The organism is Rhodococcus sp. NyZ502 (assembly GCF_041464245.1).
GTDB classification, from domain to species: Bacteria; Actinomycetota; Actinomycetes; order Mycobacteriales; family Mycobacteriaceae; genus Rhodococcus_F; species Rhodococcus_F qingshengii.
On record NZ_CP167155.1, the window covers coordinates 4,862,716 to 4,920,386 of the forward strand.

The following is a 57,671-nucleotide window of genomic DNA, read 5'->3' on the forward strand; positions in this document are numbered from 1 at the left end:
CGGAAGTCGAACTGACACTCCTCGGCCGGATCATGACGCGCGACGCGGTCATCCAACTCGAGAGCGGCGCCCTCGATCTCGCCTTCGTCGGACTACCCGTGGAATCCGCATCACTGTCTACCCGGCTGATCCGACGGGAGGCATTCGGCGCTGTGCTTCCGATCGACCATCCCCTCGCAGAGAGGGACGCGATCGACCTCCGCGAATTGGCCGACGACGGATTCGTGACCACCCCGCTCTCGGCCGGCTCGGCCCTCCAGGAAACCGCGATGCGCGCCTGCATGAACGCAGACTTCAGGCCTCGCGTGGTTCAGGAGATCACCGATCCGTACATGATCCTGATGCTCGTTGCCGCCGGCGTCGGTGTAGCGCTGATGACGTCCGGTATGGCTGCTATCACCCCACCTGGCAGTGTGTTCGTCCCACTCACCGGCGAGCCGACGTTCATGAATCACGGAATTGCCTGGTCACCGCGGCACATGACCGATGCGCTCGCCGTCGCATTGGAGACATCCGAGGAAATTCTGCCGACGCCGGAGATTGAGACCAAAAACGTCATTATCTGAGACTCATTTAGTGTTGGACGCGCCATAGTCCTTCGTGGCACTGTCGTCTCAGCCGCCGAAAGGTGAGGGACGTCACCGATGCGTGGTGCATCACCAAACGTGCCGCCACGGCCGGCCCATCGGGACGAAAGGACTTCACATGGCACCACCGATCACCTCCACCGGTTCCACGCACTCCACTGCGGAGCACCCGAATTCGAATGCGCGCCGCGCCGCCGTTTCGGGCTTCCTCGGCAGCACCCTCGAGTACTACGACTTCTTCATCTACGGCTCCGCGGCCGCGCTGGTGTTCCCCAAGATCTTCTTCCCCGGCGGCGGATCAACGGCAACCCTGCTCTCGATCAGCACCTTAGGTGTCGCCTACGTCGCCCGCCCGCTCGGCGCGGTGCTTTGGGGACACCTCGGCGATCGGTACGGACGCAAGAACGCGCTTCTCGCCTGCCTGCTCCTCATGGGTGTTGCGACGGTCATCGTCGGTTGCCTGCCGACCTACGACCAGATCGGCATCGCCGCGCCGATCATTCTCGTCTTGCTTCGCCTACTTCAAGGGCTCTCTGCCGGCGGTGAATCACCCGGCTCTTCCGCACTGACGCTCGAACACGCGCCGGATCACCGTCGTTCGTTCTTCACCTCGTTCACCATGAGCGGGATCATGTTCGGCATCGTCGTCTCCAGCCTGGTATTCATCCCAGTGGCGAGCCTGCCCGACGAAGACCTCTACTCGTGGGGTTGGCGAGTTCCCTTCTGGCTCAGCATCATCGTGACCGTCGTTGCCCTGTGGCTACGTCGTGCCCTGGATGAACCCGAGGTCTTCGAAGAACTGAAGGAACAGGACGAGACGGCCGGGATTCCCGTCGTCGAGATGTTCCGCTCGCACTGGCGCACCGTGATCCGTATCAGCATGAGCTCGACCTTCGCGATGATCAACACCATCGTCAACGTCTTCGCTCTGGCGTACGCCGTCGAATCCGGCTTCGAACGCTCCACGATGCTGTGGGCTATCGCGACCGCCAATTTTGTTGCCGTACTGACTCAGCCGCTGTTCGGCATCCTCTCGGATCGCTACGGACGCAAGCCCATCTTCGTCGTCGGCGCGATCGGAGCCGGCCTGATGATCTTCGTCTTCTTCCATTCGATCGGAACCCAAAGCGTCCCCATGGTCTTCGCTTCGGGAATCGTCATGATCGGAATCTTCTACGCGATGCCCAACGGCACGTACCCGGCGTACTTCCCGGAGCAGTTCCCCGCGAAGGTCCGATACACCGGAATGGCCGTCAGCCTCATGCTCGGACTCCTTGTTGCCGGCTTCACACCGGCTATCGCTCAGGCGATATCAGCCGGAGACAAGAGCAACTGGACACCGGTTGCCTGGATGTGCCTGGGCTTCGCCGTCGTCTCCGCCATCGCGGCGATGACCGGACCGGAAACGTACCGCACGCCCACAGCAGAACTGGGCCAACCGAAGCCGAGCCTGCCGATCAAGCAGGACTCAGAGCTCACCAGCAACAACGCTTGACCGGACCGGCCCCTCGCGCTGAATTGCCGCGAGGGGCCGTCCCCACTTATGCAGGAGAATGTCATGACCACCGAATACACACGTCACCGTATCGGCCTTGTCGGGTCGGGTATCGCCACCTCACTCTCGCCCGCGTTGCACGCACACGAAGCAGCAGCACTGGGACTCGACGATTACAGCTACGAACTGGTAGATCTCGAGAACCTGAACATCTCGGTCGAGAAAACCGGTGAGGTGGTGCGTGGCGCCGTCGCGGGCGATTTCACCGGACTGAACATCACCCACCCGTGCAAGCAGGTTGTCGTGGACGCGCTCGACGAGCTGTCCGACAACGCGCGGTTGCTCGGTGCCGTCAACACGGTTGTGGTCGACAACGGCCGTTTGATCGGCCACAACACCGACCACAGCGGATTCCTCACAGCACTGCAGCGCGGTTTGCCCGACGCCGCCTTGGACCGAGTGGTGCTTGCCGGGGCAGGAGGGGCGGGTTCCGCTGTGGCATACGCACTCGCCGCCGCCGGCACCACGGATCTTCGCATCGCAGATATTGATCCCGCTCGCGCTGCCGATGTGTGTTCTCGCGTCGCCTCGGCCTTCCCTGGCACGCGCACAACGGCTTTGGCGATCGATGAGATCGCCGTCAACCTGACTACGTGCGACGGCGTCGTCAACGCATCTCCGATCGGCATGGTGGGTCACCCCGGAACTCCCTTCGACCCTGCGGCGTTGCATTCCGGATTGTGGGTCGCTGACATCGTTTATCGACCGATGCGCACCGAATTGCTCAACGCTGCAGCTACTCTCGGATGCGCAGTTCTCGACGGTGGGCAGATGCTGGTGGCTCAAGCCTCTGACACCTTCACACTCCTGACTGGTGTCGAAGCCGATACGGATCGCATGCGCAGCCATCTGAGCGAGCTGCTCTCCGAGACGGCATGCGCATGAGCACAACCGAACACCTACTTTCTCGCGAAGTACCAGGAGCACTAATGAATGTGACTGCGCCGTTCGCCGAACCTCTCGACATGGGCAGCGTCCGCCTCCGGAACCGGTTCGTGTCCGCCCCGATGGAACGCAACTACTGCGAAGTCGACGGCACTATGACGGACGAGTACATCGCGTACCTCGCTCGCCGCGCCGAAGGTGGTGCTGCACTGATCTTCACCGAAGCGAGCTACGTGCGCGCCGACGGCAAGGGTCGCATCCGGCAGATGGGCGTCGACGTCGACGAACGGATTCCCGGCATCAAGAAGATGGCCGACGCGATCCACGCTCACGGCGCCCTCGTCGGAGTCGAACTCAACCACGGTGGACGTACGGCGCAAGGTTCTGTCAGCGGGTTTGTTCCCGTTGCCCCGACACCGATTCCGTGTTTGGTTGTCGGCGGCGAGATGCCAGAACAACTCGACGGCGACGACATCGAGCACATCATCGAATGTTTCGGTGAAGCCGCGGCACGCTGCCAGCAGGCCGGCGTCGACGTCATCTCCCTGCACGGTGGCCACGGGTATCTGATCCACCAGTTCCTCTCCCCTGCTTACAATCACCGCGACGACGAGTGGGCCGACCCCACCTTGTTCGTCAACAAGGTCATCGCCTCCGTCCACGAGCACGCACCGGGAATCACTCTGGGACTCCGATTCTCAGCCTTCGAAGGCATCGACGGCGGACTCGACGCCGAGATGACTCGCGCTCGCATCGGCGCCATCGACACCGACCGACTCGATTTCCTCGACGTCTCGGCCGGCAACTACGAAGCGGGACAGTGGATCATCCAGCCCGGTGAATGGTCGCGCGGTCTCCTCGCGCCGTACTCCGAGCAGTACCAGCGCGACTTCGACATCCCGGTGGGAGTGGCCGGACGCATCACGTCGCCGGAGATCGCTGCGCGGATCATCGAATCCGGGCAGGCGAACTTCGTCAGCATGGCTCGTACGCTGCACGCAGATCCGGACTTCCCGAATCGCGCCATCGACGGTGGCCGGTACCGCCCTTGCATTGCCTGCAACTACTGCATCGACAGCCTGGCCGCCGGCCCCATTCCCTGCTCCGTCAACCCGTGGGTCGGCCGCGAATTGGATCAGCCTACCAAGCCGGCTGATGCCACCGTGCGGGTCGCCGTCATCGGTGCCGGGCCGTCGGGAATGGCCGCTGCCCGCGACCTCGCACTTGCCGGTCACCGCGTCGACCTGTACGACGAGCGACCCAGCCTCGGTGGCGACTTCGCTCTGGCATCGAAGCTTCACGAGTATCCCGAATATGGACGGATCGTGGACTGGTACGCCGCGGAACTGGCTGAACTCGGGGTCCACTGCCACACCTCGACCCGGGTAGATGCTGCTTTGCTCTCCGGTGTCGATTTCGACGCCATAGTTCTTGCCGCCGGCGGCGTCGGCCCCGTGGTCGATCTCCCCGGAGCAGCAACCCGTACCGTTCGCGACGTCCGCGAATTCCTCGTCTCCGGCGATCCAGCTCCTGCCGCTGTCACCATCTTCGGCGCCGACCGTGAGGCTGCGGCCGTCGCCGACGATCTCCTTCAGAAGGGCACCCAGGTCGTGATGATCGGCCCGCAGGAAACCATCGCGCACGACGTCGGACGCCGCGGAAAGATCGTGCTGCTGCCGCGCCTGGCCGCAAGTGAGAACCTCACGACCTACCTCAGCTCGATCGTCACCGCAGTCGCCGCTGACCGCGTCACGATTTCGACGGCCGGTGTGCTGAGCGAGGTCGATGCTCCGGGCGAACTGCTGATCTCGCAAGGCGTCGAGCCGCGTTCGGAACTTCTTGCCGAACTCCGTTCACTGGCACCACGACTCGGAGTACATACCGTCGGCGACGCGAGCGGTGACGGCGGGTCCATCCATGCCGCACTCGTGACCGCAGCCGACGTTGCCGTCGCGATCACCGCCGCCGCTGCGGCACGTCAGGAGGTTCACGCATGACCACACAGGCAGCCACACCCGTGGCAACTGCATTGCCGCCCATTGGACTCGGAACCTGGCCCCTGGTCGGTACCGACGCCACGAACTCGGTTCTCTCCGGCATCGAGGCCGGGTACCGCCTCATCGACACCGCCGCGATCTACGGCAACGAGGGCGCCGTCGGTGTGGCGCTGGCGGAATCAGGTGTGCCGCGAGAAAAACTGTTTGTCACCACCAAACTTCGTGGCAACGACCAGGTTTCCGGCGACATTCGGGGCGCCCTCGAGCAGAGTCTGGAACTACTGGGACTCGACCAGCTGGATCTGTTCCTGATCCACTGGCCACTCCCGCGAATCGATCGCTATGTCGCGTCGTTCGAGTCGATGCTGGCCTGCCGCGACGCCGGACTGGTTCGGTACGTGGGTGTGTCGAACTTCCTGGAGCTCCACCTGCGCCGCGTCGTCGCCGAAACCGGCGAGGCACCGGCAGTCAACCAGATTCAGATGGACCCGTCGCTCGCTCGGATCCCGGTTCGCCGCGCAAACGACGAACTTGGCATCTTCACTCAGTCGTGGAGTCCGCTCGGCCGGGGTGACGTGCTCGACAACGCCGTTGTGAGCGAGATCGCCGGTCGAATCGGTTGCACACCAGCTCAAGTGGTCCTCGCTTGGCACGTCGCGCAGGGTGTGGTTCCGGTCGCGCGATCAGCGAACCCGACGCGTCAGGCCGAGAACCTGGCAGCACTCGACGTCACCCTCACCAGCGAGGACATCGAAGCACTGAACAGTCTCGACCGCGGCGAGTCTGCCGCGCGGGACGTCGAAGCAGAGGAACATTTCTGATGACGTTGAAAGTCGGAATCGTCGGCTGCGGCAAGATCGCCGGCAACCATGCCCGCGCGCTGCAACAAGTCCCCGGTGTCGAGGTGATCGGCTGCTGCGATCCCGATCTCGGACGCGCCCAGGAGTTCGCGGCAGCGCACGGCATTCCCGCAGCCGTGAGTTCAGTGGAGCAACTTCTCGCCCTCGGACTCGACGCCTGCACCGTTTGCACGCCGCACCCGGTACATGAAGAGGTAGTCGTGGCCGCTGCCGAAGCGGGTGTACATGTTTTGTGCGAGAAGCCCATCGCAGTCGATGTTGCTGCCGCCGACCGCATGATCGAGGCCGCCGACCGCGCCGGTATCACGTTCGGGGTGCTCTTCCAACGCCGATTCTGGCCGGCAGCACGTCGGATCCGCGACGCCATCGACGACGGGCGGATCGGACTACCCATGCTCGGTGAGGCGTCGGTGATCCTGCACCGCCCGTCTAGTTACTACTCGGCCGATGCGTGGCGCGGACGCTGGGACACCGACGGCGGTGGCGTGCTCATGACACAGGCCGTGCACCAGATCGACATGCTGGCCTGGTTCATGGGCGAGGCCGTCTCGGTCAGCGGCTTCATCCGCACCCACACCCACGGTGAGCACATCGAGACCGAAGACAGCGCGTCAGCTGTGATCTCCTTTGCCTCGGGCGGCACCGCCACCGTCACCGCGACTACCGGTGCCAATCACAATCTGGGTAACCGCGTGACGGTGATCGGGCGCACCGGCGCCATTGCCAGCGTCCTCGAATTTCCTGAAGGGCACGAGGGTGTCAACGAAATCTGGACCGTGCCGGGCGAAGTCGAGTTCCGGTCGCCGTACTCCGCCGACATCGACGCCAATCTCGATGTGGGAGCGGTCAATGCGGCACTGACCGACTTCCACACCCTGCAGGTGCAGGACTTCGCCGACGCGGTCCTGACCGGGCGCGAACCCGCCGTCACCGGTCGAGACGCGCGCGCGTCACTTGCCATCATCGCCGCAATCTACGAATCGTCACGAACGGGCAAGGTTGTCGAGCTGACATCGACACCGACCCTCGCAACAACTGCCAAGGAGCAGAAATGAGTAGCAGTACCCCCCTCACCTACGACGTAGTTGTCGTGGGCTCCGGCGCAGGCGGGCTTTCCACAGCAATTGCCGCAGCACATGGCGGCGCTTCCGTACTCGTCGTCGAGAAGGCCGACACCTGCGGCGGCGCAACGGCCTGGTCGGGCGGGTGGATGTGGACCCCACGCAACATGTTTGCCATCGCCGATGGGGTTGTCGAGGATCGCTCGGCACCGCGGACATATCTGGAAAACCGACTCGGCGACAACTTCGACGCCGCCAAAGTTGATGCACTCCTCGACGGCGCCCCGGAGATGGTCGAGTTCTTCGAACGCAAGACTGCTCTGAAGTTCGTGCCCGGAGCCAAGATCGCCGATATTCACGGTGACACACCGGGCGCCGGCACGGGTCACCGTTCCGTCGGACCGAAACCGGTGAGTCTGCGAAAGCTCGGACCAGATGTCGCGGCGCTACTGCGTCGGCAGCTGTACGAAACGTCGTTCCTCGGTATGGGCATCATGGCCGGGCCCGACCTGCAGGCTTTCCTGCACTCGACCCGCTCACCAAAAGCCTTTGTGCACTGTGGTGTTCGGGTGACTAAGCACATGTTCGATCTCGCCACCAAGCGTCGTGGTCAGCAACTCGTCAACGGCACTGCGCTTGTCGGCATGATGCTTCGCTCAGCGCTCGATCTCGGCGTCGAGTTTCGGGTGAAGACGTCCGCGACCGCGTTGCAGACCGATGACGACGGCCGCGTTGTCGGCGTCCGCCTCGAAAGTCCGGACGGCGCGTACTCGGTAACTGCCCGACGTGGTGTCGTACTCGCCACCGGCGGCTTCGCCCAGGACATCGACCGACGACGCGAACTGTTCCCGCGCACCCCCACCGGCAACGAGCACTGGTCGCTCACCCCGAAGACAACTACCGGCGACGGCATCACCCTCGGCGAATCCGTGGGCGGCCGACTCGACCGCACCCTCGCCTCCCCCGTCGCGTACTGCCCCGTCTCCATCGTTCGCTACCGCAACGGCAAGGAAGGTGTGTTCCCGCACATCCTCGATCGCGGAAAGCCCGGTGTCATCGGAGTTCTCGCGAACGGCAAGCGGTTTGTCAACGAAGCACTCGGCTATCACGACTACACACTCGCGATGGTCGAGCAGGTTCCCGAGGGCGAAGAGGTGTGCTCGTGGTTGATTGCCGATCAACAGTATGTGCGATACCTCCCGCTGGGCATGGCGAAGCCCTTGCCGATCCCGATCCAGCCGTACCTGCGCTCGGGGTACCTCACGCGTGGGCGCACTCTTCGGGACTTGGCCGAGAAGATCGGCGTCGACCCCGTGCAGTTGGAGAAAACCGTCGCAGCTTTCAATATCGGGGCCGTGGCCGGTGAAGACCCCGAGTTCGGTCGCGGTACAACACCGTTCAACCGAGGTTCCGGAGATGCTTCCAATCCGTGGCCGAACCCGTCGCTCGCGCCCTTGCAGAAGGGTCCGTACTACGCGGTGAAAGTCGTGCCAGGGAGTTTCGGCACCTTCGCCGGACTGGTCACGGACTCGTCGTCGCAGGTTCTCGATGACAACGACCGCCCCATCGAGGGGTTGCTCGCCGTCGGCGTCGATCAGGCGAGCGTGATGGGCGGGCACTACCCGTCCGGGGGCATCAACCTCGGACCGGCCATGACATTCGGTTACCTGGCCGGCCGGGAACTGGCCGGAGCCAAGACAGTTGGAGCGCACGCATGACACTCTCACTCGGACTGGCAGCCCTCACAGTGCTCGACACCGCACCGATGCAGCACGTCGCCTTGGCTGAAAAGCACGGCTTCGACACCATCGGTATCCGTCTGATGCCCGCGGCACCAGGTACGACGGCCTACCCTCTGCACGAGGACAAGCAGTCGTTGGACGAACTGGTGCGTCGACTGGGCGATTCACCGGTCGAGGTATTCGACCTCGAAATCATCCGTCTTGCAGCCGACTTCGACCCCACCGACTACGTTCCGCTGCTCGAAGCCGGAGCACAGCTCGGAGCCAAAGCCGTTCTGGTGGGCGGCGACGACCGCGACCGAGCTCGGCTCACGGACTCCTATGCCCGCCTCGCTGAACTGTGCGCGAACTACGGCATCGTCGCCTCGCTCGAATTCATGCCGTGGACTGCGGTGCCCGATGCGCGTGCGGCCATCGAGATCGTCTCGGCGGCAGACGGTCCGGCTCGTAGTGTCCTCGTCGACGCATTGCACACCGACCGCTCGGCGACAACGCTCGAGGATCTTGCGTCCATCCCGCGCGAGTGGCTGCACTATGCCCAGATGTGCGACGGTTCGACCCCCGCTCCCACTGGGGACGCAGAGCTGATCCGTCAGGCCCGCGAGGAGCGTCTGGTGCCCGGCACCGGCGGCATCGCCCTGGCCGACATCTGGTCGACTTTGCCTGCCGGACTGCCGGTCAGCATCGAACTGCCCAACGAGCCACTGCGCCGCGCCGTCGGCACCGACGCCTGGCTGGAGCGCCTGGTCGAGGCCACGCGAGAAGTGTTGGCCTAGCGGCCCTGTGCGCCTTTTTGGTAGTTGGCGCTACCAGAAAGGCGCACGGGGGCGTCAGCCCCTCCGAGCCGCAACGGCCTGCGCCAGACGGTCCAACTGCGCTGCGGTGGTGGACCAGTCGATGCACGCGTCGGTGATCGACTGGCCGTAGGTGAGCTCGTCCGCCTTGCCCAAGGTCAGGTCCTGACGGCCGGCCTCGATGAAACTCTCCAACATGACGCCCGCGATTCCCTGCTCGCCCTCGGTCAGACGTCGGGCAATGTCGTCGAGCACGATGACCTGACGCTCATGGTCCTTGCTGCTGTTACCGTGGCTCGCGTCGATGACCACGCGCTCGGGCAGGTTCGACTTACGCAGGCGGGCAAGGGTGTCCGCGACGGTCTCGGCATCGTAGTTCGGTCCGTCGCTACCGCCACGAAGAATGACATGGCAGTCGGGGTTGCCCGCGGTACGGATCAAGGCAGCCTGGCCGTCGAGGTCCGTTCCGGGGAACACGTGGCTCGCTGCCGCGGCGCGGGTGCCGTCGACGGCTACCTGCACGTCACCTTCGGTGGAGTTCTTGATACCGACGGGCATGGACAGCGCGCTGCACAGCTGACGGTGAACCTGACTGGCGGCGGTCCGGGCGCCGATCGCACCGTAGCTGACCAGGTCGGCAATGTACTGAGGCATGATCGGATCAAGGAACTCGCAGCCGACTGGCAGGCCCAGGCTCGACACGTCGAGAAGCAACTTGCGGCCGATACCGAGCCCGGTGTTGATGTCGAACGTGCCGTCGAGGTGGGGGTCGTTGAGCAGGCCCTTCCACCCGAGTGTGGTGCGCGGCTTTTCGAAGTAGACGCGCATGACGATGTGCAGATCGTCCCGCAGTTCTTCGGCCTTGGCGGCCAACCGGCGGGCGTAGTCCATCGCCGCTTCCGGATCGTGCACAGAGCACGGACCGACTACGACGATCAAACGATCGTCGTCACCGTTGAGGATGTTGATGGTGTCGGCCCGACCGGTGCGCACAGTGGCGGCCGCGACCTCGTCCGGAGCGTGCTGAGCACGAACAGTCGCCGGTGACACGAGCGGACTGATACTCACAGTGCGCTGATCGTCGAGGCTGTCCGAAGCTGCGGTGGTGTCGATGGTGACAGTCATGGGGTTTTCGGTTTCCTGTTCTCAGGCCGACCCCAGAGATGAAGAGAAACTCCAGCGAGCCGGTCTGTAGTCCGGCTCTTGGGTGGAGGTTGTCAGCGCGTGGTTACGCCGGCAGGCCCACCCGGGGCCGGCCTGCTAAACCAGAAATAGACGCGCTGCATGTCGGCCACGATACCTCGAGTTCGGATCAGATGGGCGCGCCCCTCCACAACGAGCCGAATCCGAGGGGAGAGTCCCGTGGCACGAGCCCGTGACGAATGGCCAAATCCGCTGAGTGGTTGGCGCTTTCGAGTAAGGCTCCGGCTGCGAAGTTCGAATACGTTGGTCAGGCACCTGCCAATGCCCGGAACATCAGATGGAGCTGCGCCTTCTCATGCCTGTGATCGAATCGACCGAAACCTTCCACCCGACGGTGTCCCCTTCTGCGACCGAAACCCCCTTGCAGTTGACAAAAGATGTGGACGACGAATTCACCCGTCTGATCGATTCCTTGACACGACGCGGATTCCTGGCCGGTGCGGCGGCGCTCGGTGCACTAGGCGCACTGTCTGCATGTTCGGGCGAATCCAGCGGCACCGAAGCCTCGGACGAGTGGGTCGACATCGTCGTCGCGGACCAGGCCTACCGCCTGCCGCGGGACCCCAAGCGTGTCGTGGTGCTCGAAGCCCGCGGGGCCCTCGATTTTGCACTACTTGCCGAGTACCCGATCGTCGCGACCAATTGGGATCCGAAGTCTCAACTCATGCGCCAGGTACCCGCCGGCGCGGCTCGCCTCGGTGGGACGAACAACGAACCGAATGCCGAATCGATACTGAGCCACGACCCCGATCTTTTGGTCGTCGGGAAAGGCTGGTGGGATTACTACCAGGACAAGGGCCTGCTCGGCACTGACATCGCACCGGTGCTCGTCGTCGACGAGGGCACGACGAGCTCGTCGTGGAAGCAGGCCATGACCGCGCAGCTCACGGCTCTCGATCGCCGCGAAGTCGCCGAACGCGTCATCGCCCGATACAACGCCGAACTTGCGCAAGCGCGGGCCAAGATCGGTGGTCTCCTCGAAGGCAAGTCGATTGCGATCGCCGGCGCAGACAGCGGTCAGATCTGGCTGCAGAACAACACGTTCGCCGTGTCGGTTGCGCAGGACCTCGGCTTGAACGTCTTGACCGACGCTGCCCATGCCGCACCTGATCGGAAGGATTCGACTTTCTACAGCCTCGAGGAGCTTGCGATCTTCGACCAGGCCGACTTCGTCTTGCTACAGAACCCCGACGCTGTGGAAGCCGAGTCGCCCACGTGGAAACGAGTCCGCGCTGTCCAGGACGGCCATGTCGGGCATCTGCGATACGACCTCAACAACGGCCTCGCTCTGACTGCGATGGCCCTGGCCGCTGATATCGCCGAGCAGGTACAGGTCATGCGCTGACGTCTTCGGTATCGCCTTCCGAATCAGAAATCAACCGGATTCTCTGTCATACGAACAGTCGATACTGACTCACTCGGAAACGGATTATGTTGTCACCTGCCCGTGCTCTTCGCACGTCAGAGGGTGTTTCTCCGAACGCCCTGTTTCTCCGAACGCTAGGTGACCAATGACGCAGAACCCGTACTACGGCCAGCAACAACCGGTCGGCCCTCCGCCGGACAACAATCTGGTCTGGGCGATTCTCGTGACAGTGTTCTGCTGCCTCCCGCTCGGCATCGTCTCGATCGTCAAATCAAGCCAGGTCAACACTTTGTGGGCGCAAGGTCAGTTCGACGCTGCGCGAAAATCAGCTGACGATGCCAAGAAGTTCGCCTTGTGGTCAGTCGGCGCAGGTGTTGCCGTCGCTGTTCTGTACTTCCTTTTTGTCGTCGTCCTTGCCGGATCGAGTTCCCTGTGACCGCCGACGCCGACCGGCGACACTGATCGACGGCCAAACACCGAACTGCAATGACACCGAATTGTGGTGACACCGAGAACGATGACATATCACGACTCGCCGCACTGAAGGCGCCAGCGGCAGTTGCGTTCACGGCAATTGCGCTGTGCGGCTTCATCTCCTGGAGTGACCCCACCACACCTGGTGGGGTCATTCCCGTTTGTCCGACCAAAGCGCTGTTCAACGTCAATTGTCCCGGTTGCGGTAGCACTCGGATGGTGTACAGCCTCATCCACGGCGATTTCGGTGCAGCGATGCGTTTCAATGCCTTTGGCCTCGTGATGCTGCTTGCACTGGCGTTCACGTACGTCTCGTGGACGACCGCCCGCACCCGTGGAAGACCCGTCGTGCTCTGGCATCAGTTGCGCTGGTCACCGGCTGTGATCTTGACACTCGTGTTGATCTGGACGACGGTCCGCATAGCCCCGATCCCGATATTTGCCAGTCTCCGCGTCTAGGCCGGATCTCCTCACGCGTCCAAACGGAATACACCTCGCACCTGGCGTACGCCGTTGATCTGCACCTCGACGGCATGTTCGCCGGCGTAGTACTTCCGGGTGCTGATCGGTTTGAAGGAATGCCTCTTCGCGATACGGGCCGGCACCCCGGGTTCCAGCGTTCGTGTTGTCAGTTTGAAGACCTTGGGCGTCGTGTGCCCGTTGGCCTTCACGTGGACGATGTAATCGATCACGACGGTGACGGACTCGCTGCCATTGTTCGTGACGGCGAAGTCGAAGGTGAGTTCTCCACCCGCATCAACTGTTTCGCGGTCGATGACGAACCCCTCGACCACGACGTCGGTGGGCGGCGAGAACCCCAAGAGGGACAGAGCATCTGGATCGCCGGCCTTGATCAACGTCCGCAATGCATGTTTGACGATTTTCAGTGTGTTGGCATCCGGTGTCTGCAGCCAACGCTTCGCAGTCGATACTGCGAGCGCAGCGTCAGCACGACTGAGATCGTTGAGATGGTTTGCGACCGAACGTCGTACATATTCCGAATCATCCCGATACAGCTCGTCGAGAATGACGATTGTCGACTCGGGACGCGCCGTCAATTCTTTCACTCGTCTTCCCCAGGGCAAACGAGTACGAGTGCCTTCGGTCGCCAAGCGCCGGACGTGTTCGTCTTCATGGCCGGTCCAGGTGAGTGCGATCGCCAGCGAACGGTCAAGGTTCGTTTCGAGAAATGTGCGAATTGCGAATTCGGCCGTCAGACGCGACGTCAGCTCGGCAAGCAGAGCCATTCCCTCGTCGAAATCCGACTCGGAGCCACTTCGTGTCGCCGTGACGGCGACGGCTTCGGTCACCGGCCAGATCATCCAACCGGTGAAGGTCTCTTCTGAAAGCGCACGGCGGATGATCTCGGCGAAGGCCGGAAGATCCTGAGGCAGTTCGGCAGTCATCGCGTCCCGCACGACGCGCGTACGTTCGCCGAGACTCATACCGTCGAATTCGGATGTACTACCCCGAACGAGGGCGAGGCGTGTGTGACCGGAGGCTCGCTCTAGACAGCCTGCCAGATCGGCGACGACGGATTTCCCGAGCAGTTCGTCAGCGGTGGGCATCAGGGGCACACCGTGAGAGCGGAAATCCGATCACCGTCGAGAGTGAAATGGTGATGTAACTGGACGGGGCTTCCGGGAAAATCACCCTCGACCTTCACCGACACGACAACGGCCGAGCCTGGGGTGTTGACCGACTCGATCTTCTGGGTGAAGGTGAACGCCGTCGACACGGCGGACTTCCACGCCACGATTTCTTCGATCCCGACATACGTCCGGCCGTCGTCACGAACCACTGCGTCTTCGGTGAAAACGCCGCGGACGTCGCCGCCGTCGAAATACGCGCGCGCTGCGCCTGGCACCTTCGCTGAGTCGATCATTCGCGAAGAGTACTACTGGGGTCCGACAGGTTCGGCGAACTCACTGCCCGAGCAGACGCCGCCAACTGAATCTCCATCAACAGCCTGGCCGACGGCTCGGAGAGGTCGGTATCCGTGATCTCCTCGACCCTCTTGATCCGATACCTGAGGGTGTTCGGGTGAATCCGAAGCTGCTCGGATGCACGTCGGACATCGCCCGAATGTGCGAGGTAAACGGAGATGCTTTCGCGCATGTTCGACCCGTTGCGTCTGTCGTAGACGTCCAGGGCGTCGACTCTCGGATCGTGCAGTTGCTCGTCGGCCGCAATGGTGTCCATGATTTCGCCCAGCAGCACCGGTGTGCGCGAGTCCGCGAGGGTGGTCACACGAACATCCCCCGACGTTCCGTCCAAGACCCGATCCACTTCGGCCCGAGCCTGGGCCACCTCCGCAAGCGTCGAAACCGGCGACGAGACCGCGGCCCGTAGCCCCGAAGGCGACACCTTGTCCAAACGCGCGACAACTTCGCGGGTCCACGAGACTGTGGATTTCACGGATTGGGTTCGCGGAAACAGCACATAGATCCGGGTGCCGACGGCACTCACCAGCGATTCACGCTGAAAGGCGCTGGCGTGCAGTCGCAAAGACGACACGAGTTCGCCCGAAGACGGCAGCCCACCGTTTCCGATACTCGCCACTCCGACCACCATCGCCGGTCCGGACATCGGGATGGTCAACGAGGCGGCGAGCGAAGGAACGTCGACACCGCCGCCGCGAACCCCGAGCAACCGCTGAATCTGTATCGCCTCGTTACTCGGCGCGTCTCGGATGCGCGAAATCAGCCGAGCAGCAACGGCCGCGGCACCGCGGAGCACGCTGTCGGCATCGCCGGCAATGGGAACCGGGCCTTCCTGCACCCAGATCGTGCCGAGAAGATCAGAGCTGAAACCGCTCTCCCCCTTGACATTGTCGGATATTCTCCGAATCGGAACCACCAACCGTCGCCTGATCGCAAGGTCGTCGTGAGCGGGCACCTCCACTACGTCGTCGCTTCGCCGCAGGCTCTCGAAGACGCCCCACTCCTGTAGCTTTCGGAGGTATTCGCGAGGTCCTTCGCGGCCGAGGATTGATTGCCGACGTAGCTCGTCCGCAGCATCTCCCGATGCCGAATAGGCCAAGACGTGGGAATGCTCGTCCTCGATGCTGACCATCCCCCGCGTGATTGCGGCGACGTTCTGCGCCAGCTCGAACAAGTCTGTGTCACTACCGAATACGATGTCGTCCGAATCCTGTCGGGATACCGAATGATCGAGCACGCCCCGGATGGTCGTGAACAATCGATCCCAACGAGCATCCGGATGGACCGCTATCAAGGCGATCCCGGCGCGCTGTGCCGCCGCACGCACCGACGTGTCCGAGGCCTCCTTCGACATGACGGCCCGAGGCGCTGATCCCTTCTGATCGAGGCGGTTCAGCCAGGCCGCCAATTCGGCTGCGCCGATACCGACAGCGAGCCAGAGCTCAGAGGATTCGACGGCCGCGGTTCTGGGGCGCGTGAGGTCCCCGACCTCTGCGAACACCACGGAGTCGACGAAGACGTCATCACCTGACGGCGCGAGGACGAGCTCGACAAAAGCTCCGCCCAGCGCCCGAAGGACCGCGTCGAGCCTGACCCCACGGATAGACACGTACCACCCACTCTCCGGACCGTCGCAACGCCTCAACTTCGAGAATAGTGCATTTTCCTGCGAAAACGGTTCAGCCGATCGGACAAACACGGACACCGATGTTTGGCCGCTCAGCGGATTACTCGCCGACGTCTTTCGACTTGACTGGTTCACGACACGACAACTGCCCACTCCTGAGTCTGCCGAAGGATCGTCATGGACGCCGTTACCAATGTCCCCCACCCAGCCAACGAACCGGTGAACAATTACGCGCCGGGAAGCCCGGAACGATCGCGCCTCCGTACGAAACTGACCGAACTGGCCGAATCGCCGACCGACATCAGGCAGGTCATCGGCGGCATCCACCGAACTGCGGAAGGTAAGCGAGAGAGCGTTGTTCAACCACACCGTCACAGTTCGGTGCTCGGATCGTATGCGGGCGCAACCCACTCGGACGTTCGTGATGCCATCGACGCCGCCACACTCGCCGCCCCGGCCTGGCGCGACCTCTCGTTCGACGACCGCGCTGCGGTCTTCCTCCGCGCCGCCGATCTACTTTCCGGCCCGTGGCGCGAAACCATCGCCGCCGCAACAATGCTCGGCCAGTCGAAGACCGCATACCAGGCCGAGATCGACGCGCCCTGCGAACTGATCGACTTCTGGCGTTTCAACGTCGCGTTCGCACGTCAGATACTCGCCGACCAACCCGTTTCCGCTCCGGGAGTGTGGAATCGCGTCGAATATCGTCCACTCGAAGGTTTCGTCTACGCGATCACTCCCTTCAATTTCACCGCCATCGCCGGAAATCTCCCCACAGCACCGGCCCTGATGGGCAACACCGTGATCTGGAAGCCGTCACCCACGCAGGCCGTCGCGGCGTACCTGACAATGCAACTACTCGAAGCTGCCGGCCTCCCGCCCGGGGTGATCAATCTTGTTCTCGGCGACGGCCCCTTGGTGTCCGAGGTCGCGCTTGCCGACCCCCGACTGGCGGGTATCCACTTCACCGGATCCACCGCAACGTTCCAGCGTTTGTGGCGTGAGGTCGGAGCCAACATCTCGAACTACCGGACGTATCCGCGTCTCGTCGGCGAAACCGGCGGCAAGGATTTTGTACTCGCACACAGTTCCGCTGACCCGGACGTACTCACGACGGCATTGATTCGCGGGGCCTTCGACTACCAGGGCCAGAAATGTTCGGCCGCATCACGGGCGTTCATCCCGAAGTCGGTGTGGGCCAAGATGGGCGACACGTTCATCGACACTGTGTCGTCGCTGAAGTACGGAGACGTCACCGACCTGACGAACTTCGGCGGCGCCGTCATCGACCAACGTTCGTTCGACCGAAACGCCGCCGCGATCGTCCGCGCCAAGTCGACCAGCAGCCTCACCATCGCAGCAGGCGGCGACTACGACGACCGCGAAGGATTCTTCGTCTCGCCGACGGTCCTGCTCGGTGACGACCCCAGTGACGAGGCCTTCAGCACCGAGTACTTCGGCCCCATCCTTTCGCTTCACGTCTACGACGACTCCGCACCGAATGCCTACGCCGACATCCTCGCTCGTATCGACAGCGGATCCGCTTACGCCCTGACCGGTGCCGTGATCGCCACCGACCGTGCGGCCGTCGATCAAGCTCATCATGGTCTGCGGTTCGCCGCCGGAAACTTCTACGTCAACGACAAGCCGACGGGAGCGGTTGTCGGACAACAACCCTTCGGAGGTGCGCGGGCTTCGGGTACCAACGACAAGGCCGGTTCGCCGCAGAATCTGCTCCGTTGGGCGTCGACACGCACCGTCAAGGAAACCTTCGTTCCTCCCACCGATCATCGTTACCCCCACCAGGACGTCGATCCAGCCGAGAGCGAGAACCGTTGATGAGTGCCGTCTCGCTGAGCAACCCACTGCGCCCGGTGCTCCTCGCGGCGGCACGCTCGTCGCGACTGGAGAAGACAGTCTCCGGGATGACCTTGACCCGCAAGCTTGTAGACAGGTTCGTCGCCGGGGACGCGGAACCCGCAGCGATGTCAGCGGTGCGCGACATCCTCACCAGTGGCCGGTTCGTGACGGTCGACTACCTCGGCGAGGACACCACCGATCCGGCTCAGGCAACAGCTACCGTCGATGCCTATCTCTCCCTTCTCCGCTCGTACGCAACGCTTTCCGAGATTGCCGGGACGCAACACTCCCTGGAGGTTTCGCTCAAGCTCTCCGCGTTGGGGCAGTCACTTCCCGGTGACGGCGAGAAGATCGCCCTGGCGAACGCTCACCGAATCGTCACAGCGGCAGACGAAGTGGGCGCGTGGGTCACCGTCGATGCGGAGGATCACACCACCACCGACTCGACACTGTCCATCGTCGAAGAGTTGCGCCGCGACTTCCCGACGCTCGGCACGGTCCTGCAGGCGTACCTACACCGCACCGAGGCCGACTGCCGGCACTTCTCCGGATCAGGTTCACGAATTCGGCTGTGCAAGGGTGCATACAAGGAACCGGCCGGCGTCGCGTTCCAAAAGGCCGCCGAAGTCGACGCGTCGTACGTGCGTTGCCTGAAGGTCTTGATGGAAGGTGACGGATACCCGATGGTGGCCTCCCACGATCCCACCATGATCGACGCCGCCCTCGGACTCGCCACACTGACCGAGCGGACAGCCGCGGATTTCGAGTTCCAGATGCTCTTCGGCATCCGCGACGGCGAACAACGCAGATTGGTAGCCGAAGGCAATCACCTGCGGGTCTACGTTCCCTACGGCAGCCAGTGGTACGGCTACTTCATGCGTCGCCTGGCGGAAAGACCGGCCAACCTCATGTTCTTCATGCGCTCACTCGCTTCCAACAACTAGACACCGGAAACCGGTGGCAGCGGTGGCAACTCGAGGTTTTCGCGAAAGGTACCGCCGACGTAGTCGGATCCCACGATTCCGCGCTTGCGCAGCTCCGGCAGCAGCCCGTTCGTGACGAAATCGCGTGTACGCGGATCGGCAAGGTCACCGAGCGTGATGACGTCGAGTACGCCCGCGTCGTATCGTTCCTCGATCGCGTCCGCGAGCTGTTCCGGGGTGCCCGCCGCTGCCCAGTGGCCGGTGTCCTTGGACGCGATGATCAACTCACGCAGAGTCTTTCCTTGTGATGCGAGCTTGCCGAAGATCTCGACCCGGCCCCGTCGTCGATTCACCGACGACGGGTCCGGCAACAACGACTCCGGGATCGGCCGATCCAGCGGCAATTCCGAGAAATCCACGTCACCGCCGAACATGTCGGCAAGCCTGGTGCGTCCGGCGTCGAAGTCCGTCGATTCCTCGGCTTCTCTGACCAATCGTTCGACTTCGGCTTCGGTAGCGCCGTACGTTGCGTGGAACGAGCTGAAAATCAGTGGCAGTTCGTCCCCACGCCCCAACTCTGCCGCCCTGGCGCGGATCGTCTTCGTGTAGGTGACCGCGTCCTCGAAGGTTGCGAGAGAAGTGAATACGACCTCGGCGAAGCGAGCACCCAGTTCGATACCTCCGGCAGATTGGCCTGCCTGGAATTGGACCGGACGACGCTGCGGCAGGGATGGAATGTTCAACGGCCCCTGCACGGTGAAGTACTTGCCTCGGCGCTCGATGGGGACCACCCTCGACGGATCCAGCACCGCAGAGCCCTCTCCCCGGATCAAGGCGCCGGGCTTCCAGCTGTCGAAGAGCGCGTTGACCACCTCGAGCGATTCGGCCGCTCGGGCGTACCGCTCCTCCGGACTCGGCAGGTCCAGGTCGCTGTAGTTCTCTTCTCCGAGTGAGGAAGTGACGGCATTCCATGCGGCTCGACCATTGCTGACGTGGTCCAGGGTGCCGAACAACCGTGCCAGGTTGAATGGGTGATGAAACGTCGTCGTGACGGTGGCGATGAGCCCCACATGGGTGGTGACCGCACTCAGCGCGGCAAGGAAGATCAACGGCTCCTGCGCACCGATCGCGCCCTGCGCACCGAAACTCAGCAGGTCGGCGGCAAACAGTCCGTCGATCTTGTTCGCCTCGGCCGTCTTTGCGACGTCGATCGCGGACGCGACCGTCGAAGTCGTCGGATCGATCGCGGCGTCGTAGATACTCACCGCCCCGCTGACACCGGTCACCGTCTTGAGTGGACGCCTACGATCGGCCACCGACCATCCTCCTGGCTTCGCGAAATCTGTTCCGAATTCACAACGCTAGACCGATCCTGGCTCCCGACAAGGTATTCACTCAGCCTGGTTCTATCCCTCCGAACGCCGCTTGGTCACGCCCCGGATTTACGGGCACGATAGGCGGCGACGTGCGCCCTGTTCCCACAGTTCCCGGTGTCGCAGTATCGCTTCGAACGATTGCGCGACAAATCCACGAAGACCGCTTCGCAGTCCGGGGCCTCGCACCATCGCAACCTCGAGAATTCGTCGGTTCGGATCAGATCGAGCACACCCATCGCCGCTTCTGCGGCCATCCGGTCCACCAGTGGCGAATCGTCAGCGGTGACGTGCAGGTGCCAGCCGAGGTCGTCGTGCCTGGTGAGCCGCGGCCTCGCGCCCGATTCGAGTAGCAGTGTGTTCACCACCTCGACGGCGTCGTCCACTCCCGCGGCTTCCCAGAACTTTCGCAGTCGTGGACGCAGCGCACGAACCGCCGTCAATTCCTCCGGTGTGCCGTCCCGCCTGCCGGTCCAGCGATCCGCGTCGAGAAACCGTGTCAGCTCCTCTTGATCCGGAAGCAGTTCGGCCCCGCCGCGGGCCGTGTTGACCAACGACGCGGCGAAGACGAGCGCCGATTCCGTGTCACCAGCAAAATGCACTTTGACTCCTGAGCCGTATCAACCTAATGTCAGCATCGTAATCGCTTTTACTCCTGACGGGTGACGACGTGAACTCTCGCAACGGCTTGATCTTCGCTCTGCTGTCCGCGGCAACGTTCGGCGTATCGGGCCCGTTCGCGAAATCTCTCATCGAATCAGGGTGGTCCCCCGGCGGCGCAGTGTTCGCGCGCGTTGCAGGCGGCGCACTGGTGATGATGGTGATCGCCGTAGCCACCCAATGGCCTCGCCTACGACAGGTGAGCACCCACACGCGAACGGTACTGCTGTACGGGGTGTTCGCGATCTCGGGCGTTCAACTGTGCTTCTTCAATGCCGTGCAACATCTTTCGGTCGGCGTCGCATTGCTTCTCGAGTACCTTGCACCGATCATCGTCATCGGGTGGGTGTGGATAACCAAGGGCGCACGTCCGAGCGTGCAGACGCTTCTCGGTGCGGCGGTGGCCTTGATCGGCGCCGCCGTGGTGATCGACGTCTTCGGATCGGCAGAGATCAGTGCCGTCGGAGTCGCCTGGGGACTGGCCGCCGCGGCATGCCTTGCAGTCTATTTCGTCATTTCCGAACGTGCGGACGGTGATCTCCATCCAGTTGTTCTCGCGGCATCGGGGCTCACGGTCAGTGCAGTGGTCATCGGCGCGCTCGGACTCGTAGGCGTCCTCCCCCTCCAGTTCTCGGCCTCGAACGCCGTCGTGGCAGACCATTCGGTGAACGTGTGGCTGCCGGTGGTGGTCCTGGTCCTGGTCAGCACTGTCATTGCCTATCTCACCGGCATCGCCGCGATCACGCTGCTGGGGCCGACAATCGGGTCTCTGGTAGCGCTGACCGAAGTGCTGTGCGCGGTCGTCGCCGCGTGGATCCTGGTCGGGGAATCCGTCACCGCACTCCAAGCTGTAGGTGGCGCAGCAATCATCGCGGGGTTGGTCCTCGCGCGCCTCGGTCAGGTTGCACCGAAACAGATACCGGCCGACCCGATGACAAATGTCATGGCAGAAGAATGACGGACAGACGAGGGATCACGACCTCGAAGCGAGCAGATTCTATGTATGACCTCAACACAGGCACGGCATTCACCACAGGCACTGCATACACGCACTGAAGGATCGGCACACGATGCCGTCCGGTTGACCGGACTTCGCAAGAGTTTCGGAACCGTCGACGCCGTCAAAGGTATCGACCTGAGCATCCGCCCCGGCGAGATCGTCGCGTTCCTCGGCCCGAACGGCGCAGGCAAGACGACAACCATCGACATGATCCTCGGCCTGTCCCGGCCGACGTCAGGCGAGGTGAGCGTCTTCGGAATGTCACCTCGATCGGCGATTGCCCGCGGACTCGTCTCGGCAGTCATGCAGACCGGCGGACTACTGAAAGAGCTGACGGTTGCCGAGACTGTGCAGCTGACCGCCAGCCTGTACTCCCAATCCCGTCCGGTCGACGAAGTGCTGGGGAGAGCCGGAATCCTCGACATCTCCGATCGCCTGGTCAGCAAATGCTCAGGCGGACAACAACAGCGATTGCGATTTGCGATGGCGTTGCTGTCGAACCCGCAATTGCTCATTCTCGACGAGCCCACCACCGGCATGGACGTCGAAGGGCGTCGGGACTTTTGGTCCGCCATCCGCGCCGACGCAGATCACGGTCGCACTGTGCTTTTTGCGACGCACTACCTCGAAGAGGCCGATGTCTACGCCGACCGCATCATCCTGGTCAGGCAAGGCACCGTGGTCGCAGACGGGACCACCGCCGAGGTCAAGGCGATGGCGTTCGGACGCACCCTGCGCGCGACTGTTCCAGGCATCACCGACGAACTCCTGCGAGCCATACCGAACTCCGACGCCGTCGAGGTGCGCGGTGAGTCACTGCTCGTGCACTCGGGTGACACCGATGCCGTTGCACGGTTCCTGTTGACCAATACCCAGGCTCGCGATCTCGAAATCGTCTCGCGTGGCCTCGAAGACGCATTCATCGCACTCACGTCGAACAACTCCGAAGGACAGAAGTGATGACCACTGCAACCGAAGCGAACACCTACGGAGCCGAGCGAACCGTCGTACCTCTCGGCGGATTCAACACGACGCTACTGCGACTGGAATTTCGTCGCCTGACTCGCAACCGGCGCACGATGATCTTCACGCTCGTCATGCCGGTTGTCTTCTTCCTCGTCTTCGGTCTCGGTCAAGGCGACGACGACCACGGGATCGGGCACGGCAATGTCGCCGCGTACATCATGATCAGCATGGCTCTCTACGGCGCGATGCTGGCCACCACCAGCGGCGGCGCGATGGTCTCGATCGAACGAGCGTCCGGGTGGAGCCGACAACTTCGGCTGACTCCCCTGACCCCGGTCGCCTACATCGCCGTCAAACTGATCATGGCGATGCTGCTCGGTCTCGTCTCGATTCTCGTGGTCTACGTCGTCGGCGCGTTCACCTCGGCGCAGATGGACGGATCACTCTGGTTCACAACGGCATTGATCGCCTGGCTGGGATCGTCGATCTTCGCGGCCTTCGGCCTGTTCATGGGGTACCTACTCCCCAGTGAGAACGTCATGCAGTTGCTCGGACCGGGACTGGCTCTGCTCGCATTCGGCGGCGGACTCTTCGTACCACTCACCGACGGTTCCGTATGGGCGACCATCGCACAGTTCACCCCGATGTTCGGCATCAACGCCCTCGCCCACGCACCGTTGACGGGCAATAGCATTCACTGGACCTGGATCGTCAATATCCTGGTGTGGTTCGCCATCTTCGCCGGCGGAGCGATCTGGCGGTTCCAACGAGATACGGAGCGTGTGTAGTTGTCGCAAACGACTGACCGAGAAGATTCCGTCGCGCTCCCGCGGCGGAATCGTTTCGGCGTTCTCTTCGCGGCGGTCTGGATGGTATTTCTCGGCGGGCCGCTGATCGAGGGATGGAATCTGCGCGACGAACTGCGCGGCTGGACAGGGATTCTCGCGACGATCGCCTTCAGTGCCCTCTACCTCTACACCTTTGCCACAACGCAGCAGCGGCGTCGAATGACGATGACTCGGCCGACGATTCGCGAAGCTGCACTGGCTCTGTCCGCCTTGACCGCGTTGGCCGCTGTGATGATCGTGAGCGTCGGTCCGACGGGTTTGGCAGCAGCACCGTACCTCGCGGTGACAGCGGTGACGCTGTTGCCGACCGTCGCCGGCGGCATTCTCGCCTTGGTGTTCGCGGCCTCCGTGGAGATAGTCAGCCTCTCGTCCGGATGGGGGAACTACTCCGGACTCTCACTCGGAGTCTGCGCGGCCGCGTTCGCGACCTGGGGAATCATGTCCCTGATCAGCCGCAACTTCGCCATACTCCATGAACGCGAAGAGCAGGAGCAGCGGGCAATCATGGAGGAGCGAACGAGGATGGCGCGCGATCTGCACGACATCCTCGGGCACTCGCTGACCGTCATCACGATCAAAGCCGAACTGGCCAATCGCCTACTCGATGTCGATATCGAACGTGCGCGCAACGAACTCGACGACCTCGAAAGGCTCTCTCGAGACGCGCTGGCGGACGTGCGCTCGGCCGTCGAAGGATTTCGTGGGATTTCTCTTCCCGTCGAGATAGCCCGAGCGCGAGAGGCATTGCGTGCGGCTGGTATCGAGGACGAGGTGCCGAGCAGTACCGACATGGTTCCCACGCGTCTTCGGGAACTCTTTGCATGGACGATCCGTGAGGGCGTCACCAACGTCGTTCGACACAGCGGTGCGACCCACTGCCGGATCACGGTCGACGAAAATAGTGCGTCGGTCGTCGACGACGGACGAGGGGCCGAGTCGACGTCTTCCGGAAACGGTCTGATCGGATTGCGCGAGCGCGCCGGAGCGTCGGGCGCACGAGTGATCATCACTCATCCCCAGCCGCAGGGGTTTGCACTTCAGGTAGTCGAACAGGAGACAGAGTGAACAGCCAGGGCGATCGAGCAACCATACGGCTGCTCTTGGCGGACGATCAGGCGCTCGTGCGAGGAGCTTTGGCCGCGCTGCTCGATCTGGAATCCGACCTGTCCGTGGTGGCCGAGGTCGGTCGCGGCGACGAGGTGGTGTCCGCCGTTCTCGAACACCGCCCGGACGTCGCGCTTCTGGACGTCGAGATGCCCGGCATGGACGGAATCGCCGCGACGGCGGCCCTTCGCGAGGCAGCACCCGACACCCGGGTTCTGATCGTCACCACGTTCGGCCGTCCCGGATTTCTTCGTAAAGCCCTGCACGCCGGGGCCGGCGGGTTCGTCGTCAAGGACACCCCCGCCAGGCAGCTTGCCGACGCGGTCAGGCGTGTCCACGCCGGACTGCGCGTCGTCGATCCCACCCTTGCGGCCGACAGCCTCGTCAGCGGCGAGTCGCCCCTGACGGAGCGTGAGACCCAAGTACTGCGCGCCGCTCACGACGGCGCACCCGTGGCAGCCATCGCAGGGGCGCTCTTCCTGTCTGCCGGGACAGTTCGAAATCATCTGTCATCCGCGATGGGTAAGACGGGTGCGTCGACGCGCGCGGAAGCCGTCAGAATCGCCGAGTCGAACGGCTGGCTCTGATCCGCGCGTCTGGAATAGCCTTCCCCGGCAAATAGTTCGCCGTTCGATTCGTGATGGCGATTTGTCCAGATCACTCAAAGTAGGGACCTTCTACCCTAGGGATTTTCCCTGCAAACGACCGCTTCGCGAGAATCTGAAACAGCTAATCGTTCGATAACTGGCTATGATGCAGTTAATTGAACCGACGGAGCCTGTGCGTAGCGGGGGAAGGGACGTCTCATGTCGAACCAGTTCAACGATCGCTTGAACTCGCTGTTCGAGACTGCCGACTTTCACGTCACCAACGCGATGGTCGTTCGCGGCATGACCGAGTTCGGCTGCCGTATCTCGACGCCGTACCTGTCGCAACTGCGCACCGGCGTCCGAACCAATCCGTCACCCGAAGTGGTTGCCGCCCTCGCCCACTTCTTCAAGGTCCATCCGGACTACTTCTACGCCCCGTCCGATCACACTCCGCCCGCGATCTCAGGTGGCGAGGCAGACCTCTCCCTCCTCGAACAGCTGCACAACGTGCGCCTGCGGAACCTCACCTCCCGTGTCGTCGACCTCTCACCGTCTTCACAGGATCTGCTTGTCGAAATGGCGGAGAATCTACGTTCCTCCGAAAATCTTCCGCGCGTACCACCGGACTCGAATTCCTACATGTCACGCGCATAGCGCCCTTCGCCGACTCTCCTTGACTGCTCAGGGAGGGTTGGCCTTATGCTGGTCGATGCAGCTGGTTCGCCCGGCACGGTCATGAGGAGCCCCGAAGACCGGTCCCGGCGTCGAAGCTCCGTCAGCGCAAGCTGTCGGGGTGAGAGGGAACCCGGTGAAAATCCGGGACTGTCCCGCAGCGGTAAGCAGGAACGACCGCCGTTCATGTGCACTGGGCATCCGCCTGGGAAGCGACGGCCAGTAGGTTCGATCCAACTCGATCGAGTGCCCGCGAGTCCGAAGACCTGCCGACTGTGTCGGGCACGCCGTGCCCGACGGTCCACCGCCTCGTGGAATGGGCGTGTAGATCTCCATCGGACCTCGCGTGCGGTGCGGGCAGTGCTGCCCGCTGAAACTCGGGGTCTCGTGAGGTGTACCCGTCTGCCGGCAGTGGCCATCAGTGCATTGGCAATCTGGAGAAACTCCGTGACAACAACATTCACTTCGACCGTGCTGGGCTCACCGCGCATCGGTCCTCATCGAGAACTCAAGCGGGCAACCGAAAGCTACTGGGCAGGGCGCATCGACGCCGACGCCCTGCAGGCTGTCGCCCGTGACCTCCGTCGGCAGGGCTTGGCCGACCTCCGTGACCTGGGCCTCGACTCCGTCCCGGTCAATACCTTCTCCTTCTACGACCAGATGCTCGACACCGCAGTTCTTCTCGGCGCGCTGCCCGACCGCGTCGCGTCGGTCGCCGATCCGTTGGACCGCTACTTTGCCGCTGCCCGTGGGACGGACACCATCGCGCCGCTCGAAATGACGAAGTGGTTCGACACCAACTACCACTACCTGGTGCCGGAGATCTCGCCGTCCACCACGTTCGCACTCGACCCGTCCAAGGTCTTGTCCGAACTGGCAGAAGCACTTTCCGACGGCATTGCAGCCCGCCCGGTCGTCATCGGACCGGTCACCTTCCTGCTGCTCTCGAAGGCTGTCGGCACCGACGAGCCGCTGCTCTCGCGACTCGACGAACTACTCCCCCTCTACGCGGATCTACTCGGTCGGCTCGCGAAGGCCGGTGCGAGCTGGGTTCAGCTCGACGAACCGGCCCTCGTAGGCGATCGCACCGACGAGGAAATCGAAGCGGCACGCGCTGCGTACGAACAGCTTTCAGCGCTGTCCGAGCGGCCGTCGATCCTGTTGGCGTCGTACTTCGGTTCGCTGCGTGAGGCGCTGCCCGCGCTTGCGTCCACCGGCGTCGAAGGATTTGCCGTCGACCTGGTGGCCGGTCAGGATTCGATCGGCTCCGTCCCCGAACTCGCCCGCAAACTGGTCGTCGCCGGCGTGGTCGACGGACGAAACATCTGGCGGTCGGATCTGGATTCGGCACTGAGCACGTTGGGTGCTCTGTTGGGCAGCGTGGATAATCTTGCCGTCTCCACATCGTGCTCCCTGCTGCACGTTCCGTACACTCTCGACGCAGAAGCCGATGTCGACAAGGCCCTGCGCTCGTGGCTCGCGTTCGGCACCGAGAAGGTCAAGGAAGTAGTAACTCTCGCAACCGCTCTCACACAGGGCCGGGAGTCGGTGGAAGACGAGTTCGCTCTGGCACGAGCGGCCGCGTCGACCCGCAAGGACGATCGCAGACTCAATGATGCGAGTGTTCGAGGCCGTCTGGACGCCGTGCTGAACTCGGCGACCGGTCGCGCGCCCGCCGCCGAACGTCGCGCTGCCCAGGACGAACTGCTTTCTCTGCCGCCGCTGCCCACGACGACAATCGGTTCGTACCCGCAAACCTCGAAGATCCGCATCGCTCGCGCAGCACTGCGCAAGGGCGAGATCGACGAAGCCGAGTACGTCAACCGTATGCGCGCCGAAATTGCCGAAGTTGTTGCGCTCCAGGAAAAGCTGGACCTGGACGTTCTTGTTCACGGCGAGCCGGAACGCAACGACATGGTCCAGTACTTCGCGGAGCAGTTGGACGGATTCTTCGCCACCGCCAACGGTTGGGTCCAGTCGTACGGCACCCGCTGCGTGCGTCCGCCGATTCTGTACGGCGACGTCTCCCGCCCGAAACAGATGACCGTCGACTGGATCACGTACGCGCAGTCCCTGACCGACAAGCCGGTCAAGGGCATGCTCACCGGACCCGTCACCATTCTGGCCTGGTCGTTCGTCCGCGACGACCAACCCCTCGCCGACTCGGCAAATCAAGTCGCACTGGCCATTCGAGACGAGACCGTCGACCTGCAGGCCGCCGGAATCGGAATCATCCAGGTTGACGAACCGGCTCTACGAGAACTACTCCCACTGCGTGCCGAGGATCAGCGCGCCTACCTGGACTGGTCGGTCGGCGCCTTCCGGTTGGCTACCTCGGGCGTCGCGGATTCCACCGCGATCCACACGCACCTGTGCTACTCCGAGTTCGGAGCGGTGATCGGCGCCATCGCCGGCCTCGACGCGGACGTCACGTCCATCGAGGCGGCGCGCTCACACATGGAGGTCCTCGACGATCTCAGTTCGGTCGGGTTCGACCTCGGCGTCGGGCCGGGTGTCTACGACATCCACTCGCCGCGGGTGCCGAGCGTCGACGAGATTGCCGAATCCCTGCGTGAGGCACTCAAAGCTGTTCCTGTCGAGCGGTTGTGGGTCAACCCGGACTGCGGTTTGAAGACCCGCGGTTCCGTCGAGGTCGAGGCGTCACTGCGTAACCTCGTCGAAGCCGCGAAGTTGGTACGAGCGGAGCTATAGGGACAAAGCCCCTGTGCGCCTTTTTGGTAGTGGGCACTACCAAAAAGGCGCACGGGGGTCAGCTCAACCACGTGTTGCCGAAGAGCAGAATCCCGTCCGCACTCGGGGTCACTCCGTGGACGTTCTCGCGCCACGGGATGAAGACCTTGCCGGAGTTGACCACGGCCATCGGCGCCGTCTCGTTGACCACGGTCTGAATATCGTCGATGACGGCTCGCCGCTCATCCTCGCCCGACGCTGTTTGCAGCTTGCCGAGCAACTCGTCCATCCGAGCGTTCTTGTAACCGAGGATGTTCGACGGCGATTCGCTGAACAGGTTGCCGTACATACGCACGAACGGTGACTCTTCCAGCACGTTGAACGCGAAGTAGGACACGTCGTAGTCGTGCTTTGCGTACAGCATGGAAATCAGATCGTTGATGCTGGTTGCGTAGGTGATGTCGACCGTGAAACCCACTGCCTGCAAGAGCGACTGAAACGTCAGTGCGCTGCGCTGCGTCGCCGGATCGTTCATCCCGACGTACGTCAGTTTTCCGTCGTAACCGTCCGCCTTCGCCTCGGCGAGATACTTCTTGGCCGCCTCGGGGTCGAAGCCGTTCCCAGCCACCGATCCGTGCCACTGCGACCACGACGCGAACATGTCGGTGCCGGGTTCGCCGAAGCCGCCCTGAACTCGCTCGTTGAACGTATTCGGGTCCACCGCAGCGACAATCGCCTTACGCACGCGCTCGTCCTTCGCTGCCCGATCGTCGCGCTGATTGATTGCCAGAACTCCGGCCATGCTGGCCGAGTACACAAATCCGGGATCACCGGCTTCGAAAGCCTCGTGAATGAAGTCGGGAGACTTCAGATAGGCAACCTGGATTCCGTCGGTGTGCAATCCTTCCAGTTTGCTCTTCTCGTTGACGATTGCCGGAAAGCGCAACTTCTCGAGGTACGGCGCCCCGTCCCAGTACGTCGGACGGGCAGCGAGCACCAATTCGTCCTGGGAGGCGAACTTCTCGACGGTGAACGGGCCTGCCCCGATCGGGGTGAACGTGCCGGTAGCCATCGACGAGGGCGCGACGATCATGCCGGGACCGGTGGTGAACATGATCGGGAACTCGTCCCACGGCTGCGCCAATGTAAAGACGACCGTACTCGGATCCGGTGAATTCGTCTCGCGCACAGCGGTCTTCCACACCAGCGCGTGAGTTCCCTTCTTCTGCAGATAGTGATCGATGCTCCACAGGACTGCCGCACTGTCCATCGGAGTGCCGTCGCTGAAGGTGACGCCGTCGCGCAATTTCAGTGTCCACACCGTGTTGTCGCCGTTGGCCGACAACGACTGAGCCAAGTGGGGAACATACTCGCCCGCCGACGTATCGAAGCGCATGAGAAGGTCGTAGATGGCTGCCATTTCGCTACCACCGGTAGCGCCGCCGTCCTGACGGTCAGCCGGATCGAGACTGCTGATCCCGTTGTAGGTGGCAAACGACACGGTGCCACCCGATCGCGGCTCTCCCCCGTTGTTCTGGTCACCGACAACTCCGACCGTCACGTCCGATGCATCCGTGGTCGTACCTTGGCTGCTACCGGCGCACCCCGTCACCACCAGCGTCGCCGACGCCAGGACAACCATCCAGATTCGAGCGCGGACTCGGTACGAGCGCTTCATTGCGACTCACTTTCACAGTTCACGGATACGTCGATCCCTGGATCGGACACCCGACATATTTGTAAGTGAATTCTAGGTAAGGTCTCGTCCTGCGTCTTCGTTTTCACAAAGCCGAAGCGATAATTCGCGTTCATGACAGCAGAAACAAGAACTGAATTCTAGGTTGCAACCGTTCAGCGAATTACCAGTCCGATGACGTCTTCGACGTTCCGCTGGGCCTCTGCGAATCCGATCCGGCCACTGGTCCACAGCGCAAGGGCCGTCAACATCGTGCCGCCTATTGCCACGGCCGCAACCCTCGCCGTCTCGGCCGGGACGCCGTCCATCAACTCGAACAGCATTCTCCGATGTGCCGCTGCGCGCAGATCCAACGACTCGATCACGAACTGATCCGAGGACGAATGGAGTTCGATCTCCAACCGAGCGAAGTAGGGCCTACGCTCGAATGCCTTCATCTCGCGGCGATGAAGTGCCAGAACCCGCTCGTACGCGTTGTTCTCGCCACCGTCTGCCCGCAACTTCTCAGGACGACGGACCGATTCGAGACCGCTCCACGCCGTCATCGCCGCAGCCAGAAGTTGCTGTTTGGTCGGAAAGTAGCGATACAGCGTTCCGAGTGCGACGCCTGAACGCTCCGAGACGTCTTTCATCTGGATTCGATCCGACGGCATCTCGGCCAGCATCTCGACCACCGCCGTGGTCAGTCGTCCTCTCCGCTCGAGTTGCCCCACCGACATGAGGTTGACGTCCAAGGGAAACTCGTCGCTGCGCGCAGTCACGCGCGTCACGATAGTTCAGAATCCTGACCGCAGTGCCGGGTTGCGAAGTTTCATCGTAACCCCGAGATCTAATACACGGGTTAATCAACTGCAGATCGCGCTAGGGTTAGTCCATGACTGACCGGACAACCGATGACCAGCCAACCGTCGGCGTGCTGAACTTCTGGTCGTTCATCGAACTGGCCAACAAGCGACTGGCCACCGAACACGGCTTTCGCGACCAGCTGGCCACCGAGGTACTACTGACACTCAATCGGGCTTCCAACGTGGTCACCTACGATCTCGAGTCGTCGATCCACCGCCCTCGCGGCTGGTCATGGTCCTCCTTCAGGCTGTTGTTCGTCACCTGGCTGGCCGGTCCGATCGAGCCGAAGGCTGCCGCCGAGCTCACCGGCATGAGTAGGGCAGCGGTCTCCAATCTGTCCAAGTCGCTGCTGGCAGACGGATTGATCGATCGTCGGCCCACCGAGAACGACGGCCGTTCCGTCCAGCTGTACCTGACCGACAAGGGCCGAGAAGCCATGGTCGAAGCCTTTCGCGAGCAGAACGAACGCGAACACGCCTGGGTAAGCGTCCTGAGCGAGGCCGAACAGCGAATTCTTGTCATGCTCCTGGACAAACTGATCACCAACCGCAGCCAGTTCGACGTACGCGGACGTAACTGACATAGACCCGAACCCCCTTGGAGGGTTGCGCTCATCACATCATTTTAGTTAATGTATTTACTATCTGGTAAAGGTGAGCCAGGCAGAACAGCACAGAAGGAGCCCCGTCATGGCGTTCTATCGACAACTCGGCAACATCCCACCGAAGCGTCACACCCAACACCGTGACGAGTCCGGCAACCTCTACTACGAAGAACTGATGGGAGAGGAAGGTTTCTCCTCGGATTCTTCGTTGCTGTACCACCGCGAGATCCCGTCGGCCATCGTCGACGCAACGGTCTGGGAACTGCGCGATCAGAGCACAACCCCCAACCATCCCCTCAAACCGCGCCATCTGAAACTCCACACGCTGTTTCCCGAAAGCACCTGGAACGAGACCGACGTGGTAACCGGCCGTCGTCTCATCCTCGGAAATGCCGACGTGCGATTGTCCTACGTCGTTGCGGCAGCGCCATCTCCCCTGTATCGCAACGCAATCGGCGACGAGATGGTCTACATCGAATCTGGCGAGGCGACCGTCGAGACCGTCTTCGGTGCACTCGAGGCCAGTGAGGGTGACTACGTACTGATCCCGATGTCCACAACGCATCGATGGATCCCCAAGGGTGACAAGCCACTTCGTGCCTACGCCATCGAGGCGAACAGTCACATCGTCCCGCCCAAGCGCTATCTTTCCCGCTTCGGCCAGCTGCTCGAGAACGCACCGTTCTGTGAACGAGACCTGCACGGACCGATCGCGCCCATGATCGCCGAAGGAACCGACGTCGAGGTACTGGTCAAGCACCGAACGTCGGCGGGCATCGTCGGCACCCGAATGGTTTATCCCACGCACCCTTTCGATGTCGTCGGCTGGGACGGCTGCCTGTACCCGTACACCTTCAACATCTCCGACTACGAGCCGATCACGGGCCGTGTTCACCAACCGCCGCCGGCGCACCAGGCGTTCGAGGGGAACAACTTCGTGATCTGCAACTTCGTTCCGCGCAAGGTCGACTACCACCCCCTGTCGATCCCGGTGCCGTACTACCACTCGAACGTCGACTCGGACGAGATCATGTTCTACTGCGGCGGTGACTACGAGGCACGCAAGGGTTCCGGCATCGGACAGGGTTCGATATCTATTCATCCCGGCGGCCACGCCCACGGACCACAACCCGGCGCCTACGAGCGGAGCATCGGCGCCGAGTTCTTCGACGAGCTCGCCGTCATGGTCGATACGTTCCGGCCCCTCGAATTGGGTGAGGGAGCCCTGGCCTGCGAGGACGAAGCGTACGCCTGGAGTTGGGCAGGGCGGGGGCCTAGGCAATGACGATCATCTCCCCACTCCTGCGCGGCCTGTGCGACGACGCAGCACTCTTCCCACCCGGCAATGCTCCTCTCGCCGAGGCAATTCCGGCCCACGCCGCCTACCTGCAGGCGGATTACGACGCACTGGTCGGGCCTTTCGTTTTTCCCGCGCCGCGACTGAGCGAACTGGCTGCGTACGTTTCAGCGGACAGCCCGGTGACGCTGAGCCTGACCGTGCCGGCCGGCCCATCCGATACGGCGGCTGCACTCTCGAACGCGCTCGCCATCCCTGGTGTTCACGTCGCCGCCGTCGAGGTGGGAATTCCTGACGGGTTGGACGCCGATGCGGCCTTCGAGGAACTCTCTCGTGTCCATGCCGCTCATCCCGACGTCGACATTTTTGTCGAGGTGCCTCGAGGTGATCGGCGCGCGGGCTATCTCACAGCTCTCGAAACTGCCGGGCATTCCGCAAAGTTTCGCACCGGCGGGATTGTCGCCGAGGCGTACCCGAACGAGGAAGAGCTCGCCGATGCGGTGATATCCGTTGTCCGAGCGAATATCCCGTTCAAGGCGACTGCGGGACTGCACCACGGTGTGCGCAACACCGATCCGGAAACAGGCTTCGAGCAACACGGCTTCCTCAACATCATGGTGGCCGTCGACGCGGCGAGGCGGGGCGCCGATCGTTCGGAAATTGTTGCTGCACTGTCTCAGCGCGATGGAAAATCGATCGCGCAAGCCCTGGCCGACCTCACCGAGGACGAGGCCGGCGAGGTGCGTCGCCGATTCCTCTCGTTCGGTACCTGCAGCATCTCGGACCCTCTGACCGAGCTGGAAGGCCTCGGGTTGATCGTCCGCTCCGACAAAACCGAAGGAACTCTCGTATGACTGTCACGACCATCGACATTCCCGCCGACTCACTGTTCGGTCTCGACAATCTGCCGTACGGGGTCTTCTCCCCCGCGGGAGGGTTACCGCGTGTCGGTGTGCGCGTCGCCGAATCGGTGGTCGATCTCGCAGCGACACTAGGTGATTCCGTCTTCTCCGAACCGACTCTGAACGCGTTCATGGCTCAGGGACGAGATCAGTGGGTATCGGTGCGAAACCGGATCACGGAGCTCGTGACTAGCGAAATAGACTCGAATGCAGTGTTTTCCGTTGATTCGGTGACAATGCATTTGCCGATCGCAGTGGCCGATTACGTCGACTTCTACGCCTCGGAGAATCACGCAACCAACCTCGGGCGGTTGTTCCGCCCGGACGCAGCCCCCTTGATGCCGAACTGGAAGCATCTTCCCGTCGGATACCACGGGCGCTCGAGCACCGTCGTCGTCTCCGGCACCGACATCGTTCGTCCCTGCGGACAGCGGAAGGCACCCGATCAGGAAAGCCCGGACTTCGGACCGTCCCGGCGCCTCGACATCGAAGCCGAGATGGGATTCATCGTCGGAACTCCCTCGAAGATGGGCGATTCCATCACCCCGGACGAATTTGCCGAGCACGTCTTCGGCGCCGTCGTCGTGAACGACTGGTCTGCCCGAGACATCCAGGCGTGGGAGTACGTGCCCCTCGGTCCGAACCTGGGGAAGAGTTTCGCGACCTCCATCTCACCGTGGGTCGTACCCTTGCTCGCTCTCGAAGCAGCCCGAATCGACACTCCGGTGCAGGATCCCGAACCGCTTTCCTATCTGCGTGGTGAAGAGAAGTGGGGGCTGGACATCGACCTGGCCGTCGAGTGGAACGGTCACGTCGTCTCCCGGCCGCCCTACGCCCAGATGTACTGGTCGCCTGCGCAGATGCTCGCGCACACCACCATCAACGGCGCAGCAGCGAGCACCGGCGATCTCTTCGCGTCCGGAACCATTTCCGGACCGGACAAAGATCAGCGCGGCGCCTTCATCGAGTTGACGTGGGGCGGCAAGGAACCCGTAGCTGTGGGCTCCGAGACCCGTACCTTTCTCGAAGACGGCGACACCATCGCCATCTCAGCCACCGCTCCCGGCGTCGGCGGATCACGAATCGGCTTCGGGGATGTTCACGCTCGGATCCTGCCTGCAACGCAAACCGAAAGATAGTGATTGACAACTGTTTGATTCACGCTGATCTGATGTCCGGAATTCCTTGCCTCACGATTCTCCGAAGATAAGCTGGACTAACCATCCAGAGCGATCGAGAGTCCTGGCTCCGTGACGTCGCAGCAACCCCCTCTGCTGAGGTGCGGGTGCTTTCTGCCAGGTCCGATGGAGGACTCGTGCCAGGCGATCGACCCCGTACCTCAGTGGGGACAGCAGCTGTCATCGTGATCGTGGGCGGTGGACCCCGCGGGACCGGCGTACTCGAGCGGATCCTCGCTCACGAATCGGTGAACGCCGATCCCACACCGATCGACATTCACGTTGTCGACCCGTATCCGGCAGGCGCCGGCCGTATTTGGCGAGGCAGCCAGGCGCCGCTTCTGTGGATGAATTCGACAACCGCGGACGTCACGATGTTCACCGACGAGACCACCGCCGTGACCGGCCCGGTGCTGCCGGGTCCGACCCTCGCGGAATGGGTCGCCGAGCGCTCGGCCGAGCTTGCCGAATTCCCAGAAATCGCAGCAGAAGTTCCGACGATCACCCCGTCGTCGTTTGCATCGAGGTCACTGCAGAGCCGATACCTGAACTGGGTGTTCGAGACTGCAGTCGACTCCGCGCCAGCGCACGTCGACGTTCGAGTTCATCGACGATCCGTGGTCGACATCGTGAACGTCAGCGAGACACAGACGGTTCATCTGGACGACGGAGCTGTCATCGACGCGACGACCGTCCTTCTCGCACAAGGGCACCCCGATGCGTTGCCTGCCCCACGTGAAACCGCGCTGACCAGCTTCGCGTCCGATCACGGGTTGACGTATGTGGGTCCGGGCTACACTGCCGACCTCGACGCCGATGTCATTCCCGAAGGCGAACCGGTTCTGATCGCCGGACTCGGGCTGGCTTTCATCGACTGGATGGTTCTCCTCGCCGAGAGCCGTGGCGGCATCTTCGAACGCGGTGAAGACGGCATCCTCACTTACGCTCCCTCGGGTCGGGAACCCCTGTTGTATGCCGGATCTCGTCGCGGAGTGCCGTATCACTCCAAGATTTCGTACTCGATCGCTGACGCACGGCCACCGCTACCGCGGTTCTTCACCGCTGATCTCGTTCCCGGCGACGGACCGTTGGATTTCCGAAACGACATCTGGCCCTTGGCGTCGAAAGAACTGGCAGGCGCCCACTATCACGAGCTGTTCGCATCTCACCCGGATCGGACAGTGGGCACCTGGGAGGAGTTCGACGCCGAATTCGCCTCGCTGGCCTGGGGATCGCCTCGATTGCATGAACTGGTCGAGAACGCAGTCCCGAAGCCGGAAGACCGTATCGATCTCGAGCGGCTGAACCGCCCACTCGGCGGTGAGCGCTACGACGGGCTTGCCGAGGTCCAATCCCGGATCACCGAATACATCTCGGCAGATGTCGCGCGGAGGTCGGACCCGTATTTCAGCGCCGACGCGGCTGTCTTCTCAGCGCTGCTGTCGACGTACATGACCGTCGGAGAATTGTTGCGGCGCGGCAGAATCCCGGCCGAATCCGTCGCCAAGGACGTCGAGGGTTGGCTTCATTCGTTCTTCAGCTTCATCGCCAGTGGTCCGCCACCCGAGCGACTGGAACAGTTGATCGCCCTCAACGAGGCGGGCATCGTCCAGTTCCTCGGGCCGGATTCGGTGTTCTCCACCGAGATCGACCCGGCAACGGGGGCTGGGATCTTTGTCGCGCGCAGTGCGTCGCACACCGACATCGTGGCCGCGAACACCCTCGTCGAAGCACGCTTGCCGGTTGCTTCCATCAGCGCGAGCGGTGACTTGCTCCTGCGGACGCTTCACGGTCGGGGCGAGGCAGTCGAACTTCGTGCGACCGTGGACAGTTCGGCGAAGCTCGCCGTCGACGGTACGTCACGAATTCTCGACCGGAACAACACAGCTCATCCTCGCCGCTTCGCGGCCGGGCCGTGGGTTGCAGGCCACAACTGGTCGGCGGCTTTCCCTCGTCCCCGTACCAATGCGGGGTTTTTCCGGCACAACGACGCCCTGGCGGCGGAGATTTTGGGCGCTGCGCGCCTGTGAGCGGTTAGGGAGTCCTGGGACTCCCTAACCGCTCACGGGGGCTGTGCCCCTCCTAGCTGAACACCAACTCACCCTCGTCAACCGCGACGGTGATACTGCCGCCCTCTTCGAGGAGATCGTCGAGCAGCATGTCGGCGATCTTGTCGTCGACCACACGCTGAATCGAACGACGCAACGGGCGAGCCCCGAACTCGGGTTGATGCCCGTGCTCGGCAATCCAGTCCACTGCGTCGGCAGTGAACTCGATCTCGATGCCCTTGGACTGCAGCCGCTTCCGGCTGTCGTCGAGCAGCAGATCAGTAATCCGGTGCAGTTGCTCGGTGTCGAGCTTGCGGAAGATCACGATCTCGTCGATACGGTTGAGGAACTCCGGCCGCATCGATTCGCGCAACCTGGCCATCACGCGGTCGCGCAGTGGCTTCTCCGCCGACTCTGCATCGCCTGTGGTGAAGCCGAGTCCACCGGACTTGCTCGAGATGATGTCCGAGCCGAGGTTGCTGGTCATGATCACGACGGTGTTCTTGAAGTCCACCGTCCGACCCTGACCGTCGGTCAGACGCCCGTCGTCGAGCACCTGGAGCAAGGTGTTGAACACGTCCGGGTGTGCCTTCTCGATCTCGTCGAGCAGGATCACCGAGTACGGGTTACGACGCACCTGTTCCGTGAGCTGTCCGGCCTCGCCGTAGCCGACGTATCCGGGAGGAGCACCGACCAATCGGCTGACCGTGTGCCTCTCACCGAACTCACTCATGTCGAAGCGCAGCATCTTGTTCTCGTCTCCGAAGAGTGTGGCAGCCAGAGCTTTTGCGAGCTCCGTCTTGCCGACGCCAGTAGGTCCGAGGAACAGGAAGCTACCGACGGGACGATCCGGATCGCTCATACCGGTACGGCTACGACGCACGGCACGCGCGATTGCGCGAACGGCGTCATCTTGCCCGATGACACGACCGTGCAGTTCCTCTTCCAGACGGCGCAGGCGATCTTTCTCTGCCTGAGTCATCTGGCTTGCCGGAATACCCGTTGCGCGAGCGACAACTTCGGCGATTTGTTCAGCGGTCACGTCCGGCGTTTCCTCGGAAGGAACCGAGGATCCTGCCTTCTCGAGACGCTTTGCGACGCCGTTGATCTCGTCACGCAGGGTCGACGCCTTCTCATACAACTCGTCGGCGACGGCTTTTTCCTTGTCGCTCTCGAGCTGCTCGAGACGCTGCTGCAGCGCAGCGGTGTCTACCGTGGCCGTCTTCAAGCGAAGCCTGGCGCCGGCCTGGTCGATCAGGTCGATTGCCTTGTCCGGCAAGAACCTGTCGCCGATGTAACGTGCCGACAGCTCCACCGCAGCGGTGATCGCCTCGTCGGTGTAGTGCACCTTGTGGTGATCCTCGTACCGACTGCGCAGTCCGCTCAAGATCGCGATTGCGTCCTCGATCGACGGCTCTCCGACCTGTACGGGCTGGAAGCGCCGCTCGAGCGCGGGATCCTTCTCGATGTTCTTGCGGTATTCGTCGAGCGTGGTGGCGCCGACGATGTGCAGTTCACCGCGAGCGAGCTTGGGCTTGAGGATGTTTCCGGCGTCCATCGCACCGTCTGCGCCGCCCCCGGCACCGGCGATGGTGTGCATCTCGTCGATGAAGACGATCAGCTCGTCCTTGTGTGCGGTGATCTCGTCGATCACCTTGGTCAGCCGTTCCTCGAAGTCACCGCGGTAACGGGTACCCGAGACCATGCTCGAGAGTTCGAGCTGGACGATCTTCTTGCCCACCAACGATTCCGGGACATCCCCGTCGACGATGCGCTGGGCGAGACCTTCGACGATGGCAGTCTTGCCGACGCCGGCCTCACCCACCAGGACCGGGTTGTTCTTGGTGCGGCGGGAGAGGATCTCGATGGTCTGTTCGATCTCGTCGGCGCGGCCGATCACCGGATCGACGCCGCCGTTGCGGGCGCGATCGGTGAGATCGACGCCGTACTTGTCGAGCGTCGGTGTGGTGGACTCGTCTTCGACTGGACCGGCTGCAGGGTTCTGAACCGCTGCCTGCAGCTTCTCCGGCGTGATGCCGGCCGAAGCGAGCAGACGACCCGGAACATGATCGGGGTCACCGGCCAGGGCGATGAAGAGATGTTCGGGGTCGATGTACGTCGATCCCAGGGCTCGGGCCAGTTGATGAGCCTCGAGTAGAGCGGTTTTCACGGCACTGCTGAGCGCAGGAGCAGAGTAGGCCCCCTGCTCACGGCCTTGTGGCAGCCGCAGGTCGACGGCGTCGACCACGGATTTCGGGTCGGCTCCGGCGCGCTGCATGAGCGTGCGGACCGGATCCTGCTCCGCCATGACGCGGAGAACGTGCAGTGCATCGAGATCCGAATCACCGCGAGCAGCCGCTACACGTGCAGCGTCAGCCATGAGTTGCTGGGTGGCCCTGCTCATGAGCCGTGAAATATCGATGCGACCGGGACCCTCGGGCCCGAAGAATGCTGGCATTCCGAAGCCTCCTTGCAGAAAGTTGAGCGTTACTGACTCAATTAACGTGCATGGGGCTCGATCAATTCCCGCGGGCTCAGATTTGTTTCAACACCTTCGGGCCACAGATCGTTCTCAACTACCGAAGGATCCGGTAGATCGACCGACCGGGTACGCCTCGACGTGCATGATCACCGATCCCCCGCAGGGACCACTCGCGATGTCGGTACGCCACGAACCTTTCAGACTGCCATCGGGCTGAGGTGTGTAATACGCCTCGGAGTGCGCCGGTGCCCACACCTTGGGCACGCCTTCCCCCTGGTAGCAATCCCACTCCCAGTCATAGGGGTGCACCCAACTGGTTCCGTCCCAGGTGTATCGCGCAGGCTGCGGCAACGTCGGATTGGCGGGAGCCGGACCGCCGACCACTGTGGCGATACAGACTCCGCTCGAGCAATCCGTCTCGAACGTGTATGTATCGGAGAAATCCGGCTCCCACTGGCTGGCGGCCAGACTTGTGCCCGTCTTGGTCGCGGCGAAACGCTTGAGCGAGTAATCACCGGACCAATTCGCATCCGCAGCCCCCGCGGGCATCGCTCCGGCGACAAACCACGTAGCAACGAGAGCAACCACCAACAATGACTTCCGCATGCGTGAAGTGAATCACAAGCTATGTCCGAATTGTCGGATACTGGCCACAAGAACACCGACGACGATCAGCACCAGCGAAACCAACGGCAACGCTCCCACACCCCTGTCCGCCAAGATCAGCCCGCCCACGACGCCGCCCGCTGCGATCGCCGCATTGAAGATCGTCACGAAAACCGATTGCGCCGTGTCCACAGCGTCGCCCGTCGTATCCGCGAGCGCCGTCTGAAGGAGAGTGGGAGCGCCTCCAAATGCCACGCCCCATACCGCAACGCTGAGTGCGATCACTGCGAAGCCGTCACCGCCGACGCCCAACGCCGTCAAAGCTGCGGCAAAGACCACCAAGCTCAGCACGGTGAGACTTCGAAGGGCCCGGTCGACAAACACCCCGACCACACCGATGCCCACGAAGGCGAAAAGTCCGAACACGAACAAGACGATTCCCAACCGATCGCCGAAACCGATGCGATCCAGAAACGCCGCCAGATACGTGTACACGATGTTGTGCGCGAGGATCCACAAGAACGCGACAAACAGAATCGGTCGTACGCCAGGCAGGACCAAGACTTTCCGCACCGGCAGCTGCCGATCCGCTTGTTGCCCGGGAAAGTCCGGCATCACCGTGAGTATCCACGCGACCAGAAGTAGCGCAGCAACCGACATCACGGCGAAGACGACGCGCCAATCGGCCAGGGTCCCGAGCCACGCCCCCATCGGAACGCCGATTGCCAACGCGATCGGCTGTCCGACGGAGGCAACCGCAACGGCCCGCCCCTGCAGGTGAGGGGGCGACATCCTGCGTGCGTACCCGGCAAGCAACCCCCACACCACACCTGCCGCCATACCGGCCAGAAACCGAACACCCAAGGTGAGAACAAGATTCGACGAAAGCGCTGTCACCAGATTGAAGACACCGAACCCCAGAATCGCCGACACAAGGACAGCACGCCGTCGCAATCCTCGGGTCAATGCGATCAGTGGTACCGCCCCGACGACGGAACCCAATGCGTATGCGGTGACCAATTGCCCTGCGCCGGAGACCGATACGGACAACCCTGACCCGATCTGCACCAGTAGTCCGGCCGGCATGGTTTCGGTTGTGATCGCTATGAAGCCTGCCATTGCGAGTGCCGACAACCCGGCCAGCGGTAGTGTCCGGACGGAATCGGTCTCCGCCAGTGCCGAAGTCGCCGTCCCGTCCGAGTTCGAGCTCACCTCGTCGGTGTTTCGGGACTGCCTTCACCCGACTGGCCGGAACGGACCAGTTCTGCAATAGACGCCCAGTCCATCTCGCCCTGACCGTTCGCCAGAGCCTGAGCGAGCACGCCTCGAAGTACGCCACCGAACGGCAAATCCAGATCGACGCTGTCGGCGGCGTCGAGCGCAAGCCTCAAATCCTTGAAGCCCAGAGCTGTGGTGAATCCTGCAGGCTCGTACTGACGCGTCGCGACGAGGTTTCCGTAGCTGGAGTAGACCGGCCCCGGGAAGATCGTCGAGGTCAGCAGTTCTACGAGTTGGCTTCCGTCCACACCTGACCTCTCCCCCAATGCGATTGCCTCGCCCAAGGATTGAATCGCGGCGAGGATGAGGTAATTGCCGATGATCTTGACGATGTTGGCCTGCTCCGGACGCTCACCTTGTGGCCACGTGCGAGCACCGATGACGTCGAGAAAGGGTTGCACTCGCTCGAGGAGGGAACTGTCGCCGGCGGCGATGATGTTCAACTGACCAGCCTGAGCAACAGAAACGCGTCCGAACACCGGCGCCGCGATGTACCCGATACCGTACTCGGCGTGCAGTGCGGCGGCGCGCTTGGCAAGGTCGACGCTGACGGTGGCCATGTTGACGTGCACGGTTCCACTCGGAACGGATGCGAGGACGGCGGGATCCAGAATGGCCGAAGACACGGCCGAATCATCTGCCAACATCGACAGCACAACACCGGACTGGAATGCCTCGGCAACGGTTTTCGCGCCGCTCGCCCCTTCCTCGACCAGTTCGGCTACCGCTTCAGGGCTGCGATTCCACACCGTCACGTCGAAGCCTGCGCCCAGTAGATTTCGAGCGATGGGACGACCCATCGCGCCCAAGCCGACCACGGAAACAGAAGTCATGAATTTCCCTCTCGAAAGTACTGAACCATCTAAGACGGTTCAAGACTCTCACACGGGTACAGTTGCTGTCGAACCGGTTGAGATGGTTCGCCACGAAGGAGGACGAAAGTGAACGAAGCAGGAGCTGATCAATCCGCTCGGGACGTGTTTCGACTCGACAACGACACGCTCGCCTTCCGCTTCACCGCCACCCTCACCAATCGGAACGGCTCGAGGTTCGAACGACTCACGAGCCCGCAGCGACTCGAATTATGGTTACGCGCCAACGATCTGATGGACGCCCCCGCAACCGCGACAGAAGACGACCTCCGCGGCGCGCAGGATTTACGTGAGGCCATTCATCGCATCGGAACCGCCGTGTGCGAGAACCGCCGCGCCTCACGCACCGATGTCGGGATCGTCAACACCGCATCCGAGCTCGGTGATGCCCACCTCGTCCTCGAGAGTGGCCGGGCCCTCTGGAAATCAGCCGGAGACAATCCGATCCGCGACGCTTTGTCGATAGTGGCTGCCGACGCGATCGCGGTGCTCGGTGGAGCCGACCGGGACCGCGTCAAGGCCTGCCAGGGCGACGGGTGCACCGGCCTCTACGTCGACACCAGTCGCGGCAACAACCGACGCTGGTGCTCGATGAACATCTGCGGAAACAAAGCCAAGAAATCCGCGATGACCGCTCGCGCCGACTAGCTCATCTCACGCTCGCCGCCAGTCGATTTCGCCGCCACTCGGTTCCACAGCTTCTCGATCGGCGTCGACAGCAGGAGAAGAAACAGCGGGAAGTACGACGTCACCGGAACGAGCACACTGACGAGCAGCGCCACCACCATGATCAGGAAAGTGACGATTTCAGCGGTGAAATGCGGCTTCGCATTCTCTTCACTCAACGACGGGTTGCGAACCAGACCCCACGCGACCACCGCCAGGCACGCAGCACTGGCTGCCATTGTCCCGATGTAGAGAGCCCTGGTTCCGAGATCCTGCGACGGCGCCGCAACGAGCGCTGTCGGGAAGGGCAGGAACACGATGGTCATCACCCACAACCCCAGTCCGCGAACGACCACCTTGTCCGCGTCGACCACAAAACGAAGCAGCCGATGCTGCGACCACCAGAGCCGGAAGATCACCAGAAAGCTCAGGGCGAACGAGTAGAACTGCGCAGCGTGATCGCGCAGCAGTTCCGACGTGGTGCCGTGGTGGTCACTGGTGAGTTCGACCAGCGGCAGTACGAGCAGCGTGATCGCAATGGCGACAATCGCGTCGATGAAAGTGACGTAGCGCTCGAAGTAGCGGGTGCGTTCCGCAATCTCAGCCATTGCGGAAGCATAAGCCTCACAACAGGAAACAGACCGGCGACGCCACTTTACGGAAGCACGTATCCGGAAACATACAATTAACGAATCAAATTCGTTAGATCTCTTGACCGTGGCGGAGCCCATCCCCATACTTAACGAATCACATTCATTAAGTGACTCGCATCACGCCACCAGGGGTCGGTTCAGCCACCCCCTTCAGGACATGGGGTTGCCCTAGTGCCGATCAACGCTTCGACGAATACGCAGTCCGACCGGGTTCCACTCACCGCCAACCGCGGTATTGCCGTCTTCAGTATCGGCGTCATGGGGTTCATCACCGCGAACCTCATCCCCCTGATGATCGTGGCAATGGTCGAGGACCTTGGTGTCACCGAATCCGCTGCCGGTGCCGTTCTGACCGCATCGCTGCTGGTCTGCGCCGTCACCTGCCTCGCCACCACCCGAATCGCCTCGGGCCGGCATCGCCATCTCCTCGGCCGCGTCAGCCTGATCGCGATGGCAGCCGCATTCGGCGTTGCGGCCATCGCACCGTCCACGACGATCGCATGCGCCGCGATCATCGTCGGCGGTATCGGCGCTGGTGGATCCGCATCCGTTGGCGGAGCGGCACTGGCCGCGCTCACGAACCCGGACCGGGCGTCAAGCATCAGCGGCCTCGTGAACCGTGTCGTCGTCACAGCCGTCCTCGCTCTCATACCCATCCTCGGCACACACATGACCAACGCATTCGGCATCGTCGCAGTCCTGGCACTGGCTACCGCAGCAACGGTCACCTGGTTGCCGTCGTCCCCGGTGAAAGAGTCGCCGGAGACGGCGAAGTCCGCCAATACGACCACAGCTCTCCCCGCCGGGGTCAGCGCGAAACGACTCACTTTTGCCGGAACCGCATTTCTCGCGATGCTTGCAGTCTGGGCGATCAGCGAGGACTCGTTGTGGGCAGTACTCGGCATCATGGGTTCCGAGCACGCCGGGCTCTCGGATCAACAAATGAGTCTCGCACTGAGCGCATCAACGGCGGGTGGTGTGCTCGCGGCTGTTACCTTGACCGCGTTGGGTTCTCGGGTCAGTCGGACAGTATCGATCTCCGTGCTACTGATACTCGGGGCAATTCTGAAGCTGTCTGCCGGCCTCACCACCGATCCCACGATCTACCTGGTAGTGGTCATCGCTTGGAACACGATCTACGCGGCCACGTTCATCGTCCTGGTTGCCATCTCGGCCGCGCTCGACGCGGCCGGCCGATGGTCGGCGCCACTACTGGGCACCTACCTCATCGGCTCCGCGTTCGCGCCGCTGTTCGGAACTTCGGTGACGGCCGGCCTCGGGTATCCGACCTTCGGAGTCATCATCTCGGGGATCAGCTTCGTTCTACTGGGCCCGTTCGCCTTGGTTTCCCGACTCTCCGCACGTACCGAAGGTGCGTATCGTCACCACAGCGCCGCCATCACTACTACCGTCATCGCGTAAGGATCACGTAGAAGTCATGAATGACAGCATCACTCACTACCGCAACGGAAAGATCTTCACGGCTGCCGACGACGGATGGGCCGAGTCGATAGTCGTCGAGGACCACAAGCTCAGATTCGTGGGCGAAACCGTCTATGCCGATATCCTGGCTCCAGACGCCGAGGTGATCGATCTCGAAGGTGCCGTCGTGCTACCCGGTTTCGTCGACGCCCATACGCATTTGGTGATGATGGGATTCGCGCTGCAGAAGTTGGATCTGCGTGATGCCGCCGATCTCGCCGACATTCAGTCCAGCATCAAGCAATTCGCGGAATCGAACCCGGACGCACCACGACTGCTGGGTCGCAGTTGGTTGTTCTCCGCGCTGGATGGAGGGCACCCGACGCGAGAGATGATCGACGCCGTCGTACCCGATCGCCCGGTGTACCTCGACGCCAACGACGTACATTCGGTCTGGGTGAACACTGCAGCACTGCGAGAACTCGGCATCGACGCGGACACTCCCGATCCGATCGGCGGTCGTATCGGCCGGGATCCGGACACCGGAGAAGCCACCGGAATGCTGTACGAGACCGCCATGATGCTCTACGTCTGGCCGAAACTGGCGGAGCTCGCATCCGACGAAGACCGGGACGCCGCCCTCGCTCTCGCCTTCCGCCACTATCTCGAGGACGGCGTGACCGGTGCGGTCGACATGGCACTCGGCGCGGACGAATTAGCCTCGCTGGAAAGAGCATTGGACGCAGGAGACGGAACACTGCCGCTGCGCGTCGCGGCTCACTGGCTGATGACCCGCGAGGACAACGAGGCCGACAACGTCGGACAAGTTCACGACGTGATCGAACTCCACGAGCGCGTCCAAGGTCCGTGGCTCCGTATCGCCGGAATCAAGATCATCATCGACGGTGTGATCGACAGCTGCACTGCCGCAATGAAAGAGCCGTACTCGGACGGCACCAACGCCGAGCCCATCTGGGATCTCGAGTCCTTGATCCCCGTCGTGACAGCCGCTGACGCCGCAGGCCTGCAGATCGCGATGCACGCGATCGGCGACGAGGCGTCGGAGATCGGATTGACGGCACTCGAGTACGCGATCGCCGCCAACGGAGACATTCCCCGCAGGCACCGAATGGAACACTTGGAGTCCATCACCCGGGACAACGTCGAAAGGCTTGCCCGCCTGGGAATCATCGCCTCGATGCAACCGGTTCACGCTGACCCTGCAATCCAGGAGAACTGGCAGGCGATGCTCGGCGACTACCGGGTCAATCGCGCGTACCCCTGGCCCGAATTCACCGAGGCCGGAGCGGTTCTGGCGTTGGGTTCGGACGCTCCGACCGCTCCCCACCCGCCGCTGCCGAACATGTTCATCGCCACCACCCGTCGATCCGCAATCGATCCGTCACTGGCACCCAACCTGCCGAAGTACGCACTCCCCCTCGCGGACGCGCTGGCTCACGCAACTCGCGACGCTGCCTACTCGTGCCGGTGGGAAGATGTGACCGGCCAGCTGGTTCGGGGTAAAGCAGCCGATTTTGTCGTACTGAAACAAGATCCGTTCACCGAAGGGGTCGATTCTCTCCTGACCACAGAGATTGCGATGACCGTCGTTGCTGGATCCGTGCGATACGACGCGGCCGGGGCCAAGAGCACCGAAGCACGGAACACCGAGTCCGATAGCTGATCGTTACCGGTTGTTCGATAACGCACGCATGCGGCCCGGCGACAGAACGAAGGAGGGACTTGAACACGTGAACCCATACACTCTGGAGGACGCATGCGCAGGAAAGCTCCGATTTCGGCCGCCGTCGCAGCCGCTGCACTGGTGACGGTCACTGCCCTGACGGTCGCCGGTTGTGGGTCGACCGAAGGAACACCTGAAGCGGCGGCGAGTTCCACGGCAGCCAGTTCAACGGCGTCGGCGACATCGACGGCAAACGAAACCGAGACGACGGTAGCGAGCTCTCCCCCGCCACAATCGAACACCCGCACAAATGTATCCACGACGGCGACTACGACAGCAATCCCCGCTTCGGGTCCCTGTCTCGACGTCGGCTCCTCGCTCGTCACCGACGCCATCGGCACGCTGGGCACCGACATCAACGGGGGCAATTGGATACCGAGATCCGCGAGCGAAGAACAGATCGGGAATTGTCCTGACCTGCTCTGGGTTTCGGTGGACGGCGACGGCGTCGGCGATGCGACTTACCAGTCACACGTCCTGTTCTTCCACGACGGAACATACCTGGGCACGGCTACCAGTGAGCCGTACTCGTACACACACGTCATCGACAGCAACAAGGATTCGGTATCCGTCCAATACCGTTGGCTGCTGGACGACGATGCATTCTGCTGTCCCCAAGGCGGACCGAACATAGTGAACTTCACGTGGAACGGCAGCGCCGTGGTTGCCGACGGCCAGTTCCCGCCCTCCTGAACCTGCCTGGGTCCGAGTAGGCCCTGAATGCAACTGTGCCCCAGCGACGACGGTCACTGGGGCACAGTCTTGTTCGATCTACTCGCCGGCGCTCCTACTCACCGACACCGAGTTCGCGCAGGCGAGTCTTGTACAGCTCGATGTTGCCGAGCTTGATGTCTTCGTAACCGCGAACCACGTCCGGCAGTGCCGCGATCTCGACGGCGCGATCGTATCCGTCGGTTGCGAGCGTACGAGAGAGGTCAGCGATCATGGCCTCGTACTCGGCGAGCAGTTCACGCTCGACCTTGCGGACGTGCATGTAGCCGAAGGGGTCGAGCTTGGTACCGCGAAGCTTCTTACCCTTGGCCAGAACCTTCAGTGCAACATGCGACTTGGGTCCGAGACCGATCTTCTTCTTGCGGCCCATCACTCGAAGGATCGGCGGGTGGAGCTTGTAGGTCAGGTTCTCCCCGGCCGGCACCTGAGACTTGACGTCCTCGATGAATGCGGGGTCGACCAGCATACGAGCAACTTCGTACTCGTCCTTGTACGCGGTGAACTTGAACAGGCCGCGGGCAACAGCCTCGCTGAAATCGGTCCGCTCGGTTGCGGCACGTTCGGCGGTCCAGACTGCCTGAACCTGATCGATGTAACGCTGGGCGATCTTGACGGACTGGAACTCGATGAGCTGCGCTGCACGCAGTTCCACCAGTCGCAGGGTTTCACCGGTGAAGGTGGTTCCGGCGAACATGTGAGCCGGTGCGACAACGGGTTCGCGGACGGACTTGGCCGGCGTGGTGACGGCCGAGAACGCTGCGGTGTCGGCAATTGCTGCACGACCCCAACGGAATGCCGCGATGTTCGCGTCCACGGCAACGCCGTTGATGCCGATCGCTTCTTCGATGGCCTCGGCCGGCAGACGAAGTCCACCGCTCTGGTAGGCAGCACCGATCAGCAGGAAGTTGGCCGCTGCGGTGTTACCGAACAACTCCTGCGCCGCGGCGAGTGCGTCGAACGAACGCAGGGTGCGCGACACCTTGTCGAGACGGGCGAGGAGTGACGTCTCCTCGGGGTAGCGAACAGCCTTGTCGTAGACCATGTCTCCGGTCGGCGTCTGCGACGTCGAGGCGATGGAGACCGTCTTCTCGGCGTTGCCGTAGTCGAGGTTCTTGTTGTCCGTCGCGGTCAGCAGGTCGAAGGCAACGATGCAATCCGCGCTGCCCGGAGTGAGGCGGTTGGACGGCTCGAGCGCGCTGGAGCTGAAACGCAGGTGCGAGACAACCGGTCCGGCCTTCTGGCTCAGTCCGATCTGGTCAAGGCTCTCCACCTCGAGGCCGGCGCGCAGTGCAGCCGTTGCGAGCACCTGGTTGACGGTCACGATGCCGGTGCCGCCGATGCCCGCGAGGAAAACGTTCTGCGTGCTGGTGAGCGGTCCGAAATCGGGGTCTGCGACGACGGGCGGGGCGGGACGTGCGGCCTTGGGAGCCTTCTTGCCCGGTACCAATTCGACGGTCACGAACGACGGGCAATCGCCGTCCATGCAGGTGTAATCGGTGTTGCAGGACGTCTGGTCGATCTTCGTCTTGCGGCCGTACTCGGTGTCCACGGGCTGGACCGAGAGGCAGTTCGACTTCACACCGCAGTCACCGCAGCCTTCGCACACTGCCTCGTTGATGACGACGCGAGTGTTGCGAGTGGGCAGCGTGCCACGCTTGCGCTGGCGACGAGCGTCGGCCGCACAGTGCTGGTCGTAGATCAACACTGTGACGCCCTTGATCTCGCGAAGCTCCTTCTGGGCCTCGTCGAGGCGATCGCGGTGCCAGAGCTTGGTGCCCTTGGCCAGAGCGCGCTTGTTGTGACGCGAAGGCTCGTCGGCGCAGATGATGATCTGCTTGACGCCCTCGGTGGTCAGCTTGTGGCTGAGCTGAGCAACGGAGAGGGCACCTTCCGCGTCCTGTGCACCGGTCATCGCCACTACTTCGTTGTAGAGCAACTTGTAGGTGATGTTCACGCCTGCGGCGATGCATGCCTGGACAGCCAACTGACCGGAGTGGAAGAAGGTGCCGTCGCCGATGTTCTGGAACAGGTGAGGCACGTCGGTGAACGGTGCCTGCCCGATCCACTGGCTGCCCTCGCCGCCCATTTGCGTCAGGCCGGTGACAGCGCTGTCCTCACGGCCGGACATGGTGACGAGTGTGTGGCAACCGATTCCGCCGCCGCCGATGGAACCCTCGGGGATAGCGGTGGAACGGTTGTGGGGGCACCCGCTGCAGAAGTACGCGGTTCGCTTGGCGGAGAGCACGTTCAGCGACAGCGGGGCCGGGAGGGTGCGCTTGAGTTCGACGTGCGGCTTCAGTACGCGGCGCAACGGGGCGAGCAGCCGGCCTGCGGTCAGTTCACCACTGGCAGGCATGAGCAGACGGCCCTGGCCGTCACGCTTGCCGATGATGCGAGGGGCATCGTCGGTGCCGTACAGGACTTCCCGGATCTGAGCTTCGATGAACGCGGTCTTGTCCTCGACCACGACGATCTGCTCGAGGCCTTCGGCGAACTCCTTTATCTTCTCGCCCACGACGGGGTAGCACATTCCGATGCGAAGGAGACGGATCCCGGCGCGGTGCAGTGCGGCATCATCGACGCCGAGGTCTGCCAAAGCTTGACGGACGGAGTCGAAAGTTGTACCGGTGGCGGCTATACCGATCTTCGCACCGGAGGGGTTGACCTCGATCACATCGAGGTTGTTGGCAGTTCCGTACGCGTGCACAAGATCCCATCGCGGGCCGTACAGATCGGCCTCGGCGATGACACTGTCCGGCGGCGCGGCCATCTGACGCTGCTTGTAGACGAAGGGCTTGCCCTCGAACTGCACTTCCGGAACCACGATGTCGAAGTCCGCGATGCTGCCGTCGATCGTCCAGGCACCGTCTGCGACGTCGGCGACGATCTTCAGCGCTACGACGCAACCGGAGACACGCGAGAGAGCAACGGCGTGCATACCCATCGTGATGATCTCTTCGGCATTGCGTGGGAAGAGAACCGGCACGCCCATCGCGGCAAGCGAGCGCTCGCTGACGGCCGGAACCGTGGAGGACTTCGACGCGGGGTCGTCGCCCACCAGGAGGACGACGCCGCCCTTGGGGTTCACGCCGTACATGTTGGCGTGGCGAATGGTGTCGGTAGCGCGGTCGACGCCGGGGCCCTTGCCGTACCAGACGCCGGTCACGCCGTCGTGGGTCGCGGTTCCGGCGGGGAGATCCGTCTGGCTTCCCCATACCGCCGTGGCGGCGAGCTCCTCGTTGAAGCCAGGGATGAAGGTGATGTCGTGCTCGGCGAGAACTTTGGGCATGCCGTGAAGCATCTTGTCGACGCCGCCGAGGGGGCTGCCCTGGTAACCGGAGACGAAGGTGGCAATACGCTTACCTGCCCGAATGTCGCGAACGTGCTGCTCGACGAAGCCGCGTGCAATTGCCTGAACACCGGTCAGCAACACCGGTCCCGATCCCGACCGGTACCGATCATCGAGGTCATAGGGCTTGGCCTGGGCTACGCCCGACACCAGTTCAGTCATCGTGGACCACCGTTCCGTCTGCAGTGCATTTCAACTACCGTGCATTTTCAACAACCGCGTAACTCGATCTGTTCAGATGATCGTGGTCGAGGTATGTGAAAGCGTCAACAGAGGCTTGTTCAACTATTCAAATTGACAATTTGTGAGCCAAATCACGTGACCTAGGTCATCGAATCAATCAGTTGGAGACCCGTTCGTGGCGATACGGCGAAACGGACATAAAACGTTCCCGACAATGCACACCGAGAAACTTTCTTGACATTGACGCAACGTCAACTTGCATGCTGAATGAGCACAACCGATCCGAGAGTAGGAACTCCACGTGAGCGAATGGTCCATCCAAGAACTCGCCAAATCCGCAGGTACCACCAGCAGAACGCTGCGTCACTACGGCGATTTGGGACTCCTGGAACCGAGTCGCATCGGCGCCAACGGCTACCGCTTCTACGACGAAGACGCCCTGGTGCGACTGCAACGCATCCTTCTACTTCGGGAACTCGGACTCGGATTGCCGGCCATCGCCGAAGTCCTTACCGGCGAACGCGATACGGCCGCCGCACTGCGTACGCACCTCGAACTCCTCGAGCAAGAGCGCACGCGGATCTCGAGACAGATCGAATCGGTCAACAGGACCTTGAACAAGACGAAGAATGGTGAATCACTCATGCCGGAAGATGTTTTCGACGGGTTCGACCACACCCGATACAAGGACGAGGTCATCGAGCGTTGGGGCAAGGACGCCTACACCAGCGGCGACAACTGGTGGCGGTCGATGTCGGAGCAGGACCGTAAAGCTCATCTGCAAGCTCAAGCCGACATCGCAGCGGCATTCGGAAAAGCACTGACAGCGGGGCTGTCCGCGGAAAGCGACGACGTCCAGACGATTACCCGAAGACAGTTCGAGTGGATAAAGATCGGTTGGCAGGGAAGGACTCCCAGCGCCGACGCCTTCACCGGACTCGGCCAGATGTACGTCGACGATCCCCGCTTCACTGCAAACTACGACAAGTACGGAGAAGGCACCGCTTCGCTGGTCCGTGACGCGATGAAGGTCTATGCCGAGCGCAATCTGCACTGACGCCGATCAGTCCTGCCCACTGCCGAGGAGGTTGTGTCGGTGCGCTGCCGCGACAGCCTCTTCCCGGGAATGCGCACCGAGTTTGCGATACAAGGCTCGGACGTGACTCTTCAGCGTGTTGTTGGATACGAACAACCGCCGCGCGATCTCACCGATCGGAATGCCGAGACCCAGTTCCACGAGAACGTCCATCTCCCGTTTCGTCAATTGGACCCGAACGATGGCCGCCGGATACATCTGCGCCGCTTCGGATTCGAGAAAGGTCGCGACGGCACTGCTCGAGCCCTCGGCCCGATCTTCGAGTTGCTTGATCAGATCACGCGGTATCGTCGCCAGGGCCGACAGGACACCGGAGGTTTCGAGCAGTCCGCGAGCTTCCTCCCATGTACTCGCGGCAGCGGGGATCCTGCCCAGTTCACACAGAGCAGCGCATTCGATCAGCAGGGATTCGAGCCGAAACCTCGTGAGATACTGCCCGCTCCAGTCGATTTCGCGGCACAATTCCAATGCCTGGGACGGCGACCCGGTCAGGAGATGCGCCCGCGCCACGGAGACCGTGACAACTGCAAACGTATGTGGCGCAGCGACTGATTCTTCCAGCGCCTTGGTACCCTCCCCGGACGCCAACAGAAGATCGATACGTGCCGCGGTGAGAAGCGCGTCACCGAGCGATCGTTCACACGGATTCACGTGCCCGTGCGTTGCCACTGCGCGCTGGAGAGAAATCAGCCCCGAGAACGGGTCCGATTGCAGCAGTGCAAATCTGGTGTAAGTGTAGGCCGCGAACGCCCACAGGTCGCCCGGCGGTGTGACCTCGGCGAGTGCGTCCATCGCGGCAGCTCCGGCGTGCAGGTCCACGCTGTCGCACGCCACCAGTGCCCGCGCGATCGCTCCCCCCATGTGCGAGGGCGGTCCCAACCATCCCGAAACGTCCGGGTGTGTGCTTTCCAGGTGCAGCCAGTCTGTCGCGTGCGCGACGTCCCCGATCAGCGCGGAGTTGAGCGCGGCATTGCCTGCGGCGTGACGCAGGACGAACTCCGGACCATGTTGCACCGCACCTTGATAGGCGAGTCGCAATTCCACCGCGGCATCACCGAGGTCACCGGTCAATTGATGCGAGACCCCCCAGATCAGCCGCAGGGCGGGCAGTTGAGACCCCAACGCGCCCAACGACTCGTCGCCGAGTCCGTACACGACGTGCGCCAATTTGCGCGTGATCTCGGTAGAGCGTTGGTACTTACCGGATGTTCTCAGCACCACCGCTTGGACAGTTCCGACGTTCAACAAGCTGTGCGCATGCGGACTACCACCTATCGCACGCAATTCCGCCGGTTCCGTCGGTAATGAATCGCCGTTGATCAACTGCGGCCGCAGACGTGATTCGAGCAGGTCACGACCCACCAGAATCGAAGGGTTCGAACTGAGTACGTCACCGGGTATGGATTGCAACGCAGTCCGGACCAATCCGGTGTGATCGACCAGAAGATCAGCCCAGTGGCGCTCGAGTATGTCGAGCACCCTGGTCCACTTGCGTCCGTCCAAGGCGTAGTGAACGGCACCGGCTATATCCGAAGTCCCGAGAGCGTGATCGACGAGTACCTGGAAGGGATCTTCGAATCCATCCCCTTGTTCGGCCCGTATCTGTATGAATGCCAGTCGAACTGACGGCGCGAAGTACCAGGACGGTTCTCCCTCGAAACCATTCCGGAAGATCAGACCGAAAGACTCGAGCAAGTCCAGTTTGCCCTCCACGTCAAGATCGTCGGACAAGACACGAGCGATCTCTGGTGTCACCGTGCGGGCAGCGGCGATCGTAGTCGCGAAGTCGAACAACTCGAGCGACTTGCCCGATCGAGGAGCGGTCCGACTGACGTACGCGTGGATCGCCTGGTCCACTCGCTGCTGAACGCGTTCGCGTCCACGGCTCGGTTCACTCAGCCCCGCAACCGCACTCAGAGCAACCTTCATCAGCACGGGAACGCCGGCGACGCGTTCACAGATCGAATGGACGATGCCCGAGGGAAGGTGAATCCCTGCCTCCGCGAACAGAACGGTGGACTCGTCGAGCGTGTATCTGAGGTCGTTCGCGCACAGGTACTCGTCCACGCGGACGTCTTCGAGCAAGTCCGTCGCAGACCGATCCTGCAGCGTGACGATTACTTTCAATCCGGGAAGCCGCACGATCAGATCCACGATTCGGCGTCCCACCTCGTCACCCTCAACCAGGTCGATGCGGTTGAACACCAACACGAATGGTGCGGGCGACGAGTCGAGGAGTGATTCGATCGCGCCCACTGGATCCTCGCGCATTCGTGGCGGGGCCTCGAGTGATTCCAGGGAATCCTGAATTACTGCGAGCGCGGTGTTCCAGTACTCGAGGGGGGTCATCCGATGCGATGGCGCCGGCACCCAGACTACCGGTCTGCTCGGCACCTGCCCGAGAGTCGTGAGCCACAACGCGGCGAGTTCCGTCTTGCCGAACCCAAGCGGCGAATCGATGACAGTCAATCCCGCCGAGCGTTCCATCAATCCGAGGAGGCGGGGACGAATCGCCGTGGCTCCACGCCCGGCAAGCCGCCTTTGCAGCGTGCCCCTTCCTCGAGGATTTCGCTTTGCTCGAGATAGCTGCGATCGATTCGAAGTGGACGTCATGATGGCCGACAAACGAGCAGTCGATCCCCGCCGAACTCGAGATTTCGTTCGAGCATCGAACTCCCAACCTGTCCACCCATAACGAACAACATAGACAGCTTCGCCGCGACACGCGAGCACTGGCCGTCTCACAAATACGCCCGATTTGTCTCATTATGTGGGCTCGGTCACTATTGACGTCTATTTGCGGGAGAGTGACTGCGACCTGCGGGATCTGACATATCATGCCCGCGTGTCGATGAATTCCGCCCGCATCCGCGTGTCGACCCGATCGGTCGATCCTGCGGACGCCGACGACTTCTGGCGCAGTGCCACACGTCCGTTCTTCGTCACCGACCGAATTGACCCTGACACATCTCTCGAAGGCTCGATCACAGCGCTTTCCATCGGAACCTCGTTGATCGGTCAAACTACCTTCAATGCACAGAAGTACACCCGAAACAATCGGCTGATCGCCGAGAGCGGACTCGACGATGAATACATGGTCCAGGTCGTCCTCGACGGGCAGTTGAGCGGCAACGCCGACGGAGTCGATTTCGTCGCACGTCCAGGCGATGTCACATTCTTCGACCTCGGGCGTACCTGGACCGCCGACGCGGAGGTAGAATCGACAGGGCGCACCATCACGCTCCTCGCACCGCGTTCCCTCGTCGAGGCCGAGTCGAAGGGTCGTTCTCTACACGGGACGGTACTGCGCGGAGTTCCTGCCGTCGTGCTCGCTCAGTGCATGCAATCGGTCGTACTCGCGCTACCGCATCTCGATCCCGATGCTGCGGCCGGCTACGAGGACGTCGTCGCGTCCCTCCTTCGTGTCAGTTTGAGTATCGCCGAACCTGATCTGTCGCCGCGGCCCGATCACTCTCTCCGCGATCGTGCGTACGCCTACATCGCCGAGCATCTCTCGGAGACCTGGCTCGGCCCGACGAGCATGTGCGCAGCATTGTCCGTCTCCCGGGCACAGCTCTATCGCGCATTCGCATCCGACGGCGGAATAGCTCTTGTCATTCGGCGGAAGCGTCTCGAACTCGTCTACCGCGAATTGACCAGAACCGAGATGCCGAACGAAACGATCGAAGCGTTGGCCCTGCGATGCGGCTTCACCTCGAAATCCCAGTTGGCGCGAGCGTTCAAGGACTTCTACGGGATGACCCCGAGCCAAGCCCGAACCGACGGCAGACGCACGATCGGGGACCCGTCGATCGCACGCCTGCACCGCCGACTCGAGTTCTTCAGCCCCTGAATCCGAGATACTCCACAGCCTCGCGAGCGTGCCTGTGTTCTAGTTGATCCATGAGCTGGGTCGACAAGGAACTGAGTCTGGCTGCGCTCACAGGTGCGGTCACAGGTGTCGCCGTGATGATCCCGATAGTCGGAGATGGAGCCTGGTCCTGGATAGGACTGTTCATGTCGGCTGTCGTCGCTACTGGTGACCCGGTGCGAGATGCCGCAGGGTTCCCGATGTCCTTGATCGTACTGGCGGTCATCGCCGCAGTTACGTACGTGTTCTCCTACCTGCTCGCCCCCGCCCAGGCCTCCCAGACGCCGTAAGAACCTCTATTTCATCGCAATTCATCACTCGAACCGCGGAAGCGACGACTGAACTATCCGCACCCGGCAACGAGCTCAGATCACTTCAGCTGGAAATGAACCGGAGAACAAACTGCTCGATGCCTTCCGATATGACCTTGGTCAGCGCGGTGAAGTCGTTCGACCAGCGTTGAATATCCAAGCTGCTCATCACTTTCCTCCGTTCTTCGTCCCGCTGCCCGTGACGCACAACGTAAGCGGGACATTGGGGCGCACTGGAACTATCTGCGAGAACGCGGTTTCCGTTACCAATTGACCGGTCGAACAGCACAGCTTTTCGCTACCGCATCAGACGGTCACTTCTTCGACCGGTTTCTCCTCGTGGCTCGCCGCGCCGAAGACGGCCACGGCGACGGCGCCCGCGATTGCCCCGACGAAGCCGACCACGGCAAGCCATTCCAGGCCCGGTCTCGACGCGTCGCCGAGCACCACGACGCCAACGATTCCCGGAACCACCGTCTCGCCGACAACCAGAGCCGCTGTCGCTCCGTTGACGGATCCCAGTTGCAGCGCCACCGTGTGCAGATAGAAACCGCCCAGGCCCGAAACGAGGATCGCCCAGCCGGCCGGATCGCGGAGCATCGTACCGATTTCGAACGGATCGATTCCGTAGACCACGCGTACGGCAATGGCCAGACAGCCGAACAGCACACCCGAGATCAACCCGGCGACAACTGCTGCGCGTGAGCCCAACCATCGGATCAAACCGATGCCGATCAGCAAGATCAACGCCGAGCCCACGAGGACACCCCAATGGACGACGTCGTTGGAACTCCCACCGCCCGCGTGACCTGACGACAATCCGAGCAGCAGGAGCGATCCGATCACCGCAGCGATCGCGAACCAGTCGCGACGATGCAACTGGATGCCGAGGACCACGGTCCCCAGCACTGCCGTGATGACGAGATTGGCACTGACCACTGTCTGCGACAAGAACAGTGGAATGAGCCGCGCGGAGATGGCACTTCCGGCGAATCCGACCGCATCGAGCACGGTGCCCAGGATGAACGACGCCGTCAGCGCGGCCGCGAACGTC

General features: G+C 62.5%; 48 protein-coding genes and 1 riboswitch (2 of these 49 only partly in view). Of the genes, 32 read left to right on the forward strand and 16 right to left on the reverse strand.

Features of this window, described 5'->3' with window-relative positions; genetic code table 11:
• The 8 genes from ACBG85_RS22340 to ACBG85_RS22375 form a co-directional block, all read left to right on the forward strand.
• A protein-coding gene (locus ACBG85_RS22340; RefSeq protein ID WP_020970528.1) for a LysR family transcriptional regulator crosses the window boundary here: on the forward strand, nt 1-566 show its 3' portion. Its footprint begins 352 nt before the window's first position; the window shows 566 of its 918 coding nt (coding positions 353-918); its start codon lies off the left edge, out of view; its stop codon occupies nt 564-566.
• 139 nt (nt 567-705) lie between these two features.
• Nucleotides 706-2,082, forward strand: a complete 1,377-nt coding sequence (locus ACBG85_RS22345; RefSeq protein WP_007733570.1) for an MFS transporter — start codon at nt 706-708, stop codon at nt 2,080-2,082.
• Between the two features lie 63 nt (nt 2,083-2,145).
• Nucleotides 2,146-3,027 (forward strand): shikimate dehydrogenase, encoded by an 882-nt coding sequence (locus ACBG85_RS22350; protein ID WP_372024901.1) that lies wholly within the window; start codon nt 2,146-2,148, stop codon nt 3,025-3,027.
• A 44-nt stretch (nt 3,028-3,071) separates the two neighbouring features.
• Entirely contained in the window at nt 3,072-5,024 is a 1,953-nt protein-coding gene (locus ACBG85_RS22355) for an FAD-dependent oxidoreductase (RefSeq protein ID WP_372024904.1), read from the forward strand.
• On the forward strand, nt 5,021-5,845 hold the full coding sequence (locus ACBG85_RS22360) for an aldo/keto reductase (protein WP_042451272.1): 825 nt from the start codon (nt 5,021-5,023) through the stop codon (nt 5,843-5,845). Before ACBG85_RS22355 ends, ACBG85_RS22360 begins: the two co-directional genes overlap by 4 nt.
• On the forward strand, nt 5,845-6,939 hold the full coding sequence (locus ACBG85_RS22365) for a Gfo/Idh/MocA family protein (RefSeq protein WP_007733574.1): 1,095 nt from the start codon (nt 5,845-5,847) through the stop codon (nt 6,937-6,939). The genes ACBG85_RS22360 and ACBG85_RS22365 overlap by 1 nt, the downstream gene beginning before the upstream one ends.
• Nucleotides 6,936-8,663, forward strand: a complete 1,728-nt coding sequence (locus ACBG85_RS22370) for an FAD-dependent oxidoreductase (RefSeq protein WP_162113744.1) — start codon at nt 6,936-6,938, stop codon at nt 8,661-8,663. The genes ACBG85_RS22365 and ACBG85_RS22370 overlap by 4 nt, the downstream gene beginning before the upstream one ends.
• Nucleotides 8,660-9,463 (forward strand): sugar phosphate isomerase/epimerase, encoded by an 804-nt coding sequence (locus tag ACBG85_RS22375; RefSeq protein WP_054825533.1) that lies wholly within the window; start codon nt 8,660-8,662, stop codon nt 9,461-9,463. The genes ACBG85_RS22370 and ACBG85_RS22375 overlap by 4 nt, the downstream gene beginning before the upstream one ends.
• Nucleotides 9,464-9,517: 54 nt before the next feature.
• On the opposite strand, the gene ACBG85_RS22380 is transcribed toward ACBG85_RS22375, so the two are convergent.
• Complete coding sequence (locus ACBG85_RS22380) at nt 9,518-10,606, reverse strand: 3-deoxy-7-phosphoheptulonate synthase (protein ID WP_003940571.1); 1,089 nt, start codon at nt 10,604-10,606, stop codon at nt 9,518-9,520.
• 373 nt (nt 10,607-10,979) lie between these two features.
• On the opposite strand from ACBG85_RS22380, the gene ACBG85_RS22385 reads away from it, so the two are divergent.
• The 3 genes from ACBG85_RS22385 to ACBG85_RS22395 all read left to right on the forward strand — a co-directional run bounded on the left by ACBG85_RS22385 (nt 10,980) and on the right by ACBG85_RS22395 (nt 12,983).
• Nucleotides 10,980-12,029, forward strand: coding sequence for an ABC transporter substrate-binding protein (locus ACBG85_RS22385; protein ID WP_372024909.1), 1,050 nt, complete (start codon nt 10,980-10,982; stop codon nt 12,027-12,029).
• Between the two features lie 166 nt (nt 12,030-12,195).
• Nucleotides 12,196-12,486: a CD225/dispanin family protein gene (locus ACBG85_RS22390; RefSeq protein ID WP_003940575.1), complete on the forward strand. Its 291-nt coding sequence runs from the start codon at nt 12,196-12,198 to the stop codon at nt 12,484-12,486.
• A gap of 50 nt (nt 12,487-12,536) precedes the next feature.
• Complete coding sequence (locus tag ACBG85_RS22395; protein WP_165639070.1) at nt 12,537-12,983, forward strand: DUF2752 domain-containing protein; 447 nt, start codon at nt 12,537-12,539, stop codon at nt 12,981-12,983.
• 11 nt (nt 12,984-12,994) lie between these two features.
• On the opposite strand, the gene ACBG85_RS22400 is transcribed toward ACBG85_RS22395, so the two are convergent.
• The 3 genes from ACBG85_RS22400 to ACBG85_RS22410 are packed head-to-tail and all read right to left on the reverse strand — an operon-like array spanning nt 12,995 to nt 16,076.
• Complete coding sequence (locus ACBG85_RS22400; RefSeq protein WP_372024913.1) at nt 12,995-14,092, reverse strand: DNA alkylation repair protein; 1,098 nt, start codon at nt 14,090-14,092, stop codon at nt 12,995-12,997.
• Entirely contained in the window at nt 14,092-14,409 is a 318-nt protein-coding gene (locus tag ACBG85_RS22405) for a nuclear transport factor 2 family protein (protein WP_007733586.1), read from the reverse strand. The genes ACBG85_RS22400 and ACBG85_RS22405 overlap by 1 nt, the downstream gene beginning before the upstream one ends.
• The gene (locus tag ACBG85_RS22410) at nt 14,406-16,076 is read right to left on the reverse strand and encodes a CdaR family transcriptional regulator (protein ID WP_047270998.1); all 1,671 of its coding nucleotides are present in this window, start codon (nt 16,074-16,076) and stop codon (nt 14,406-14,408) included. Before ACBG85_RS22410 ends, ACBG85_RS22405 begins: the two co-directional genes overlap by 4 nt.
• A gap of 195 nt (nt 16,077-16,271) precedes the next feature.
• Here ACBG85_RS22410 and pruA point away from each other — a divergent pair, with 195 nt between their 5' ends.
• Nucleotides 16,272-17,933: an L-glutamate gamma-semialdehyde dehydrogenase gene (gene pruA / locus ACBG85_RS22415; RefSeq protein ID WP_372024917.1), complete on the forward strand. Its 1,662-nt coding sequence runs from the start codon at nt 16,272-16,274 to the stop codon at nt 17,931-17,933.
• Nucleotides 17,933-18,898 (forward strand): proline dehydrogenase family protein, encoded by a 966-nt coding sequence (locus ACBG85_RS22420; protein ID WP_003940479.1) that lies wholly within the window; start codon nt 17,933-17,935, stop codon nt 18,896-18,898. The genes pruA and ACBG85_RS22420 overlap by 1 nt, the downstream gene beginning before the upstream one ends.
• Here ACBG85_RS22420 and ACBG85_RS22425 read toward each other — a convergent pair.
• Complete coding sequence (locus tag ACBG85_RS22425) at nt 18,895-20,193, reverse strand: NtaA/DmoA family FMN-dependent monooxygenase (RefSeq protein ID WP_372024921.1); 1,299 nt, start codon at nt 20,191-20,193, stop codon at nt 18,895-18,897. The genes ACBG85_RS22420 and ACBG85_RS22425 overlap by 4 nt on opposite strands.
• 113 nt (nt 20,194-20,306) lie before the next feature.
• Nucleotides 20,307-20,852, reverse strand: a complete 546-nt coding sequence (locus ACBG85_RS22430; RefSeq protein WP_003939872.1) for a CGNR zinc finger domain-containing protein — start codon at nt 20,850-20,852, stop codon at nt 20,307-20,309.
• Between the two features lie 68 nt (nt 20,853-20,920).
• Here ACBG85_RS22430 and ACBG85_RS22435 point away from each other — a divergent pair, with 68 nt between their 5' ends.
• From ACBG85_RS22435 to metE, 7 genes are all read left to right on the forward strand, one after another.
• A complete protein-coding gene (locus tag ACBG85_RS22435) occupies nt 20,921-21,868 on the forward strand; it encodes a DMT family transporter (protein ID WP_003940332.1) in 948 nt (315 codons plus the stop codon).
• 45 nt (nt 21,869-21,913) lie between these two features.
• A complete protein-coding gene (locus ACBG85_RS22440) occupies nt 21,914-22,870 on the forward strand; it encodes an ABC transporter ATP-binding protein (protein ID WP_372024924.1) in 957 nt (318 codons plus the stop codon).
• Nucleotides 22,870-23,664: an ABC transporter permease gene (locus tag ACBG85_RS22445; protein WP_019745005.1), complete on the forward strand. Its 795-nt coding sequence runs from the start codon at nt 22,870-22,872 to the stop codon at nt 23,662-23,664. The genes ACBG85_RS22440 and ACBG85_RS22445 overlap by 1 nt, the downstream gene beginning before the upstream one ends.
• Nucleotides 23,665-24,789: a sensor histidine kinase gene (locus tag ACBG85_RS22450; RefSeq protein ID WP_054831249.1), complete on the forward strand. Its 1,125-nt coding sequence runs from the start codon at nt 23,665-23,667 to the stop codon at nt 24,787-24,789. It begins immediately after the preceding gene.
• Complete coding sequence (locus ACBG85_RS22455) at nt 24,786-25,415, forward strand: response regulator transcription factor (RefSeq protein WP_003940330.1); 630 nt, start codon at nt 24,786-24,788, stop codon at nt 25,413-25,415. Before ACBG85_RS22450 ends, ACBG85_RS22455 begins: the two co-directional genes overlap by 4 nt.
• A gap of 219 nt (nt 25,416-25,634) precedes the next feature.
• On the forward strand, nt 25,635-26,072 hold the full coding sequence (locus ACBG85_RS22460) for a helix-turn-helix domain-containing protein (protein WP_003940179.1): 438 nt from the start codon (nt 25,635-25,637) through the stop codon (nt 26,070-26,072).
• 105 nt (nt 26,073-26,177) lie between these two features.
• A riboswitch (cobalamin riboswitch) is annotated at nt 26,178-26,379 on the forward strand.
• 158 nt (nt 26,380-26,537) lie between these two features.
• A complete protein-coding gene (gene metE / locus ACBG85_RS22465; RefSeq protein WP_064688105.1) occupies nt 26,538-28,802 on the forward strand; it encodes a 5-methyltetrahydropteroyltriglutamate--homocysteine S-methyltransferase in 2,265 nt (754 codons plus the stop codon).
• Nucleotides 28,803-28,860: 58 nt separating this feature from the next.
• Here the strand turns inward: metE and ACBG85_RS22470 are convergent, their stop codons facing one another.
• A complete protein-coding gene (locus tag ACBG85_RS22470) occupies nt 28,861-30,459 on the reverse strand; it encodes an ABC transporter substrate-binding protein (protein WP_063315878.1) in 1,599 nt (532 codons plus the stop codon).
• A gap of 173 nt (nt 30,460-30,632) precedes the next feature.
• Entirely contained in the window at nt 30,633-31,247 is a 615-nt protein-coding gene (locus tag ACBG85_RS22475; RefSeq protein ID WP_372024930.1) for a TetR/AcrR family transcriptional regulator, read from the reverse strand.
• A gap of 104 nt (nt 31,248-31,351) precedes the next feature.
• Between ACBG85_RS22475 and ACBG85_RS22480 the strand changes: the two genes are divergently transcribed.
• The 5 genes from ACBG85_RS22480 (at nt 31,352) to ACBG85_RS22500 (ending at nt 37,334) form a co-directional block, all read left to right on the forward strand.
• Complete coding sequence (locus ACBG85_RS22480; RefSeq protein WP_003939926.1) at nt 31,352-31,903, forward strand: MarR family winged helix-turn-helix transcriptional regulator; 552 nt, start codon at nt 31,352-31,354, stop codon at nt 31,901-31,903.
• Nucleotides 31,904-32,012: 109 nt separating this feature from the next.
• Nucleotides 32,013-33,212 carry a homogentisate 1,2-dioxygenase gene (locus ACBG85_RS22485; RefSeq protein ID WP_030535304.1) on the forward strand — a complete coding sequence of 400 codons (1,200 nt, stop codon included), beginning with the start codon at nt 32,013-32,015 and terminating at the stop codon, nt 33,210-33,212.
• Nucleotides 33,209-34,078: a hypothetical protein gene (locus tag ACBG85_RS22490; RefSeq protein ID WP_158170086.1), complete on the forward strand. Its 870-nt coding sequence runs from the start codon at nt 33,209-33,211 to the stop codon at nt 34,076-34,078. The genes ACBG85_RS22485 and ACBG85_RS22490 overlap by 4 nt, the downstream gene beginning before the upstream one ends.
• Nucleotides 34,075-35,265, forward strand: coding sequence for a fumarylacetoacetase (gene fahA / locus ACBG85_RS22495; protein WP_054188907.1), 1,191 nt, complete (start codon nt 34,075-34,077; stop codon nt 35,263-35,265). Before ACBG85_RS22490 ends, fahA begins: the two co-directional genes overlap by 4 nt.
• 176 nt (nt 35,266-35,441) lie before the next feature.
• Nucleotides 35,442-37,334 carry an FAD/NAD(P)-binding domain-containing protein gene (locus tag ACBG85_RS22500; RefSeq protein ID WP_244993156.1) on the forward strand — a complete coding sequence of 631 codons (1,893 nt, stop codon included), beginning with the start codon at nt 35,442-35,444 and terminating at the stop codon, nt 37,332-37,334.
• 52 nt (nt 37,335-37,386) lie between these two features.
• Here ACBG85_RS22500 and ACBG85_RS22505 read toward each other — a convergent pair whose 3' ends face one another.
• The 4 genes from ACBG85_RS22505 to ACBG85_RS22520 all read right to left on the reverse strand — a co-directional run bounded on the left by ACBG85_RS22505 (nt 37,387) and on the right by ACBG85_RS22520 (nt 42,551).
• Nucleotides 37,387-39,810, reverse strand: coding sequence for an ATP-dependent Clp protease ATP-binding subunit (locus ACBG85_RS22505; RefSeq protein ID WP_054831246.1), 2,424 nt, complete (start codon nt 39,808-39,810; stop codon nt 37,387-37,389).
• Nucleotides 39,811-39,924: 114 nt separating this feature from the next.
• Complete coding sequence (locus ACBG85_RS22510; RefSeq protein WP_054188910.1) at nt 39,925-40,440, reverse strand: hypothetical protein; 516 nt, start codon at nt 40,438-40,440, stop codon at nt 39,925-39,927.
• Nucleotides 40,441-40,452: 12 nt separating this feature from the next.
• A complete protein-coding gene (locus ACBG85_RS22515) occupies nt 40,453-41,652 on the reverse strand; it encodes an MFS transporter (protein WP_372024936.1) in 1,200 nt (399 codons plus the stop codon).
• Nucleotides 41,649-42,551 (reverse strand): NAD(P)-dependent oxidoreductase, encoded by a 903-nt coding sequence (locus tag ACBG85_RS22520; protein ID WP_047271021.1) that lies wholly within the window; start codon nt 42,549-42,551, stop codon nt 41,649-41,651. Before ACBG85_RS22520 ends, ACBG85_RS22515 begins: the two co-directional genes overlap by 4 nt.
• Before the next feature lie 108 nt (nt 42,552-42,659).
• Here ACBG85_RS22520 and ACBG85_RS22525 point away from each other — a divergent pair, with 108 nt between their 5' ends.
• Complete coding sequence (locus tag ACBG85_RS22525; RefSeq protein ID WP_054825525.1) at nt 42,660-43,238, forward strand: CGNR zinc finger domain-containing protein; 579 nt, start codon at nt 42,660-42,662, stop codon at nt 43,236-43,238.
• Here the strand turns inward: ACBG85_RS22525 and ACBG85_RS22530 are convergent.
• Complete coding sequence (locus ACBG85_RS22530) at nt 43,235-43,864, reverse strand: TMEM175 family protein (RefSeq protein ID WP_007733613.1); 630 nt, start codon at nt 43,862-43,864, stop codon at nt 43,235-43,237. The two genes, ACBG85_RS22525 and ACBG85_RS22530, sit on opposite strands and share 4 nt — an antisense overlap.
• A 216-nt stretch (nt 43,865-44,080) precedes the next feature.
• Between ACBG85_RS22530 and ACBG85_RS22535 the strand changes: the two genes are divergently transcribed.
• The 3 genes from ACBG85_RS22535 (at nt 44,081) to ACBG85_RS22545 (ending at nt 47,768) form a co-directional block, all read left to right on the forward strand.
• Entirely contained in the window at nt 44,081-45,331 is a 1,251-nt protein-coding gene (locus tag ACBG85_RS22535; RefSeq protein ID WP_064687623.1) for an MFS transporter, read from the forward strand.
• 16 nt (nt 45,332-45,347) lie between these two features.
• Entirely contained in the window at nt 45,348-47,015 is a 1,668-nt protein-coding gene (locus ACBG85_RS22540; RefSeq protein WP_003939773.1) for an amidohydrolase, read from the forward strand.
• Between the two features lie 93 nt (nt 47,016-47,108).
• Nucleotides 47,109-47,768, forward strand: coding sequence for an LppP/LprE family lipoprotein (locus ACBG85_RS22545; protein WP_234551898.1), 660 nt, complete (start codon nt 47,109-47,111; stop codon nt 47,766-47,768).
• 94 nt (nt 47,769-47,862) lie between these two features.
• Here the strand turns inward: ACBG85_RS22545 and ACBG85_RS22550 are convergent, their stop codons facing one another.
• A complete protein-coding gene (locus ACBG85_RS22550) occupies nt 47,863-51,318 on the reverse strand; it encodes an indolepyruvate ferredoxin oxidoreductase family protein (RefSeq protein ID WP_042451318.1) in 3,456 nt (1,151 codons plus the stop codon).
• Nucleotides 51,319-51,640: 322 nt separating this feature from the next.
• On the opposite strand from ACBG85_RS22550, the gene ACBG85_RS22555 reads away from it, so the two are divergent.
• The gene (locus tag ACBG85_RS22555; protein WP_030535291.1) at nt 51,641-52,396 is read left to right on the forward strand and encodes a MerR family transcriptional regulator; all 756 of its coding nucleotides are present in this window, start codon (nt 51,641-51,643) and stop codon (nt 52,394-52,396) included.
• Nucleotides 52,397-52,402: 6 nt separating this feature from the next.
• Here ACBG85_RS22555 and ACBG85_RS22560 read toward each other — a convergent pair whose 3' ends face one another.
• The gene (locus ACBG85_RS22560; RefSeq protein WP_372024943.1) at nt 52,403-54,922 is read right to left on the reverse strand and encodes a response regulator transcription factor; all 2,520 of its coding nucleotides are present in this window, start codon (nt 54,920-54,922) and stop codon (nt 52,403-52,405) included.
• A gap of 364 nt (nt 54,923-55,286) precedes the next feature.
• Here ACBG85_RS22560 and ACBG85_RS22565 point away from each other — a divergent pair, with 364 nt between their 5' ends.
• The gene (locus ACBG85_RS22565; RefSeq protein ID WP_372027894.1) at nt 55,287-56,288 is read left to right on the forward strand and encodes a helix-turn-helix domain-containing protein; all 1,002 of its coding nucleotides are present in this window, start codon (nt 55,287-55,289) and stop codon (nt 56,286-56,288) included.
• A 50-nt stretch (nt 56,289-56,338) separates the two neighbouring features.
• On the forward strand, nt 56,339-56,596 hold the full coding sequence (locus tag ACBG85_RS22570; protein ID WP_054782014.1) for a hypothetical protein: 258 nt from the start codon (nt 56,339-56,341) through the stop codon (nt 56,594-56,596).
• 327 nt (nt 56,597-56,923) lie between these two features.
• On the opposite strand, the gene ACBG85_RS22575 is transcribed toward ACBG85_RS22570, so the two are convergent.
• Nucleotides 56,924-57,671 carry the 3' portion of a hypothetical protein gene (locus tag ACBG85_RS22575; protein ID WP_003940348.1) on the reverse strand. 155 nt of this gene lie beyond the right edge of the window, so 748 of the gene's 903 nt are visible here — the last part of the coding sequence; its start codon lies off the right edge, out of view — the gene reads right to left on this strand; the stop codon is at nt 56,924-56,926.

Bases quoted from the DNA above. Each gene is read 5' to 3' on its own strand.
- ACBG85_RS22345 (WP_007733570.1), top strand. From the start codon at position 706: ATGGCACCACCGATCACCTCCACCGGTTCCACGCACTCCACTGCGGAG.
- ACBG85_RS22350 (WP_372024901.1), top strand. From the start codon at position 2,146: ATGACCACCGAATACACACGTCACCGTATCGGCCTTGTCGGGTCGGGT.
- ACBG85_RS22355 (WP_372024904.1), top strand. From the start codon at position 3,072: ATGAATGTGACTGCGCCGTTCGCCGAACCTCTCGACATGGGCAGCGTC.
- ACBG85_RS22360 (WP_042451272.1), top strand. From the start codon at position 5,021: ATGACCACACAGGCAGCCACACCCGTGGCAACTGCATTGCCGCCCATT.
- ACBG85_RS22365 (WP_007733574.1), top strand. From the start codon at position 5,845: ATGACGTTGAAAGTCGGAATCGTCGGCTGCGGCAAGATCGCCGGCAAC.
- ACBG85_RS22370 (WP_162113744.1), top strand. From the start codon at position 6,936: ATGAGTAGCAGTACCCCCCTCACCTACGACGTAGTTGTCGTGGGCTCC.
- ACBG85_RS22375 (WP_054825533.1), top strand. From the start codon at position 8,660: ATGACACTCTCACTCGGACTGGCAGCCCTCACAGTGCTCGACACCGCA.
- ACBG85_RS22380 (WP_003940571.1), bottom strand. From the start codon at position 10,606: ATGACTGTCACCATCGACACCACCGCAGCTTCGGACAGCCTCGACGAT.
- ACBG85_RS22385 (WP_372024909.1), top strand. From the start codon at position 10,980: ATGCCTGTGATCGAATCGACCGAAACCTTCCACCCGACGGTGTCCCCT.
- ACBG85_RS22390 (WP_003940575.1), top strand. From the start codon at position 12,196: ATGACGCAGAACCCGTACTACGGCCAGCAACAACCGGTCGGCCCTCCG.
- ACBG85_RS22395 (WP_165639070.1), top strand. From the start codon at position 12,537: ATGACACCGAATTGTGGTGACACCGAGAACGATGACATATCACGACTC.
- ACBG85_RS22400 (WP_372024913.1), bottom strand. From the start codon at position 14,092: ATGCCCACCGCTGACGAACTGCTCGGGAAATCCGTCGTCGCCGATCTG.
- ACBG85_RS22405 (WP_007733586.1), bottom strand. From the start codon at position 14,409: ATGATCGACTCAGCGAAGGTGCCAGGCGCAGCGCGCGCGTATTTCGAC.
- pruA (WP_372024917.1), top strand. From the start codon at position 16,272: ATGGACGCCGTTACCAATGTCCCCCACCCAGCCAACGAACCGGTGAAC.
- ACBG85_RS22420 (WP_003940479.1), top strand. From the start codon at position 17,933: ATGAGTGCCGTCTCGCTGAGCAACCCACTGCGCCCGGTGCTCCTCGCG.
- ACBG85_RS22440 (WP_372024924.1), top strand. From the start codon at position 21,914: ATGACCTCAACACAGGCACGGCATTCACCACAGGCACTGCATACACGC.
- ACBG85_RS22445 (WP_019745005.1), top strand. From the start codon at position 22,870: ATGACCACTGCAACCGAAGCGAACACCTACGGAGCCGAGCGAACCGTC.
- ACBG85_RS22460 (WP_003940179.1), top strand. From the start codon at position 25,635: ATGTCGAACCAGTTCAACGATCGCTTGAACTCGCTGTTCGAGACTGCC.
- ACBG85_RS22470 (WP_063315878.1), bottom strand. From the start codon at position 30,459: ATGAAGCGCTCGTACCGAGTCCGCGCTCGAATCTGGATGGTTGTCCTG.
- ACBG85_RS22480 (WP_003939926.1), top strand. From the start codon at position 31,352: ATGACTGACCGGACAACCGATGACCAGCCAACCGTCGGCGTGCTGAAC.
- ACBG85_RS22485 (WP_030535304.1), top strand. From the start codon at position 32,013: ATGGCGTTCTATCGACAACTCGGCAACATCCCACCGAAGCGTCACACC.
- ACBG85_RS22490 (WP_158170086.1), top strand. From the start codon at position 33,209: ATGACGATCATCTCCCCACTCCTGCGCGGCCTGTGCGACGACGCAGCA.
- fahA (WP_054188907.1), top strand. From the start codon at position 34,075: ATGACTGTCACGACCATCGACATTCCCGCCGACTCACTGTTCGGTCTC.
- ACBG85_RS22505 (WP_054831246.1), bottom strand. From the start codon at position 39,810: ATGCCAGCATTCTTCGGGCCCGAGGGTCCCGGTCGCATCGATATTTCA.
- ACBG85_RS22510 (WP_054188910.1), bottom strand. From the start codon at position 40,440: ATGCGGAAGTCATTGTTGGTGGTTGCTCTCGTTGCTACGTGGTTTGTC.
- ACBG85_RS22520 (WP_047271021.1), bottom strand. From the start codon at position 42,551: ATGACTTCTGTTTCCGTGGTCGGCTTGGGCGCGATGGGTCGTCCCATC.
- ACBG85_RS22530 (WP_007733613.1), bottom strand. From the start codon at position 43,864: ATGGCTGAGATTGCGGAACGCACCCGCTACTTCGAGCGCTACGTCACT.
- ACBG85_RS22540 (WP_003939773.1), top strand. From the start codon at position 45,348: ATGAATGACAGCATCACTCACTACCGCAACGGAAAGATCTTCACGGCT.
- ACBG85_RS22545 (WP_234551898.1), top strand. From the start codon at position 47,109: ATGCGCAGGAAAGCTCCGATTTCGGCCGCCGTCGCAGCCGCTGCACTG.
- ACBG85_RS22550 (WP_042451318.1), bottom strand. From the start codon at position 51,318: ATGACTGAACTGGTGTCGGGCGTAGCCCAGGCCAAGCCCTATGACCTC.
- ACBG85_RS22560 (WP_372024943.1), bottom strand. From the start codon at position 54,922: ATGGAACGCTCGGCGGGATTGACTGTCATCGATTCGCCGCTTGGGTTC.
- ACBG85_RS22565 (WP_372027894.1), top strand. From the start codon at position 55,287: ATGAATTCCGCCCGCATCCGCGTGTCGACCCGATCGGTCGATCCTGCG.
- ACBG85_RS22570 (WP_054782014.1), top strand. From the start codon at position 56,339: ATGAGCTGGGTCGACAAGGAACTGAGTCTGGCTGCGCTCACAGGTGCG.